Annotated in this window: 46 protein-coding genes, 2 tRNA genes, 1 pseudogene and 1 riboswitch; of the genes and pseudogenes, 7 read left to right on the top strand and 42 right to left on the bottom strand. The window is 35.4% G+C overall.

Going from position 1 to position 53,294, the window contains the following annotated elements:
• Window positions 1–826 precede the first annotated feature (826 nt).
• Window positions 827–2,611 carry a homoserine O-succinyltransferase gene (gene metA, locus RRB46_RS07740; RefSeq protein ID WP_311538092.1) on the top strand — a complete coding sequence of 595 codons (1,785 nt, stop codon included), beginning with the start codon at window positions 827–829 and terminating at the stop codon, window positions 2,609–2,611.
• Window positions 2,612–2,656: 45 nt separating this feature from the next.
• Here metA and RRB46_RS07735 read toward each other — a convergent pair whose 3' ends face one another.
• The 17 genes from RRB46_RS07735 to RRB46_RS07655 all read right to left on the bottom strand — a co-directional run bounded on the left by RRB46_RS07735 (window position 2,657) and on the right by RRB46_RS07655 (window position 20,529).
• A complete protein-coding gene (locus RRB46_RS07735) occupies window positions 2,657–3,751 on the bottom strand; it encodes a tetratricopeptide repeat protein (RefSeq protein ID WP_311538091.1) in 1,095 nt (364 codons plus the stop codon).
• Window positions 3,744–4,451 carry a hypothetical protein gene (locus tag RRB46_RS07730; protein WP_296129746.1) on the bottom strand — a complete coding sequence of 236 codons (708 nt, stop codon included), beginning with the start codon at window positions 4,449–4,451 and terminating at the stop codon, window positions 3,744–3,746. The genes RRB46_RS07735 and RRB46_RS07730 overlap by 8 nt, the downstream gene beginning before the upstream one ends.
• A 1-nt stretch (window position 4,452) precedes the next feature.
• A complete protein-coding gene (argS, locus tag RRB46_RS07725) occupies window positions 4,453–6,150 on the bottom strand; it encodes an arginine--tRNA ligase (RefSeq protein ID WP_311538090.1) in 1,698 nt (565 codons plus the stop codon).
• A gap of 8 nt (window positions 6,151–6,158) precedes the next feature.
• Window positions 6,159–8,504, bottom strand: a complete 2,346-nt coding sequence (locus RRB46_RS07720; protein ID WP_311538089.1) for an endonuclease MutS2 — start codon at window positions 8,502–8,504, stop codon at window positions 6,159–6,161.
• Window positions 8,504–10,714 (bottom strand): U32 family peptidase, encoded by a 2,211-nt coding sequence (locus RRB46_RS07715; RefSeq protein ID WP_311538088.1) that lies wholly within the window; start codon window positions 10,712–10,714, stop codon window positions 8,504–8,506. The genes RRB46_RS07720 and RRB46_RS07715 overlap by 1 nt, the downstream gene beginning before the upstream one ends.
• The gene (locus RRB46_RS07710; RefSeq protein ID WP_311538087.1) at window positions 10,714–11,205 is read right to left on the bottom strand and encodes a cell division protein ZapA; all 492 of its coding nucleotides are present in this window, start codon (window positions 11,203–11,205) and stop codon (window positions 10,714–10,716) included. Before RRB46_RS07710 ends, RRB46_RS07715 begins: the two co-directional genes overlap by 1 nt.
• Before the next feature lie 9 nt (window positions 11,206–11,214).
• Entirely contained in the window at window positions 11,215–13,602 is a 2,388-nt protein-coding gene (pheT, locus tag RRB46_RS07705) for a phenylalanine--tRNA ligase subunit beta (protein ID WP_311538086.1), read from the bottom strand.
• An 8-nt stretch (window positions 13,603–13,610) separates the two neighbouring features.
• Window positions 13,611–14,633: a phenylalanine--tRNA ligase subunit alpha gene (gene pheS / locus RRB46_RS07700; RefSeq protein WP_311538085.1), complete on the bottom strand. Its 1,023-nt coding sequence runs from the start codon at window positions 14,631–14,633 to the stop codon at window positions 13,611–13,613.
• 227 nt (window positions 14,634–14,860) lie between these two features.
• The gene (locus RRB46_RS07695; protein WP_311538084.1) at window positions 14,861–15,580 is read right to left on the bottom strand and encodes an RNA methyltransferase; all 720 of its coding nucleotides are present in this window, start codon (window positions 15,578–15,580) and stop codon (window positions 14,861–14,863) included.
• Complete coding sequence (rplT, locus tag RRB46_RS07690; RefSeq protein ID WP_265214372.1) at window positions 15,580–15,933, bottom strand: 50S ribosomal protein L20; 354 nt, start codon at window positions 15,931–15,933, stop codon at window positions 15,580–15,582. The genes RRB46_RS07695 and rplT overlap by 1 nt, the downstream gene beginning before the upstream one ends.
• Window positions 15,934–15,943: 10 nt before the next feature.
• Window positions 15,944–16,141 carry a 50S ribosomal protein L35 gene (gene rpmI / locus RRB46_RS07685; protein WP_106460767.1) on the bottom strand — a complete coding sequence of 66 codons (198 nt, stop codon included), beginning with the start codon at window positions 16,139–16,141 and terminating at the stop codon, window positions 15,944–15,946.
• On the bottom strand, window positions 16,131–16,700 hold the full coding sequence (gene infC, locus RRB46_RS07680; RefSeq protein WP_296129597.1) for a translation initiation factor IF-3: 570 nt from the start codon (window positions 16,698–16,700) through the stop codon (window positions 16,131–16,133). The genes rpmI and infC overlap by 11 nt, the downstream gene beginning before the upstream one ends.
• 124 nt (window positions 16,701–16,824) lie before the next feature.
• A complete protein-coding gene (locus tag RRB46_RS07675) occupies window positions 16,825–17,673 on the bottom strand; it encodes a DegV family protein (RefSeq protein WP_311538083.1) in 849 nt (282 codons plus the stop codon).
• 14 nt (window positions 17,674–17,687) lie between these two features.
• The gene (locus RRB46_RS07670) at window positions 17,688–18,122 is read right to left on the bottom strand and encodes a MarR family transcriptional regulator (RefSeq protein WP_311538082.1); all 435 of its coding nucleotides are present in this window, start codon (window positions 18,120–18,122) and stop codon (window positions 17,688–17,690) included.
• 268 nt (window positions 18,123–18,390) lie between these two features.
• Entirely contained in the window at window positions 18,391–19,245 is an 855-nt protein-coding gene (locus RRB46_RS07665; protein ID WP_311538081.1) for a DegV family protein, read from the bottom strand.
• Window positions 19,245–19,748, bottom strand: coding sequence for a DUF1836 domain-containing protein (locus RRB46_RS07660; RefSeq protein WP_297688116.1), 504 nt, complete (start codon window positions 19,746–19,748; stop codon window positions 19,245–19,247). Before RRB46_RS07660 ends, RRB46_RS07665 begins: the two co-directional genes overlap by 1 nt.
• Before the next feature lie 43 nt (window positions 19,749–19,791).
• A complete protein-coding gene (locus RRB46_RS07655) occupies window positions 19,792–20,529 on the bottom strand; it encodes a hypothetical protein (protein WP_311538080.1) in 738 nt (245 codons plus the stop codon).
• Window positions 20,530–20,629: 100 nt separating this feature from the next.
• Here RRB46_RS07655 and RRB46_RS07650 point away from each other — a divergent pair, with 100 nt between their 5' ends.
• Together RRB46_RS07650 and RRB46_RS07645 are read left to right on the top strand one after the other, a co-directional pair.
• A complete protein-coding gene (locus tag RRB46_RS07650; protein ID WP_311538079.1) occupies window positions 20,630–21,088 on the top strand; it encodes an aminoacyl-tRNA deacylase in 459 nt (152 codons plus the stop codon).
• Window positions 21,079–21,750 carry a hypothetical protein gene (locus tag RRB46_RS07645; protein WP_311538078.1) on the top strand — a complete coding sequence of 224 codons (672 nt, stop codon included), beginning with the start codon at window positions 21,079–21,081 and terminating at the stop codon, window positions 21,748–21,750. Before RRB46_RS07650 ends, RRB46_RS07645 begins: the two co-directional genes overlap by 10 nt.
• On the opposite strand, the gene RRB46_RS07640 is transcribed toward RRB46_RS07645, so the two are convergent.
• The 5 genes from RRB46_RS07640 to lysA are packed head-to-tail and all read right to left on the bottom strand — an operon-like array spanning window position 21,743 to window position 26,623.
• Entirely contained in the window at window positions 21,743–22,696 is a 954-nt protein-coding gene (locus RRB46_RS07640) for a diaminopimelate dehydrogenase (RefSeq protein WP_311538077.1), read from the bottom strand. The genes RRB46_RS07645 and RRB46_RS07640 overlap by 8 nt on opposite strands.
• Entirely contained in the window at window positions 22,689–23,450 is a 762-nt protein-coding gene (gene dapB / locus RRB46_RS07635) for a 4-hydroxy-tetrahydrodipicolinate reductase (protein ID WP_311538076.1), read from the bottom strand. Before dapB ends, RRB46_RS07640 begins: the two co-directional genes overlap by 8 nt.
• Window positions 23,444–24,325, bottom strand: coding sequence for a 4-hydroxy-tetrahydrodipicolinate synthase (gene dapA / locus RRB46_RS07630; RefSeq protein WP_311538094.1), 882 nt, complete (start codon window positions 24,323–24,325; stop codon window positions 23,444–23,446). Before dapA ends, dapB begins: the two co-directional genes overlap by 7 nt.
• Entirely contained in the window at window positions 24,325–25,308 is a 984-nt protein-coding gene (locus RRB46_RS07625) for an aspartate-semialdehyde dehydrogenase (protein WP_311538075.1), read from the bottom strand. Before RRB46_RS07625 ends, dapA begins: the two co-directional genes overlap by 1 nt.
• 16 nt (window positions 25,309–25,324) lie before the next feature.
• Window positions 25,325–26,623, bottom strand: coding sequence for a diaminopimelate decarboxylase (lysA, locus tag RRB46_RS07620; RefSeq protein WP_311538074.1), 1,299 nt, complete (start codon window positions 26,621–26,623; stop codon window positions 25,325–25,327).
• 82 nt (window positions 26,624–26,705) lie between these two features.
• A riboswitch (Lysine riboswitch) is annotated at window positions 26,706–26,846 on the bottom strand.
• A 122-nt stretch (window positions 26,847–26,968) separates the two neighbouring features.
• On the opposite strand from lysA, the gene RRB46_RS07615 reads away from it, so the two are divergent.
• Window positions 26,969–28,342 carry an aspartate kinase gene (locus RRB46_RS07615; protein WP_311538073.1) on the top strand — a complete coding sequence of 458 codons (1,374 nt, stop codon included), beginning with the start codon at window positions 26,969–26,971 and terminating at the stop codon, window positions 28,340–28,342.
• A gap of 57 nt (window positions 28,343–28,399) precedes the next feature.
• Here RRB46_RS07615 and RRB46_RS07610 read toward each other — a convergent pair whose 3' ends face one another.
• From RRB46_RS07610 to RRB46_RS07580, 7 genes are all read right to left on the bottom strand, one after another.
• Complete coding sequence (locus tag RRB46_RS07610) at window positions 28,400–29,749, bottom strand: acetyl-CoA hydrolase/transferase C-terminal domain-containing protein (RefSeq protein WP_311538072.1); 1,350 nt, start codon at window positions 29,747–29,749, stop codon at window positions 28,400–28,402.
• Window positions 29,750–29,891: 142 nt separating this feature from the next.
• Window positions 29,892–31,073, bottom strand: a complete 1,182-nt coding sequence (locus RRB46_RS07605; RefSeq protein ID WP_296129554.1) for an acetyl-CoA C-acetyltransferase — start codon at window positions 31,071–31,073, stop codon at window positions 29,892–29,894.
• A 32-nt stretch (window positions 31,074–31,105) separates the two neighbouring features.
• Window positions 31,106–31,948 (bottom strand): 3-hydroxybutyryl-CoA dehydrogenase, encoded by an 843-nt coding sequence (locus RRB46_RS07600; RefSeq protein ID WP_106460782.1) that lies wholly within the window; start codon window positions 31,946–31,948, stop codon window positions 31,106–31,108.
• Between the two features lie 11 nt (window positions 31,949–31,959).
• Entirely contained in the window at window positions 31,960–32,739 is a 780-nt protein-coding gene (locus RRB46_RS07595; protein WP_311538071.1) for an enoyl-CoA hydratase-related protein, read from the bottom strand.
• Window positions 32,740–33,117: 378 nt separating this feature from the next.
• Window positions 33,118–34,119 (bottom strand): electron transfer flavoprotein subunit alpha/FixB family protein, encoded by a 1,002-nt coding sequence (locus tag RRB46_RS07590; RefSeq protein ID WP_297688137.1) that lies wholly within the window; start codon window positions 34,117–34,119, stop codon window positions 33,118–33,120.
• A 9-nt stretch (window positions 34,120–34,128) separates the two neighbouring features.
• A complete protein-coding gene (locus tag RRB46_RS07585) occupies window positions 34,129–34,938 on the bottom strand; it encodes an electron transfer flavoprotein subunit beta/FixA family protein (protein ID WP_297688139.1) in 810 nt (269 codons plus the stop codon).
• A 22-nt stretch (window positions 34,939–34,960) separates the two neighbouring features.
• Window positions 34,961–36,097 carry an acyl-CoA dehydrogenase gene (locus RRB46_RS07580; RefSeq protein WP_297688141.1) on the bottom strand — a complete coding sequence of 379 codons (1,137 nt, stop codon included), beginning with the start codon at window positions 36,095–36,097 and terminating at the stop codon, window positions 34,961–34,963.
• Between the two features lie 376 nt (window positions 36,098–36,473).
• Here RRB46_RS07580 and RRB46_RS07575 point away from each other — a divergent pair, with 376 nt between their 5' ends.
• Genes RRB46_RS07575 through RRB46_RS07565 form a run of 3 tightly spaced genes read left to right on the top strand, consistent with a single transcriptional unit; the run spans window position 36,474 to window position 38,960 of the window.
• Complete coding sequence (locus RRB46_RS07575) at window positions 36,474–37,898, top strand: FAD-binding oxidoreductase (RefSeq protein WP_311538070.1); 1,425 nt, start codon at window positions 36,474–36,476, stop codon at window positions 37,896–37,898.
• Between the two features lie 10 nt (window positions 37,899–37,908).
• Window positions 37,909–38,256 (top strand): CidA/LrgA family protein, encoded by a 348-nt coding sequence (locus tag RRB46_RS07570; protein WP_311538069.1) that lies wholly within the window; start codon window positions 37,909–37,911, stop codon window positions 38,254–38,256.
• An 11-nt stretch (window positions 38,257–38,267) separates the two neighbouring features.
• Window positions 38,268–38,960, top strand: coding sequence for an LrgB family protein (locus RRB46_RS07565; protein WP_311538093.1), 693 nt, complete (start codon window positions 38,268–38,270; stop codon window positions 38,958–38,960).
• Between the two features lie 1,088 nt (window positions 38,961–40,048).
• On the opposite strand, the gene hisS is transcribed toward RRB46_RS07565, so the two are convergent.
• The 13 genes and pseudogenes from hisS to RRB46_RS07500 form a co-directional block, all read right to left on the bottom strand.
• Window positions 40,049–41,338, bottom strand: a complete 1,290-nt coding sequence (hisS, locus tag RRB46_RS07560; protein ID WP_311538068.1) for a histidine--tRNA ligase — start codon at window positions 41,336–41,338, stop codon at window positions 40,049–40,051.
• A 57-nt stretch (window positions 41,339–41,395) separates the two neighbouring features.
• Window positions 41,396–42,070 carry a DUF6873 family GME fold protein gene (locus RRB46_RS07555; protein WP_311538067.1) on the bottom strand — a complete coding sequence of 225 codons (675 nt, stop codon included), beginning with the start codon at window positions 42,068–42,070 and terminating at the stop codon, window positions 41,396–41,398.
• A gap of 43 nt (window positions 42,071–42,113) precedes the next feature.
• Window positions 42,114–42,187 (bottom strand) — tRNA-Cys (locus RRB46_RS07550).
• An 11-nt stretch (window positions 42,188–42,198) separates the two neighbouring features.
• A tRNA-Gly gene (locus tag RRB46_RS07545) sits at window positions 42,199–42,273 on the bottom strand.
• 187 nt (window positions 42,274–42,460) lie between these two features.
• Window positions 42,461–43,804 carry an MATE family efflux transporter gene (locus RRB46_RS07540; protein WP_297688150.1) on the bottom strand — a complete coding sequence of 448 codons (1,344 nt, stop codon included), beginning with the start codon at window positions 43,802–43,804 and terminating at the stop codon, window positions 42,461–42,463.
• A gap of 105 nt (window positions 43,805–43,909) precedes the next feature.
• On the bottom strand, window positions 43,910–45,832 hold the full coding sequence (locus RRB46_RS07535) for an ABC transporter permease (protein WP_311538066.1): 1,923 nt from the start codon (window positions 45,830–45,832) through the stop codon (window positions 43,910–43,912).
• Window positions 45,819–46,577: an ABC transporter ATP-binding protein gene (locus RRB46_RS07530; RefSeq protein WP_311538065.1), complete on the bottom strand. Its 759-nt coding sequence runs from the start codon at window positions 46,575–46,577 to the stop codon at window positions 45,819–45,821. The genes RRB46_RS07535 and RRB46_RS07530 overlap by 14 nt, the downstream gene beginning before the upstream one ends.
• An 80-nt stretch (window positions 46,578–46,657) precedes the next feature.
• A complete protein-coding gene (locus tag RRB46_RS07525) occupies window positions 46,658–47,605 on the bottom strand; it encodes a sensor histidine kinase (protein ID WP_311538064.1) in 948 nt (315 codons plus the stop codon).
• Window positions 47,598–48,266: a response regulator transcription factor gene (locus RRB46_RS07520; protein ID WP_297688158.1), complete on the bottom strand. Its 669-nt coding sequence runs from the start codon at window positions 48,264–48,266 to the stop codon at window positions 47,598–47,600. Before RRB46_RS07520 ends, RRB46_RS07525 begins: the two co-directional genes overlap by 8 nt.
• Before the next feature lie 62 nt (window positions 48,267–48,328).
• The gene (locus RRB46_RS07515; RefSeq protein WP_311538063.1) at window positions 48,329–50,197 is read right to left on the bottom strand and encodes an ABC transporter ATP-binding protein; all 1,869 of its coding nucleotides are present in this window, start codon (window positions 50,195–50,197) and stop codon (window positions 48,329–48,331) included.
• The gene (locus RRB46_RS07510) at window positions 50,190–51,953 is read right to left on the bottom strand and encodes an ABC transporter ATP-binding protein (RefSeq protein ID WP_311538062.1); all 1,764 of its coding nucleotides are present in this window, start codon (window positions 51,951–51,953) and stop codon (window positions 50,190–50,192) included. The genes RRB46_RS07515 and RRB46_RS07510 overlap by 8 nt, the downstream gene beginning before the upstream one ends.
• Window positions 51,953–52,393, bottom strand: a complete 441-nt coding sequence (locus RRB46_RS07505) for a helix-turn-helix domain-containing protein (protein WP_311538061.1) — start codon at window positions 52,391–52,393, stop codon at window positions 51,953–51,955. The genes RRB46_RS07510 and RRB46_RS07505 overlap by 1 nt, the downstream gene beginning before the upstream one ends.
• A 306-nt stretch (window positions 52,394–52,699) precedes the next feature.
• A pseudogene (locus tag RRB46_RS07500) lies at window positions 52,700–53,294 on the bottom strand (hypothetical protein); the annotation flags it as partial.

Here is a 53,294-nt window from a genome sequence, read left to right as displayed (position 1 = left end):
CGCCGCCAGCGTTAATCCTGAGCCAGGATCAAACTCTCATAAAAAATTTGTATGAGTTAACCTCGTCCTTCGTCCTCGGCCACTCCGTGGAGGGTCCTCTAGGAGCCGGACAGGCTAGTCCTTCGATCAAGACTCTATTCATTTACACTTGACTTAATCAAATGCGTGATTTATATTCTTGTATATCAAGAATCATTTACTGTAAAGAAATTTAACTAGGTTATAGTTGTTATTCTTTAAAGTTTTTGTTTTGCTATTTTAAATAGCTACAAAAACCATTGATATTTAATTTGTATGAAATGCCTTAGCATTTCTGGTTCATGTCTCAGCATTTGTCGTGCTGACTATTTTATAATACCACAGGTTTTTTATCTTGTCAAGACTTTTTTTCATTTTTTTATGATTTTTTCATCTTGCCGATTAGTTCCTGCCGTATCGACATTTATAACTATAACACCTACTCTTAGCTTTGTCAAATTTTTTTTGTATTTTTTTATATTTTCTTTGCAAATTGACTTTATAGCTTGCTTATGGTAATATATTTTTAAGTAAATTAACAAGTTTATATTGCTTATATAAAGAAGAGTAGCTTACTTGGATGATTAAAGAGAGCTTAGTTGTGGTGAAATAAGTAGATTCCTTTTAAGTGAAGATGGTCTTTTTTGTTAGTTGGTGAATTTTTAGCTAGCTAGGGGTATGCCCCTTACAGCAGATGGTATTGTTTGATACCTACTAAGTCTATTATCGCAAGATAATAGTAAAATAAGGTGGTAACACGAGTCTTCGTCCTTTGGTCGAAGGCTCTTTTTTTATTATAGGAGGAATTATGCCAGTTATTTTATCAGAAGATTTTATTAAAGAAGAAGTTTTAAAAGAAGAAAATATTTTTGCTATCAATCCAATGAGGGCTAGCAGTCAGGATATTAGACCTCTAAAGATAGCTATTGTCAATCTTATGCCTAATAAGGAAGAGACTGAGATTGATTTGCTTAAGCTTATTTCAGCCCACGCCCTTCAAATTGAGGTTGATTTTATAAGGACTACTACATATGAAAATAAACACGCAGACCTTAATAGGCTCAATAAGCTTTACAAGTCTTATGATGATATTAAGAATACCAAGTATGATGGCATGATTATTACTGGTGCCCCTATTGAAAATATTGACTATAAAGATGTTAAATATTGGGATGAGCTTACTAAAATTTTTGATTATGCCAGAGAAAATGTCTATTCTACCATTTTTATCTGCTGGGCTTCTCTTGCTGCCCTTAATTACTTTTATGATGTTGATAGCTTTTCTTTTAATGAAAAACTTTGTGGAGTTTATCCTTTTATTAAAAACAGCAATTCAAGGCTTCTTGATGGCTTTGATGATTTATTTAATGTTCCCCATTCTAGATATAAGGGAGTTGATCCTAAAGATTTGGAGGCCATTGAAGATTTAGAAATCCTTGCCTCTTCTGATGAGGTTGGCCTATCTCTTGCAGCAAGTAAGGATAATAGATTTATTTTCTCGCTTGGTCATCTTGAATATAACAAAGCTACTCTTAATAATGAATACCTAAGGGATCTGGAAAGAGGTCTTAATCCTAATAGGCCGGTCAATTATTATTTTGAAGGTACTGATAGAATTAATATGAGTTGGAAATCTGCTGCATCCTTATTTTTCTCTAATTGGATTAACTATGCGGTTTATCAAAATACCCCTTACAAGCTTGAGAGCATTGAAGAAAAATCTGTATCAAAGTTTGGTGGTTCTTCCCTATCTGATGCCGGTCAATTTGAAAGGGTTAAGGATATTATCAATAGGAAGGATGATAGAAATGTCATAGTGGTATCTGCTCCAGGCAAAAGAGACCCTTATGATATTAAGGTTACTGATCTTTTAATAAAAATTTCTGATTCTAACGAACAAATTAGGGCTCTTGAGGAAAAAATCAAAGAACTTAATAAGGAAATTTATGAAAAAAGAGAAGCCAAGTACAAAACTAATGACAAGATTAAGGACCGTTTCTATGAAATTATTGATGATTTAAATTTGGACGATTCCCTTAAAAAAGAAATCGACCAAAGTCTTGCCGAGGTCGCCTTTTCCTTAAATCGTGACTTCAACCTATCTAGGGGTGAATACTTAAATGCCAAAATCCTCGCAAAATTTCTAGGCTATGACTTTTTCGACGCTAAGGATTTAATTTTCTTTGATGGTGAGGATGTCGATATTGAAAGAACCTTTAAGACTATAAGGGCCGCTATCAAAGATGGGATGAAGGTCGTTGTTCCTGGATTTTATGGAAGTAAGGATGGACAGATTAAAACTTTCAAGAGGGGTGGATCAGACTATACTGGTTCAATTCTTGCAGCTGCCCTTGATTCTTCTGTTTATGAAAACTGGACAGATGTATCTGGCATAATGACAGCTGACCCTAATAAGGATAAGAATGCCCAAAAAATCGAAAAGCTAGACTACAAGGGCTTACAAAAGATTATTCAATCTGGAGCAGGAGTCTACCAAGAAGATGCAATAAGGCCTGTTATGAATAAAAATATTACTATTAAAATCCTAAATACCAATAATCCTGACGATTCTGGCACTACTATCAAAGATTAAAAATAAGCTGGAGCTTGCAAATTTTCTTAAGCTCCAGCTTTACTTTTATAATTTATAGTGGTTTTTTAAAATAGATAGATTTTCTTTTATCTCGTCTGTTAGGTCATCGTAGGTTAAAAGCTCTTCGATGTCTTCCTTGGCCTTGGATAAATTTCCCAAGACGAGGTTGATTTGGATTTTGTTATAGGTCATCCTTGGATCTTGTGGATATTTTTCAAGTCCTTGCTTTATGATTTTTATCGCCTCAAGCTCTTCCTTATTTAAATATAGGCTTATGGCATAGTCATTGTAAAGTTCTCTAAAATCTGCATTTAAGTCTAGGGAATTTTGAAAGGCCATAATTGAATTTTCATATAAGCCCATATTTTGGTAGGCCACACCTAGGTAATAGTAGGCATCGGCTCTTTTTACCTTAGTTAAAAGTTTAGATAAGACATCAACAGCCTTACTATAATCTGACTTGCCTATAAAATAGAGACTTTCCTCTATTTCTGCATTGTCATCTACTGCTTCTATCTTATTTCTTATTTCTTCCTTAGCTAATTCATCTTCAGTTTTTCTAAGGGCATTTTTATAATATGACCTTGCCTTGATATATTCACCAAGATTTGCGTAGATATTACCTAGCTCATAAAAGCCAATAGCAAAGTTTTCGTCCCTGCCAATCGCCTCTTGCAAAATCCTTAGAGCCTCTCTTACAAAATCATCCTTATACTCACTTTCCTCTTCGTATGCCTTTGGCCACAAGAGTTTGGCATAAAGATAGGCTGCAAAATTATTTTCTCTTTCTAACAGATAAAATCCTCTTGCAAGAAGGAGGGCCTTGTTAGGATTTGCTTCCTTTATAATCTTATCAGTGGCATAGGCTCCTAAGTCTTTAATATAATTATTTAAGGCCTTTACATAGGCATCTTTATAGACAAAATCAAAGTCAATTGCTAGATTTATAATCATTGCTTCAAAGACTAGGTCTAAATTTATATTATTAGCAAAGTCACCGCTTTTGATACCCTCTTTCATATCTTCTATATAAATTGGGAGGGATAAGCCAGATAAATCCTCATGCTTAGCGACTTCTTTTAGTTCTATATAGGCTAAATTGTCGTGAAATTTATAAAAATATGCATCTAACTTAGTCATCAAAACCTCTCATGAATTTCCTTTGTCTGTATGGATGTTCGTTTAAATATTTAAACAAATGACCCCTAAATAACATAAAGAAGCTGTGAACTAGGGAAATAATTAGACAGGCAAAAATTTTGTTTGTGCTCATAGCTTGACCAAGGCCTAAATATATTGACAATATAAATTCCAATCCTATGAATAGCAAGCTAAAGAGGCCGTAGTTTAGGATGTTATTTTTGACAAAAACAATAGATTCACGAATTGCATCTATTCCATACCTATTATTTAGATAAATCTCCTCATAAAGGGCTGATGTTAGGATTTGAATTATAATCCTGACTATAATATTAACCCTCACAGGGAAATTCACTAACAAAAGGCTTGCTACAATATCTAAGATATACATCCAAAACATGGTTTCTATAAGGGGCATAAAGTAATTACCCATGGAGTTTTCCAGAGACTTTTTACCTGTATTGCCGTATTTTACAACAGATATCAGGCTTTGTAGGATGAAGGATGTGATGATAACCCCTATGAAATAGTGGATTATCCCGCCGATTGTACTTCCCACTGGTCCAAAGCCAAACTCATTATTGTCAAAAATTGTTGATATCATAACAAAGATTAAGACAAAATATGATTTGTTAAGCTTTTTGATGGTCTCCCTAAAGGCGATTTTTGTGGTGTGGAAGAAGTCTTTTATTCTTTCCATCTTACATCTTCTCCACAGTCTTGATTCCTAAGATTGCTAGACCTGATTTAATTACTATTGATGTAGCGTAGGTTAGGGCTAGTCTTTCTTCTTTTAATTTTTCATCATCGACCATTATCTTAGATGAATTGTAGAATTTGTTGAAGCTACTTGCAATATCTGTTAGGTGTCTGGTGATTAGTGATGGTTCGTATTTTTCCTTAGCTTTTATTACCACATCTTCAAATCCTGCAAGTTTTTTAGCAAGGCTAAATTCATCATCGCTGGTGATTTTTTCTATATCAAGCTTTCCTACTTCCTTTAGGCCTGCCTTTCTAAGGACAGATTTGGCCCTGGCATAGGTGTATTGAACATAAGGTCCTGTTTCGCCATCAAAGTTTAAGACCTCATCCCAATCAAAGACATAGTCCTTTATCCTGTTATTATATAGCTCTTGGAATTTAACAGCTCCGATGCCAACTACTCTTGCAGTTTCTTCTACATCATCCACTGTATCTTCCCTATCCTTTATAATTTCTTTGGTCTTATCTATCGCCTTATTTAAAACATCTTCTAAGAATACAACCTGGCCCTTTCTGGTTGAAAGAGTCTGATCTTTTAGGCTTACCATGCCAAATGGGATGTGCTTGCAGTCTTTGGCAAAATCATAGTCCATTAGTTCTAAAATCTTGAATAGTTGTTGGAAGTGTAGGTTTTGTTGGGTGGCTACTATATATAAGTTTTCATCAAAGTTATACTCTTTTTTCCTATTTATAGCTGTGGCTATATCGCGAGTAACATAGGCAGATGAGCCATTTGACTTGATTATTATTGATGGTGGGAGGTCAAATTGAGATAGGTCTATAATTTGTGCCCCATCTGATTCAACAAGGAGATTTTTCTCCTTTAATTCCTCGATTACCTCTGGGATAAATTCTGAATGGTAGGATTCTCCATTGTAATTATCAAAGTCAATGTCTAGAAGCTTATATACCCTGTCAAATTCTTTGAAGGAAATTTCCTTAAACCATGACCAAAGTCTGGTTGCTTCTTCTTCGCCTTCTTCTAGTTTTTTAAATTCCTTACGGGCTACATCCATCATTTCTTCATTTTCGCTTGCTTCTGTATTGTAGCGAACATAAAGATTTAAAAGCTCTTGGATTGGGTGGGCATTTAATTTATCATCATCGCCCCAAAGCTTGTAGGCAGCGATCATTGTTCCAAATTGGGTACCATAGTCGCCAATATAGTTTGTAGCAATTGTATTATAGCCTAAAAATTCGTGGATATTTCTAAGGGCATCGCCTATTACAGTTGATCTTATGTGGCCAATGTGGAAGGGTTTAGCTATATTTACTGAAGAAAAATCTATAACTACAGTCTTGCCTTTGCCCATGTCAGATTTACCGAAATCTTCCTTTTTATCTAGGATTGTATTTACGACTTCGTTTTGGAATTTTTCCCTATTTAAGAAGAAGTTTATATAGGGACCTATGTTTTTTATTTCAGCAAAATCTTCTATTTCTAGCTTTTCTACTAGTTCTCCCGCTATTTGGGCTGGGTTCTTCCTTAAGGTCTTTGCTAGTTGGAAGCATGGAAAGGAATAATCTCCCATGTTTTCTTGGGGTGGAATTTCGATAAGGTTTTTGATCTCTTCAGAACTTAAACCAATATCTTCTCCCTCTAACTTTTTTGCTATTATTTCTTTAAAATCTTTCATTTATCCTCCTAGGAAAACTTGACTATGGTTACTCCATAACCGCCTTCTTTGTCATCTCCGAACCTGTAAGAAGCAACTCTCTTGTCAGTTTTTAAAATCTCGCTCACTCCCTTAATAAGGGCACCTGTTCCCTTGCCGTGGATTATCTTAGCTTGGGATAGGCCTGCAAGCATAGCATCGTCAAGGTACTTATCTACATTTCTCATGGCCTCATCATATCTTTGACCCCTTAAATCAAGAGTAGCTGATATGTGCATGGCTTTTTTAACACTATACACTTTTTCGATGTTTTTCTCAGTTTGCTTATCCTTCTTGATCTTTCTAACGTTTTTGATGTTAGAGTCCATCTTTAGGATTCCCATCTGAAGCTTGATATTACCCTTGCTATCAGGTGCCTCGATTACCTGGGCTTCTTGGCCAAGACCTTCGACTATAACCATATCGCCTTCCTTAAGCTCATCTGGTATGTCCTTAGATTTCTTAAGCCTTAGACCCTCTGACTCGTTTTCTATATAGGAATCCTTGTATTTATTTCTAATCTTATTTAGGGACCTGTCGATGTCAGATGTATTGGCATTTTTGCTCCTCTTGGCTTCTTTAAGCATAGCCTGGCTTTCTTTATTGGCCTTATCCAAGATTTGGTTAGCTTTTTCTTCTGCCTTTTTGATAATTTCTTCTTTTTGCTTATCAAGCTCTTTTGACTTATTTCTTAGCTTATCTTTTATAGATTGGATTTCTCTCCTATAATTTTCTATCTGCCTATTCTTAGCCTCTATCTCTGCCTTGTCATCTTCGATTTCTTCTAGGATCTTATTTATGTTTTGAGTATCTTTCCCGATTAAAGATTTGGCCTTGGTTAAGATCTTTTCTGAAAGGCCAAGTCGTTTTGAAATCTCAAAGGCATTTGATTTTCCAGGTGTACCTATCTCTAGTTTGTAGGTAGGCGATAGGGTTTCTACATCAAATTCTACAGAAGCATTCATTACCCTGTCATTTTCCATGGCATAGTATTTAAGCTCGCTGTAGTGGGTTGTGGCAAATGTCATGACCTCATTTTCTGTTAAATGAGAAAGGATTGAAATTGCAAGGGCAGCCCCTTCTATAGGATCTGTTCCTGAACCAATCTCATCTAATAAAACCAAGGAATTAGAAGTTACCTTGTTTAATATATCTACAATGTTGGTAAGAGACGCTGAAAATGTTGACAAACTCATCTCTATCGACTGCTTATCTCCTATATCTAGGAAGATATCGTCAAAGACATTTAGCATGGACCCTTCCTCGGCAGGTATAAAGAGTCCTGTCTGGGCCATGAGGCTTATTAGGCCTACAGTTTTTAAACTTACTGTCTTACCACCTGTGTTTGGTCCTGTTATGATAAGGGTTGTGTAGTCCCCGCCTATCGCCACATCTATCGGAACAACACGACCTGGAAGAAGTGGATGGCGAGCTTCTTTTATATTTATAATTTTTTGGTCATTTAAGCTTGGTATTGAATAATCATTTTCTAGACCAAACTTGGCCTTGGCTTGAAGAAAGTCAATCCTTCCTATAAGCTTTTGATTTTCTAGGATTTCTTGGTCAAATTTTTCTGTAAATCTTGATAGCCTGTCAAGGATTCTCCTGATTTCAGCCTCTTCCTTAAGCTCTAGGTCCTTATATTGATTGTTAAGCTCGACAATGGCAGCAGGCTCTATGAAAAGAGTGTTGCCAGAAGCTGACTTATCGTGGACAATACCATTTATGACCGCCCTCTTGTTGGTCTTAATTGGAACTACATACCTACCATCCCTTACTGATACCACCTTATCTTGAAGGGCATCTTCATATCGAGGAGATGTGACATAGGAATTGAGTTTGTTCTTGATTTCAGATTCTTTCCTAGCCTTAGACCTTCTGATATTTAAAAGCTCTCTTGAGGCATTGTCTGCAATTTCTTCTTCATTAATAATAGACCTATCTATTTCATCTTTTAGAAATTCGTTGGTTGATATCCTGTCAAAGATATCTAAAAGATAGGTATCTTCGATGTTTTTTCCATAGTCTTTGAGGTATTCACTAACTCTTAAAAGACTTAATACCTTAAGCAAATCAGCCGGCTCAAGGATACCATTTCGCCTTACATAGCCAATTATTTCTGTAAAATCATAAAGACCGAATATATCTATATTGCCATTTCTTGAAATAATCTTGGCCATGGCAGCAGTTTTTTCAAGCTCATCTTTCAAATAATCTATATCTGTAGATGGCATTAGTTTTAATATTTTATCTTTTGTAATAGAAGAACGAGCCATTTTTGCAAGTCTTTCTAAAATTTTTGGGTATTCTAATACTTCTAAACTTTTTTTCTGCACTAAATAACTCCTCTTTCGTAATTTAACTTATCTGTCTTAATTTTATTCTGGTAGGCTAAAAGGTCCTCATCTGAAAAGGCTGACACAAGCCTTGATAAATTAGGGTCAAGTAAGGATTCATCAAAGCTAGCTAGCCTGTAAGGATAGATTTTTGTAAGGCCATCACACCTTAGGGTAAGCATCCTATCATTATTAGCAGATTTCATCTCTCCTTTACTAAACTTACAGCTTTCACAGCCCCTTAAGCCGCATTTTTTTATTACTGAAAATGGACAATGGACCATATTCATCAGCTCAATCCTACCAAAGACCAAGGCCTCAATGTCATAGGCTTTGGCATTTTTATTTATAATTTCTAGTTGATTTTCAACAGATGATTCAATTTTTTCTGCAAAACCTGAGTAAAAGTCAAAGGCGTAAGAATTAAGGACATTTAAATATCTGCCTATCCTTATCTTAATATCTTCCTTTTCAAATCTTTCTATAAAATCAAAATCCCTATAAGAATTAAAAATCACCCCTCTTATGGAATTTGTCTTTATATAGGAAATAAGGTCATTTATCTCATAATCCCAGTGGGAATCTAAATTTAAATAGAGAGAAAAATCCTTATATTTTGGGTCGTATTCTTTTATATAAAGATTGTCAAAGCCCTTTATTAGGTCTGGGCTTATGTCATTTGTCATTAATTCTAGATTTTTTTCTGCTTTTTGATTTGAAAGATTTTTAAGAGTTGGCTTTTTAATTTCTATCTTTTCTCTCTTATAGACTCCCGCAATCTTATGACTTAAGGCACTTATGGCATCTCTTCTAAGCTTATTGATTGTCTTTTTCCTGATAAAGATATTATCGTCTATTTCAATATTTATGGTATTTGCCTTAAAGATTTCATCCTTAAACCTATCCAGATTTTCTCTTATTGAAGACTCATCTATGGCTATTTTTTGGCTAGGCTCGATAGACTCTTCTGAAAAAACTTCTACCTGGTAATCTTTATAGGTTAATTTTAGGCAAGCTTTTTCATTTAATCTTGCCTTAAAATATAGGTCAAGGCCCAGATTTTTATATCTTTCAAGCCCCTTTTCCAAATCATCCTTGATTGTTTCTGCATTTAGCATGAGGATATCTGATCCAACTTTGGCATCCCTATACTTATCTAGTATATATCTCTCACCTTTTTTTATCTCTTCTGTGATTGTAAGAGGAAGCTTCTTACCTCTTTCTGTCTCTACTTCTAGGTTATCGCCCTTATGAAGATCAGATTTTGCTAGGAAGGATTTTTTATTTTGGTAAATTTCAACCCTTCCCACAGACCTGTGTTTATTATCGGCTTCTCTTAAGATATAAGCAGATTTTTGACCAAAGATGAAGCCCTTGGTATAGCCCCTATTAGAAACATCTCTTAGCTTTTCCTTATCATAAGATGCATTTTTTATTTTTTCCTTATAGGCCCTCACACTTGTGTAGACATATTCAGGTGACTTCATCCTGCCTTCAATTTTTAGACAATCTATGGATAGGTCCATAAGTTCGTCTATATTATCAAGGACATTTAAGTCTTTCATATTTAGAAAATAATCATTTGCTAAGACCTTGCCATCAGATATTAGGTCATATTTTAACCTACATGGTCCTGCGCACCTACCCCTGTTGGCTGATCTCTCTCCAAAATATGAGCTCATCAAGCATTCTCCAGAGTAGGATACACAAAGGGATCCATGGACAAAAACTTCCTTTTCACAAGGAAGTTTGGCTATTTTTCTAATTTCTTCTATGGGAGTCTCACGAGCTATAACAATTCTCTTAAAACCCATATCCATAAGGGCCTTGGCCCCGTGATAATCCCTAACTGCCATCTGGGTTGAGGCGTGTAGGTCAAGGCCTGGGACCCTGTCTTTTATAATTGAATAAAAGCCAATGTCTTGGATCAAAAGCCCATCTACGCCGTATTCATATAATTTTTGTGCATAGTAAAGAGCCTTATCCATCTCAGAATCTTTGATAAGGGTGTTCATGGTCACGAAGACCTTCCTGTCAAATAAATGTATATAGTCGATTATCTCTTCTATATTATCCAGGCTGAAATTTTTGGCATAGGCTCTTGCTCCAAAGTCATCAAGGGCCAGATAGAAACTATCTGCCCCTGCTGCAAGGCCTGCATAAAGCATATCTATATTACCGACTGGTGCTAAGATTTCTGCTTTTTTCATCAAAGTTTTCCCTTCAATAGTTCATTTTCCTTTATCAAGTCCATGATTTGTTTTTGCAAGGCCTTCATCTTATCCCTAAGCTTTTTAGAATCTGTCTCTTCCTTGCTAAGCTCTAGGATTTCCTTATCCTTATCTTGTAAAAGAGCCTTAAGTTCGGTATTTTCTACCTCTGCCATCTCATACTTTTCCTTATAAGAACCATATTCATTTTTAAAATTGTCATGGTCTTCTTTTAAGGCTGGGTATTCGTTAATTGCTTCTTTGTGTTCTTCGTAGAATTTTTTGAAAGATTCCTTATCTTTCATATATTCATCCGCAATATTTAGGCAGGCTAGGACCAACTGCCTATCAAAAGTGAGCCTATCAGACTTGACGTCCTGAATTTTTTTGTCCACATAAGCTGCTATATTTTCAATATTTTCTTTTGATTCTTTAGTAACAAGCGGATATTTTACTCCATCGATTTTAACTTCAAGTCTTATTTCGCTCACACTTATCTCCTATGCTCTTAGTACTATATCTTTATCAGCAAGGTCTTTTAAGATATTTTCTTCTACATCTTTGATATCTTTTTCTTGTAGGGTTCTATCATTTGACCTGTACCAAACCCTGTAGGATACTGATTTTTTATCATCATCCACGCCCTTGCCTGTGTAGATATCAAATAATTCGATTTTTGCAATCAAACCCTTGCCGTGATCATTCATTGTGTCTTCAATTATCTTGCTTTCTAGATTTTTATCTGTTACAAATGAATAGTCTCTTTCAATGGCTGGGAATTTTGCGATTGGCTTGTATTTTTTATTCACGACCCTAGAATCTTTTATGAGGTCTAGGTTTATCTCTAAAACAATAGCCCCTTTGCTTATATTATACTCATCTCTTACTTCATAAGAAATCTCACCCATGATACCTATTTTTTTGCCAGCAAATAATATATCTGCACATCTTCCTTGGTGGAAGGCGTAGGTATCTTCATTTGCCACATATTCAAAACCAGCAAAACCTGTATTTCTCATGGCTTCTGTGAAGAAATCTTTCATATCATAGAAGGAATAATCGCCATATAGGCCCATGGTTAGGGTTAGGTTTTCTTTTGGAAGTTTATCGATTGTTTTCTCAAAAGTCCTATCAAGTTCGAAAAATTTCATGTCTTTTTGGCCGTACTTGATATTTTTAGCAATTACATCAAGCATATTGGCAATTTGAGTTGTCCTCATTACAGAGAAGTCTTCACCAAGTGGATTTATTAGGCTGATGTAATCTCTAAGTTTTGAATCTTTGGCAATACCTAGTCTGTCGTATTCTCTTGGTGAGATAAAAGAATAGGTTGCTAGTTCTGAGAATTTTTGGCCGACAAGTTTGTGTTTTAAATCATCCCTTAGAAGTCTTAGTGGAGATCTTTCACCCTTTTTAAGGGATGAAACTAGTGGCTTAGATTCAATCTTGCCCATGCCATAAAGTCTTACAACTTCTTCGATTAGGTCAGCTTCTATTATTATATCATTTCTAAAGTATGGAGCCTTAGCTTCAAGAGTATCTTCGTCAATATCTTTAACTTCAAATTCCAATAGCTCTAGGTTTCTGATTGCTTCTTCCTTAGTAAAGTCTACCCCTGTTAGCATATTAAGTCTTGATATTCTAAGCTTAACGACAGGATTATTGGTTTCTTTCTCGCCCTCATCATAAGAAGACCCAACAATTTCTCCTATTTTTAGATCTTCTATGAGTTTCATAACTCTTTTAGAGGCTATATCTGCCATTTCAATGGCAACTCCCTTTTCAAATCTTGAGCTTGCCTCACTTCTTAGGTTGAGTTTCTTAGAAGTGTCCCTGATATTGTCCGCATCAAAGCTTGCAGCTTCTAGGAGGATATTTGTGGTTTCATCTGTTATTTCAGAATCAAAACCTCCCATTATACCAGCTATACCGATAGCTTCTTTGCCATCAGCGATAACAAGCATTGAAGGATCAAGTTTTCTTTCTGTATCATCAAGGGTCTTGATTATTTCGCCTTCTTTTGCATCTCTAACTATAATTTTCTTATCAGCTAGCTTATCAAGGTCATAGGCATGGAGTGGTTGACCAGTTTCTAGCATGACGAAGTTTGTTATATCTACTATATTATTTATAGGTCGAACTCCTGCAAGCATCAAACAATTTTGTAGCCATTGAGGAGATTTTCCTATCTTTACATTTTTTACAACTCTGGCTGTATATCTTAGGCAAGATTCACTTTCTATACTAATTCCATTTGCATAAGATTTTACATCCTCGCCATTGTCTTTATATTCTAAGCTAGGATAGGTGATTTTTTCGCCAAAGCTTGCTGCTGTTTCTCTTGCCATCCCCATGATTGATAGGCAGTCAGACCTGTTTGGGGTTATTTCATATTCTATAACAGGAGTATTTGAATATAGAACTTCTGCAGCTGGTGTGCCTGGTTTAAATTCTCCTGCTAATACAATTACCCCTTCTCTTAATTCTTTAGGAATTACAGAATCATCATAGCCAAGCTCTGAATAGGCTGTAAGCATACCTTGGGATACGATACCGAAAAAGTCGTGGTCTTCGATTACCACTCCATTATCCATCTTTGTGCCAGATGTGATTACCGGTAGGTAGTCGCCTACTTTTGTGTTTTTTGCATTGGTTATAATTGTAATTGGAGAATCTTTCCCAACATCTATGGTTAAAACCCTGAGCCTATCAGCATCTGGGTGGTCTTTTTGTTCGATAACATGGCCTACCACGATGCCTTTAAGGTCTGATGTATGGATTGTTACTTCTTCTACGTGAGAACCAGTTTCAGAAAGCCTGTCTGTAATTATTTTTAAATCTTTATCTATATCTATATATTCTTTTTGCCAAATTAAAGGTACTAACATTCTTCCTCCTAAAACTGTTCTATAAATCTCTTGTCGTTGTCATATAAAAGTCTGATGTCATCTAGGCCGTATTTGACCATGGCAATCCTGTCCACGCCTAGACCGAAGGCGAAACCTGTGTATTTTTCGCTATCAATGCCGCAAGCCTCTAGAACATTTGGATGAACCATGCCGCCGCCTAATAATTCCATTGACCAACCGGTATTACCACAAGCAGGACAGCCCTTACCCATGCAGGCTGGACAAGTTACATCTACCTCAAGTGATGGTTCTGTGAAAGGGAAGTGGTGAGGCCTATATCTTAGCTTCATTTCATCCCCAAACATTTCCTTAATAAAGGTCTCAAGAGTCGCCTTAAGATTTGCCATTGATACATTTTCATCCACAACTAGGCACTCTAATTGGTGAAACATTGGTGAGTGGGTTGCATCAACTTCGTCATTTCTGAAAACCCTACCTGCTGATACCATCTTGATTGGCAATTTTCCTTCATTCATAACCCTAATTTGCATAGATGAAGTGTGAGGACGAAGTAAAATTTCATCATCAATATAGAAGGTATCAGATGTAGACCTTGCTGGGTGGTTTTTAGGGCTGTTTAGGTCATCAAATACAAATTTGACTGTATCAACCTCAGGTCCCCCTACCACATCAAAACCCATATTTTGGAAGATTGTTTCAAGCTCTTCCATAGTTTGGTTTATAACTGCTAAATGTCCTGACTCATACTTATCAAAATGAGCTGTTACATCTATTTTTTCTTCTTTAATTTTTTCTTTTAATAATTCATTTTTAATCTTTTCATTAGCCTCTGCCAAAAGATTTTCTATTTCCTTGCTGGCTTGGTTGATTAATTTACCAGCTTGAGGTTTTTCCTCATTTGGTAATTTTGCTATAGATTTTTTAAGATCTGTTATTGTTCCCTTTTTACCAAGGTATTTTACTCTTAGACTTTCAAGTCTTTCTAGATCTAATGCCTTTTCTACTTCGACCTTGGCATTTTCTAGAACTTGTTTTAAATTTGCTTCCATTTTTCCTCCAAATAAAAAAATCCGCCCTGCAAAGGACAGATATATACTGCGGTACCACCTTAATTGATTTTTATAAAAAAATCCACTCTTAACTTTAACGATAAGTCTACGTCGCAACTACTATTATTTCATCTTGATGTTCATCGGTGAATACCCTAATCGTGACTTAAAAGGCTCTCAACATCCCTTTTTTGCTGTATAAGAATAATTAAAGTCTTTCCGAATCATTACATTAGTCTATTCATTATTATACTAGCAGCAATGGCTGCATTCAAAGATTCTATAGATCCTTCCATCGGGATTTTTACAAAAGTATCTGTTAGGCTTCTAATCTCATCACCTAGGCCATTTGCTTCATTGCCTATAGCAAGGATTATATTAGAATCACTTTTATATTCTCTTATATCAAGGCCTGCCATATCTGCCGCCAAGAATTTATAGCTATCCTTAAAGCTTGCTATTTCATCATAAGTAAGCTTTACTATATTTAGCCTAAAGACTGATCCCATGGATGCCCTGAGGGCTTTTTCATTGTAGATATCAACACAATCAGGACTTAGGATTATATCATTAAAGCCAAAGGCTTCTGAACTTCTTATCATGGTGCCGATATTGCCTGGGTCGTTGATAGAGTCTAAAAGTAGAACCTTCTTGCTTGATATCTTTTTTGGCACAGGCTTTCTTACGACTGCCCCTATGCCATCAGAAGATTTAAGCATGGTTAATTTATTAAAAAGTGCCTTATCAAATACAAGACTTTCGAATTTCGTCTCATAAGATACATCACTTCTTAAAAAAATAAAATCTATATTAGCAGATGAGCTTATTGCCTCATCTACTAATTTCCTAGATTCTATTATAAATAAATTTTCTTTTTCTCGATATTTTTTATTCTTAAGCTTGTTTATAAGCTTGTAGTTTTGATTTGATACCGACTTTATTATCATTAAGCTTCTTTGTTAGCTAGCTCTACTAATTTTGTAAATTCTTCTGGAGCATTTACTGCCATTTCAGCAAGCATCTTTCTGTTGATGTCAATGTTTGCTTTTTTAAGGTTGCCCATAAGTTTTGAATAGCTTGTGCCATTGATTCTTGCTGCTGCGTTGATTCTTGCGATCCAAAGTTTTCTGAAGTCTCTTTTTCTGTGTTTTCTACCAATGTATGCATATGATAGAGATTTCATTACAGCTTGGTTAGCTGTCTTGAATAGAAGGCTTTTGGAACCGTAATAACCCTTTGCTTGTTTTAATACTTTTTTATGTCTTTTCTTTGCATTTACTGCTCTTTTAACTCTTGCCATCTATATCCTCCTATGCACCGATTAATCTTTTTACATTCTTAGCTTCAGAAGCTGAAACTAGTGTACCTTTTCTTAGTCTTCTTTTTCTATTTGGTGATTTTTTTGCTGTTAAGTGGCCTTTGTAAGCCTTTCTTCTCATAACTTTGCCAGAGCCTGTTACTTTAAATCTTTTAGCAGCTGCTCTTTTTGTTTTCATCTTATTTGCCATTATTATCTCCTTTTTCATCATTTGGTTCTAGAAACATAACAAGTGATCTGCCTTCCATCTTAGGCTTCTTGTCAATCTTGCCGCAACCATCTAGCATACCATTAAACTTTTCCATAAGTTCATAGCCAGGTTCTTTCCTGCCTAATTCCCTACCACGGAATCTAATAGAAACTTTTACTTTATCCCCGTTGTTTAAGAATTTTTTTGTCTGATTTGCCTTAGTTTGCAAGTCGTTATCCTCGATATTTAAAGAGAATCTTGTCTCTTTAAGTTGAGCATTTTTTTGTTTTTTTCTATTCTCTTTATCTTTCTTCTCTTGATCATATTTGAACTTACCATAGTCCATTATCCTTGTTACAGGTGGTTTTGCGTTTGGACTCATTAGTACTAGGTCAAGTCTCTTTTCATCTGCCATAGCTTGAGCATCTCTGAGAGAAACTATTCCTATTTGGTTTCCTTGATCATCGATTAGTCTTACTTGACTAGCTCTAATTTCATCATTGATTCTTAAATCTTTTATAGTTATACCTCCAATGTATTGTATAAAAAAAGCGGGCACAAAGTACCCGCATAAATTCTAATAATAAATCTATTAACCTACAAACAAAGTCGGTAGGTGAGTTTGGGTACTTCTTTCTTGTTTACGTATATGATAATACTACTTTATCATTCCTTTGTCAAATTTATTTGATTCTTATATAAAATAAGCCAAAGGCCTTTTCTCCCGAGTAGACCCTTAATACTGATCCAAAGGTATTATGATGGTAAGCCTTAGCCTTATTAATTAAATCACTTGCCTTATCTTCAATCTTTTCAAAAAGACTCTTATCTCCACCAAAACCAAGGCCTAGATAATATTCTTTAGCTCCTTCTAGGTCAGCCTTTACTTTTTTTATGGCTTGGTCAATTGCCTTATCTTCCTTTACCCTCAGTTTGACTAAGCCAACTTTTCCCTCATTTGCTACCTTTAACATAGGTTTGATATTTAAAAATTTAACTGCCTTGCCAAGTGGAGCTGATATCCTTCCGCCCTTCACTAGATTTTCTAAGCTATCTACCCAAACATAGGCTGCTTTTTCATCTCTAATCTGATTTAGCCTAGTACAAATTTCTTTAAAGGATAAGCCTTCCTTTATTAGATCATCCACATAATTTACTAAAAGTGATTCCATTAAGGATGCGCTCCTAGAATCTAAAAGATACATATCATCATCTAGGACGTGGTTAAATACATTATGTGTGGTAGATAACTTTGATGATAAAGAAATTATTATTATCTTTTTATAGCCTTTCGCTCTTATCTCTTCTATAATGTGGGCACAATCTCCTGGTGATGGAGCACTTGATTTTGCTAAATTATCTGGATTCTTCTTATTAAATTCAACCACTTCATCACTTGTTATTTCTATCCCATCTTTTAAATAAGACCCATCTATATTTACATAAAGGGGCAAGACGAAGATATTGTCCATGTTTTTATATTTATCAATCAAGTCCGATGTAGAATCTGTAAGTATTGCAATTTTTTCCATTATGATCCCCTATTTTAATTATTTATATTTTTCATCTCTTCCTTGATTAGGTCAAGTGAGTGGTATATATGATCCATCTCTTCCTGGCTTAGCTTTTCTTCAAGCCTATCTATAACTTGGCTTATACTAGAAAAAGCAATTTTCTTGTAGGCCTTAAACCTATCTGTCAATTTTAAGATAAATTCCCTACCATCTTCCTTTGACTGGACTTTTTCTACATAGCCCTTTGCTACTAGGGTGTTGATTTTGTAGGAAATATTTGGCTGCGAGATTCCTAGGATCCTGACAAGCTCATTGACTGTAGGTCTTTCTAGTGAGTCGATTATATTTACTACCATTGACTCTGTATAGGTAAGGGTGGCTTCTCTTTTTTCAAAACCCGAATAGATTTTGGTATAAAAATTGATATTTGCCATTGTTATTATGTCTTCTAAAACGGTTTTTTTCATTTAGACCCTCTTTTGTATTTTTAATAATTTAGAATATATCTTTAATAACTATTATCTTATAATATATGAAAAAAGGCAAATATTCTCATTCATTATTATGCATATTCTTAGTGATTCATTAAGCTATCAAGGTCTTAGCTAGTTTTTAATACTAGATTAGTCAAAGTTCTAAAATAAAAAATCACCCCATAATTTTGATAAAGCCCTAGAAATTTATAGTAATCTTAAGGCTTTCTAAATATGGGATGATTGTTATTTATTAACTTTCCTAATCTAGAATAAAAAATCCAAAGCCAAATAGGCCTGGTCCTGTATTTGCACCAAGAGTAGGAGAGATTTGTTCTTCTATATAAAGGCTTGCCCTATCTATATAATCCTTAAGCAAGTCCCTAAGCTTTACTAATCCTTCTTCATAGCCTCCGTGGGCTATGAACATATAGTAGTCTTTGGCATTTGTTAGGTACTGGTCGGCGATTTTTTCTAATTGCCTAAAGACCTTTTTCTCTCCCCTAACGATTTTTACTATCTCAAAGCCTCCTTCTGGTTGGCTAGTTTTTACTATTGGCTTTACTGATAAGGCATCTCCAATCTTTGCAAATGATTTTGGAACCCTGCCGCCTGCTACTATATATTTAAAGGATTCTATAGTGAAAAATACCTTAGAGTCATAAATTTTAGAAGCCAAGGCCTCTTTGATTTCTACAAATATTTTTCCATCATCTATTAATTTTTTGGCATAAACAGCAAATAGGCCTTCTGCTAAGGTTAGGTTGCCAGTGTTTAGGGCAAAGATATCAAGACCTTCGACTTCTGCAAGATTTATGGCATTAAAAGTACCTGAATACTTACTTCCTATACTTATAGCTATAAGTTTATCATAACCATCATCTCTTATTTTCTCCAAAAGTGCATAAATATCTCCAGGTGATGGCATGGATGTTTTAGGCAAGCTTTCTTTAGACCTCACCCAATCATAAAATTCATCTGGGCTTATATCTAATCTATCTCTTAAAAACTCGCCTTCCAAGTTTATATACAAGGGCAAAAGGTAAAAGCCTTCTTTTTCTATTAATTCTAAAGGCAAATCTCCTGCTGAGTCTACCAATATTGCAATTTTTTCCATCATTTCTCCTCGCTCTCATCTATGATTATTTTTGTATAAAGTTTTGTAAATAAGGAGCTTGCAAGGTAATACCAAACCTTGTCACGGTGTTCTTTGAAATTTACCTTTATATTTAAGTTATTATTTGTATTTAGAAAATCTTTTTTAGCACAGGTAAATATGCCTACAAAGTCTTGATAGGACTCTTTAAAGGCAAAATTTTCAATTTCTATCTCAATTCCCTTTACTATATCCTCAATACTGATTACCTGCTTAAAAATCGTTATAACTATAAGCTGTGCAATAGTCGATCTCATGTATTTTTTATTGTCAGGTTTTTCTATATATTCTAATTTAACATAATTATTTATCATAGATGGTGTAATTACATTTTTATCTACTACGTATAAGGGGCTTAGAACTTCTTTCAAATAGTCGAGAAGCTCTCCTTTGTAGAGGCCATAGCTTGGAATTTCATCCCAATTAGGAAGCTCCATACTTGCTAATCTTCTTATTTTTTCCATCTCATTCTTCCTTATTATACTTCACCAAGCTTTTAAAACTAAATCAGTCAACTTCTATTTCTATTTCTTCATTTAACTTTTTTATCTGTCTTATGTTTAAGGCCTTATTTTTATATTTATCTTTAAATTCCTTGCTGATTTCTTCCCTTCCACCAATATTTGTCGGGAAAAATATCTGGCTTTCGGATACTTTCACTAGGCTATCCAAATAAGCTAGAGATTTTTCATCTAGGGGGTAAATTGGCAAGAAGATTATATCAATTTTTTCTTCTTCCAAATAATCTAATAGGTCAAGATAGGCCTCATCATCTATGGTATCAAAATTTATATGACCCCCATAAAATATTACCAAAGAGTCAATTCTTATTAGGTAGGCAAGGCTTGATCTATCAAGGCTAAAGCATTTGACCTTAAAATTTTTATCTCCAAGTTTAAAATTTAAAAAATCTCCTTCTTTGACTAATTTTACCTCTTGTCTATTGTATAAGTCCTTAAGCTCTTTCATACCAAGCTCATCCTTATTTAGGTAGATTACATTATCTTGAAATTCTAAATCCCTAACAGATTCGTTTATTATGTAGTCAATCGACTTAAGCTTTTCCAAGTTAAAAATCTCTGTTGTATAAGCTTTCTCATCGTTTTCTGTTACAAAAAATAAGCTGTGTTTTGATTCCGGTATATCGAGAATGCCTCTTGCATAGTCAAAGACTAGGAGCAAATCCCCATATTCCAAGCTATAGCAGGAATCATATATATAATTTGCATAAACTTTTTCGCTCATCTTAACTCCTTCATATAGAAATTTATACCCATTTTTATTTTATTTAAAGTATAATTCTTCTGAGGTGATTATTATCAAAAAAGAAATTAAAACTAATGCAATGAGATTTTTAGATAAGAAAAAAATACCATATGAACATATAGACTATGAATTAGACCACGAATTTATCTCTGCAACTGATTTAGCATCAGAAAACGGATCGGACATAGCAACAGTCTTTAAGACCCTAGCCTGCGAGTCTAAGAATGGCGATATCTATATCCTAGTCATAAATGGCGGCGATGAAATCGACTTTAAGAAGGCTGCTAAGGAAATAGGGGTCAAATCCCTATCTATGCTTCATCTTAAGGATTTAAAAAATACTGTAGGCTACGAAAGAGGAGCCACTACCCCCCTTGCCCTTAAGAAGAATTTCCCAGTCTTTATAGACAAAAAAGCAAAAGACCTTGAATTTATTAAGGTATCTGCAGGCAAGGTTGGTCACAGCCTTAAGATAAGACCAGATGATTTAATAAAGGCAAGCTCTGGCAAATATGCCGATTTAATCCAATGTTCTTAGAAAAAATTACAGGAGAAAGGATCGAAAGATTTGAATTTCTCCCTGCTTATTCTCTTAATTTCTTAGAGACAAATGAGAATAAAAGTCAAAGGCCAGCTGGCTTTAGAATTTCTTTTTCAAATGATGAAAATAATGAAAAATTAAGGCTCCTTGCCATTCTTTCTCCAATTTTCATCGCTTCTTTTGACAACGGGGCTTATGAGCTAGAGTTTTTAAAGAAGTCTATAGAAAATTCTTCCTATGAATTTGGCCTATATCCACATTTTTTCACAAATTTTGATAAGGACCAATATTTCAGTGTTGATAGGTCTCAGGATGATATTTACTTATCTGAGGGTGGGCTTATTTATTTTTCCTTCAACGACCTTGATGAGAAATATCTACCAAGCCTTGCCTGCCTAATCAATGAACTTATTATAAATGATGATAATAGAGCAGACCTTCTCGCTTATTTTAAAGAAATAAGGGATGATATAGTCATAAATGGCAGGAGGTCAATCCTTGCCAATGGTATCCAGGCCTTTTACCTAAGCAAATATGTAGTGGTTTGGATGCTTGACCTAATCTCATTTATTAAAGAAAAAAATCCAGGAGCCTTTAAATATCTTTTGCCAATTCATGATTTGGCAAATAATTTAAAGACTCCAAGAAATCTTAAATAGAATCTATCAAATCTTCATAAGACTTGAAGGATAAATATTTTGGTGCTACATCTAATACGGTGATAGCACCTTTTTTACCTTCTTTTTTTAGGGCATAGGCTGCTCTGGCATAGGCTATATCGCATGCTGCAGTGAAGTCTGGATTGCTTTTTAAGTCAAGGCTAAATTCTATTACAGACCTAGTAGAACCTGAAGCCATTCCATTTCTAAATACATAACCACCGTGGACCATTTCCTTGTGATTTTTGTTTAATTCTTCTTGGCTTATAAAGCGGACTATGGTTTCATAGCCTACAAAATAATCTGGCATGGTCTTTATGGCCTCTTCAATTTTTCCCTTGTCGGCATCTTCTTCAGCAACTACAAAAACTTCTCTTAAGTGTGCCTTGTGAGGGTCAAATTCGATTTCTTCCCCCGCCCTAACTCTTTCTAGGACTTCATCCCTTGGTATGGTGTATTGGGTGGCATCTAGAACCCCATCAATTGCTCTTACAGCTGCTGAATGGCCTTGGCTTACGCCCTTGCCCCAAAAAGTGTAGGTCGCTCCTTGTGGGAGGATTGCCTGACCTATTAGCCTTTGGAGGGAAAATAAGCCTGGGTCCCAACCTGTTGAGATTAAGGCAAGCTTGTCAGCTTTTTTTCCTATTTCATCCATCATATGATAATATTCTTTAATCTTTGCGTGGTTATCAAAAGAATCTAAGGTGTTGAAATTTTCTAAAAGCTTAGGTCCTTGGGCCATGATGTCCTTATCAGATGACCCACAAAGGATTAAAAGGTCAATTTCATCCTTATAGGCTAAAATATTATCAAAAGATTCGTACAAGTCATGATTTAAGTTTCTCCTTGAAAATATCTTTATAAGTTCCATGTCAGGGCTATTTTTTATTGCCTTTTCTACTGATTTTCCTAAATTTCCGTAACCAACTATTCCTATCCTAATCATCCATACCTCTTATTACATCTTTAAAATTATATCTTCCTGGCTTCTTGCCTACTATAAAACTTGCTGCCTTGAGGGCCCCTACAGCAAAGATTTTTTTAGACCCTGCCTGGTGCTTTATTTCTAAGACCTCATCGACTCCGGCAAATATTAGTCTGTGCTCTCCAACAATTGATCCGGCCCTGATTGAAGAAATACCAACATCTGTTGCCATTCTCTCATCATCATGGGTCATAGCTCTCATGACCTTATTAAGCTTATTATCTCTAGCAGAATTTACCGCATCAAAGATCATATTTGCTGTACCCGATGGGTTGTCTTTTTTCTTGTTGTGGTGGCTTTCTACTATTTCTATATCAAAGTCACTTAAGCCCTTGGCTAGAAGCCTTGCTACCTCTAGCATAATATTTATGCCAAGCGAATAATTTCCCTCTTGCATGAAGGCTATCTTATCAGCTAGCTTATTTATTTTAGCCAAGTCCTCTTCTGTATAACCTGTTGTTGCAAAAATCACTGGAATTTCCCTAGAGCTTGCATAGGAAATTATATGGTCAAGTAGAGCCCTGTTTGAAAAATCTATTATGACATCCGCCTTTTCTTCTAGCTTTGAAAAGTTATCGTAGATTGGAAATTCGAAGCTTCCATCACTTGCCTTATCTATACCAGCAATAATCTTATAATTTTCATTTTCTCTTACTACTTCTGCCAGGGTCCTTCCCATGGCTCCCTTAGCTCCGACTAATAAAATTTTTAACATAGGCCAAACTCCTTTAATTTTTCTTTTAAAATCGCTTCTGTGTTGGTATTTGCAGGTGTTAAAGGTAGTCTTAGAGTATTTTTGCAAAGGCCTATCATTGCTGCCGCTGCCTTGACTGGAACCGGATTTACTTCTATAAATAAATCTTTTATTAGATCTATGTATTTTAAGTGAAGGCTAGCTGCCTTATCTGTTTGACCAGCCTTAAAAAGTTCGTAAATTTTATGGTTTTCTTTTGGCAAGATATTTGCAAGTACTGATATAGACCCATCTATGCCAAGGGCAAGCATTGGTAAGGTCAAATCATCATTTCCTGAATAGACCGCAAAGTCTTTTGGCTTTTGGGCTAAAAGCTGTGCTGTATAGGATAAGTCTCCTGTAGCATCCTTTATTCCAACTATATTTTCAATTTGTGCTAGCCTTAGGGTCATATCTAGGTCGATATTTACATTTGTCCTAGATGGAACATTGTATAAAATAATTGGCTTAGATGAATTTTCCGCAATATAGGCGAAGTGCTCGTATAGACCTTCTTTTGTAGCTTTGTTATAGTAAGGAGTCACAACTAGCAAGCCATCCACACCTTCTATTTGGCTGACCTTTTTGCTAAAGGCTGCCGCAGAGTAGGTGTCATTTGAACCTGTTCCTGCAATTATCGGTAGCCTTCCACCGATTTTTTCTACTGTATATTTAATTAATTTTATCTTCTCATCTTCTGTCATAGTTGTGGCTTCACCAGTAGTTCCGCACACAACTAGGGCATCGGTAGAATTTTCTAGATGAAAGTCTAAAATTTTATCGTAGGCCTTATAGTCTACATCTAATTTTTCATCAAATGGCGTTATTACTGCTACTGCAGAGCCTTTAAAGATCATCACATATCCTCCACTAAAAGTTCAGCTATCTCTATTGCATTTAGGGCAGCTCCCTTTCGGATATTATCGGCAACTGTCCATAGATTTAGAGAATTCTCACAAGAATTATCCTTCCTAATTCTACCTACAAAAACTTCGTCCTTACCTGAAACAAAGGCTGGCATTGGGTAAATTTCTTCTTTAATGTCATCTTCTAGAATTACTCCTGGTGTCTCTTTTATTGTCTGTCTAATCTCATCAAGAGTGAAGTCTTTTTTAAGTTTAAGATTGATTGACACGCCGTGAGAATTGCTTACAGGGACCCTTATGGCTGTAGCTGTGATTTTTAAATCCTGATCGTCTAGGATTTTCTTTGTTTCATCAATCATCTTCATCTCTTCTTTGGTATAGCCATTATCTAAAAAAACATCGATTTGAGGAAGGACATTGTCATAGATTTTGTATTTCCAGTGGTCATTTTTCTTTTCATATAGATCTTCAAGAGCCCTTTCTCCACCACCAGATACAGCTTGGTAGGTGTTATAGATTATCCTTTCAATCCCAAAGCCTTGGTGGATCTTTGAAATAGCAAGGACTGATTGGATTGTAGAGCAGTTTGGATTTGCTATTAGCATATCATCTTTCTTGATATCATCTGGGTTTACCTCTGGAATTACTAGAGGAACATTTTTATCCATCCTAAAAAATGAAGAGTTATCTACGACCTTTATCTTATTTTTTATGGCAAGTGGTATGTATTTTTCAGAAACTGATCCGCCTGCTGCAAATAAGGCTATATCAATACCCCTATTATCAAAAGAATCTTCTTTAAGCTCCTCAATTATTACTTCTTTTCCTGCGTAGGCAATCTTTGTTCCTGCTGATTTTTTTGAAGCAAAGGCAAAGAGTTTTTCTACTGGGAAATTTCTTTCTTCAAGAATTTCCCTTATCTTTCTGCCAACTAAGCCACTTGCACCAACTACAGCTACATTTACTTTTCTCATTATATTCTCCTTATTCTTATACATATTCTAAATCATTTACAATTAAATCTTCTAAAACTTCTCTTCTTACAGCAAGACTTGCCTTGCCATCTTCCACAAATACTACAGCAGGTTTTAGCTGCTTATTATAAGATGAAGACATGGCAAGCGAGTAGGCCCCGGTATTTTCTATAGCAAGGATATCGCCTTTTTGCGGCTTATCTAGCCTTGCCTCATCTATCAATATATCACCTGACTCACAAAGCTTACCTGCCACCCTGTAGGTCTGATAAGCTTCCCCTTTGGCCCTATTGGCCAGAAGAGCGTCGTATTTGGCCCCATAAAGGCTGGGCCTGATATTATCACTCATGCCCCCATCAATAAAAACTAGAGGCAAGCCTTCTAGTGTATGTTTTACAGATCCTACCCTATAAAGAGTGGTTCCTGCTTGATTTACCATAGACCTTCCAGGCTCTATGCCTACAGTCTCTATTGATAAATCATAATCTTTTATAGATTTTTCTATGTAGCCTATAAATTCTTTGAGGAAGGCTCCCAAATCATAGGATGGATCTTCTTTATTTTGCCTAACTCCAAAGCCACCACCGAAGTTTATGGCCTTAAACTTATAAGCTAGGTCCTCTTCCATTTCCTTGGTAAATCTAAGCAAGATATCTGCTTCTTCCTTGAAAAATCCAAGCTCATTGACCTGGCTACCTATATGGGCGTGAAAACCAAGAAGCTTGATGGCCTTTGAATTTGCCATCTCTTTTATTATATCCTTTAATTTTTCATCTCTTATGTTTATTCCAAATTTTGAATCAGCATTTGATGTTTGGATATATTTATGAGTTGATGTCTTCACATCAGGATTAATCCTAAGTAGGCAGTCGATTTTTTTATCAGAATTTAAAAGCAAATCTTCTATTAATTTAAATTCGTCGTAATTATCTATTATTATCAGGCCAATATTATTATCTATAGCATAGGCAAGTTCTTCTTTTGTTTTGTTATTACCATGAAAATGAATTTTTTCAGGATTAAAACCTGCTTTCAAGGCTAGAAATATTTCCCCCATTGAGACCGCATCTACAAAAGTTCCTTTTTGGGCTAGTAGGCCAAGGATATAGAGATTGGAAAGAGCCTTTGATGCATAAATCACCTCGGTTCTAAGGGTATCTGACTTAAAATTTTCTAAGAAGCAAGCTGCCGTATCCTTTATTAATTTTTGATCATATACATAAAGGGGTGTTCCATATTCCTCTACTAATTTTAAAGTCGAAACCCCACCAATATGGAGAATATTGTCTATATATTCATAGTTTTTTTCTAACATTTTTCCTCCTAAATCATGACTTAATACTTAGCCTAAAAAGAAAAAGACCACAAGCAAAAGGCTCATGATCTTCCTTTCGCCTGACTTAGCAAGTACTCCAAAAAGATCTGGCGAATCTTTTTGACAGTCATATACCTATTTGACATATGACCAATACCATGTATTTCGGCGGTTACACCTTTCGGTTTCCCTAATCTTTGCAACCGCGACCCCTTAACTAAATCTGTATTTATTACATAGTCTATCAGTTATCTTGTATTTTGTCAAGTTTTAAATTATTTTTATACGAAGACTTTAATTTTAATACAAAATGTGGTACACTTTAATACAATAGGAGAAAATGATATGAAAAAAACAGCTAAATTTGGTGGAAGCTCTGTAGCTAACGCCAATCAAATAAAAAAATTAACAAATATTGTAAAAAATGATAAGGACATAAGGGCCATCGTCGTATCTGCTCCGGGCAAAAGATTTAAGGCAGATATAAAGGTGACAGACCTTTTGATAAATCTTTATAAGGACTATAAGCAAGATAGCCCTTCCTATATCAATAGCTTAGATCAAATTATCTTAAGATATGAGGATATAGCAAAAGACCTTGGCCTTGACCTTGGCCTTGTTGATTCCTTTAAGGAAATTCTTATTGGATTTTTAAAGGATATAGATGATGACTTTTATCTTGAAAATGCTATCAAATCTGCTGGAGAAGATTTTAATGCAAGGCTTATTGCAGCCCACCTAAAAAACGTCGGCCTTGATGCCAAATACATATCCCCAAAAGATTTAGGAATTAGGCTTGAATACTCATTAAATGATGCCAAAATTTTAGATATTTCCTATGATTTGATCAAAAAATATGAAGATTGCGAAGAAATTTTGGTTATACCTGGATTTTTCGGCTTTAACGAAGATGGCTATAGGCTTACATTTTCAAGGGGTGGATCAGATATAACTGGCTCTATGGTTGCTAGGGGTCTTTCTTGCGATATTTATGAAAATTATACAGATATGACCTATATATATTCAGCAAATCCGAATATGTTTCATAATCCTGCCCCTATCAAAAATATTTCCTATGCGGAAATGAGGGAATTATCCTACAATGGTTTTGAGATTTTCCAGGAGGATGCTGTCCAGCCCCTTCTTGATACAAATATTGAAATTCACGTAAAAAACACAAATAATCCTGATGAAGGCGGCACAATTATTTCTAGGAGCAGGGAAGATACTTCCACTAATCCAATCATAGGTATTTCTGACGTGGGAGCCTTTACTTCCTTTACCCTTACTGAATATATGATGAATAGAAAAATCGGCTATGTCAAAAACGTCCTCGATATTTTCCAATATATGCATATAGCTGTCGAGCACATCCCTACATCTATAGATTCAGTTTCTATTCTTGTAAGAAGCTCTTATATCAAGGATAAATCAAGAAAACTTTCTATCGTTAACGCCATTAATTCATCTTTTAACCTTGTTGATTTAGACCTTAATGATAGGCTGAAGGCCATTGCAATTGTAGGCGAAGGTCTTAAGGATAAGATGACTAAGGCTCTTTACATCTTTTGTAAGGTCCTTGATGATATTGATATTAATATAGAATATATTATCCAAGGAGCCAGCAATAATTCTCTTTTCATCTTTGTAGATGAGGATGACGAGGATAAGGCTCTTAAGGCTCTTTATAAGTCAATTTATGAGGAAGAAAGCCTATAAGATAAGTAAAAAAATTGCCCTGCATTGAATAATCAATGCTAGGGCATTTTTTAAATCTTAGATTCTCTTGTTGGTATTTCTCCAAATTCCTAATTCTTCTGCTTGTTTTATTAATTCGTCTCTATTATCTGGATGAGCTAGGCTTACTAAAGCTTCTGCTGCTTGCCAGGTTGTGAGACCCTTAAAGTTTACTATACCTTGTTCTGTAGCTATATAGTGGGTATTAGATCTTACTGCTGTTGCTTGAGTTCCTGGTGCAAAGGTTGGAACGATGTTTGAAATTCTCTTACCTTCTTTATTTACTCTTGAAGAGATTAGTGAGATTATTGATCTACCACCCTTTGATCTATATGCACCAAGTACGAAGTCTAGGGCTCCACCTGCTCCTGAAATATGTTTTGTTCCTACAGATTCAGCTGAGATTTGTCCCCAAAGGTCTACTTGTAGGACTGTATTGATTGATACGAAGTTATCAAGAGATGCTACTACTCCAACATCATTTACATAGTCTACTGGTGCTGCCATTAATTCTTCATTATCATCGATATAATCGTATAGTTCTTGGCTACCTGCTGCAAAGGCATAAGTTTGACGACCTATGTCTATGTTTTTCTTCATACCTGTAATCCTACCAGCTAGGGCCATTTCTCTAAAGGCATCTACATACATTTCTGAGTGAACACCTAGGTCTTTTAGGTCAGATTTTGCTATTTGTGAACCGATAGCATTTGGAAGCCCACCTATACCTAGTTGAATTGTATCGCCATCACGAAGTGTGTCTACTACATATTTAGCAGCCTTAAGTTCTTCTTCACCAAATTTCGCACTTGGAAGGGTTAGCATTGGATAGTTGCTTGATTCAAATACATAGTCTACGTCTTTGATATTTATAAAGTTTTCAAAACCACCCAGAGCTCTTGGCACGTTTTTATTGATTTCTAGAATAACCTTGTCAGAATTTTGGAATGATGCCATAGCGTGTGATGCAGAAATACCAAAGTTGAAGTTACCATGTTTATCCATTGGTGAAACTTGGATTACACTTATTGCAGCTTTGTCAGCGTTTTCTGCTAGATATCTTGGAAGCTCGCTGTACTTGATTGGCATGAAGTAAGCGCCGTATTTATTGTTATTTATTAGCTTTCTTTCTGTACCAGATGCATGCCAAGAATGATATGTTATGTGTTCACCTGTTGGATCAGCTGCTCCTACATATGGCATATAAGGAACAACACCTCCTCTTACCTTAACATCTTTAACTTCATCAACTCTTGCAGCTAGGGCCTTATCAAAGTCAACTGGTGTAAGGGCTGCCCAACCTAGTTCAATCCAGTCACCATCTTTTACCATTGCAGCTGCTTCTTTGGCTGTAATCAGTTTTTCTTTGTATAGTTTTTTGTAGTCCATTAATAAAACTCCTTTGTAATATCGTTTTCTTAATTATAATATACCCATAATTGAAAAAAATTATCAATCTTTTCTATTAATTTTTTAAATAATAGCAAAAAAAGTATGCAGACAAGAATATCCGCATACTTTATAAACTATCTTATCTTTCTACTATTACTGCAGTACCCATACCGCCACCTATACAAAGTGTTGCGATACCTTTTTTAGAGTCTCTCTTTTGCATTTCATATAGTAATGTTGTAAGGATTCTAGCTCCGCTTGCTCCAACTGGGTGACCAATTGCGATTGCTCCACCGTTTACGTTTACTATGTCTGTGTTTAGACCTAGTTCTTTGATTACTGAAAGAGCTTGAGCTGCGAATGCTTCGTTTGCTTCGATTAGGTCGATGTCTTCTAGAGTTAGGTTAGCTTTTTCAAGAGCTTTTCTTACTGTTGGGATTGGGCCTGTACCCATGATTTTTGGATCAACACCTTCTGTAGCATAAGAAACTATTGTAGCAAGTGGTTTAACGCCAAGCTCTTTAGCTTTTTCTTCACTCATTACTACTAGGCAAGCAGCACCATCATTGATTCCTGAGGCGTTTGCAGCTGTAACTGTACCATCTTTGATGAAAGCTGGTCTTAGTCCTGAAATACTTTCTGTTGTAACACCTTCTTTAATGTATTCATCTGTATCTACTACTGTAACTTTGCCTTTTCTTCCCTTAACTTCTACTGGTACGATTTCATCTTTAAATCTACCTTCAGCTCTAGCTTTTGCAGCTTTTTGTTGGCTGTCTGCAGCAAGGGCATCTTGTTCTTCTCTTGTTAGGCCGAATTTTTCAGCTATATTTTCAGCTGTAACTCCCATGTGGTAGTCATTGAATGCATCCCAAAGTCCGTCTTTGATCATTTCATCGACAACTTTTTTATCACCCATTCTAGCTCCCCATCTTTCATCTGTTAATAGGTATGGAGCGTTAGACATTGATTCTGTACCACCTGCTAGTACTACATCGCAGTCACCTGCAAGAATCATTTGAGCTGCTAATGATACTGATCTTAGACCTGAACCACAAACGATATTTAATGTCATTGCTGGTTTTTCTATTGGAATACCTGCATCTAGTGCTATTTGACGAGCTATATTTTGACCGTTACCTGCTTGAAGTACACAACCAAGGATTGATTCGTCTATATCTTCTGGTTTAATTCCAGCTCTTTCGATTGCTGCTTTAGCTGCTACTGCACCTAATTCTCTAGCTGTTACTGTTTTGAAAGCTCCGCCGTATGCGCCTACTGGTGTTCTTGCTGCACTTGCTATTACTACTTTTTTAGTCATATTATCTCCTTAAATTCTTTCTCTATTCAATCTTATTTGCTGTAATCGTAGAAGCCTTTACCTGTTTTTCTACCAAGGTCTCCAGCTCTTACCATTTGTCTTAGAAGTGGGCATGGTCTATATTTGCTATCACCAAATTCATTGTAAAGAACTTCCATGATTGCTAGACATGTATCAAGTCCAATTAAATCTCCTAAAGCAAGAGGTCCCATTGGGTGGTTTGCACCAAGTTGCATACCTTTATCGATATCTTCAACACTTGCAAGTCCATCAGCTAATACGCCAACAGCTTCGTTGATCATTGGGATTAGAAGTCTATTTACTACAAAGCCTGGGCCTTCTTTAACTTCGATTGGTTGTTTGCCAAGTTTTTCAGCTAGTTCAAAGATTGCCTTGTTTGTTTCATCAGATGTGTGAAGACCTCTGATAACTTCAACAAGTTTCATAACTGGAACTGGATTGAAGAAGTGCATACCAATTACATTTTCTGGTCTTTTTGTAACTGCAGCTATGTCTGTGATTGAAAGTGAAGATGTGTTTGAAGCAAGGATTGCGCCTTCTTTAACTACTTCATCTAATTCTTTAAAGATTTCTTTTTTAAGTTTTGGATTTTCTGTTGCAGCTTCGATTACTACGTCACAATCAGCTAAATCTTTTACTTCTGTTGTATAAGAAATGTTTTTAAGAGCAGCTTCTTTAGCTTCTTCTGTCATTCTTTCTTTAGCAACTTGTTTAGCATAAGATTTTTCTATTCTAGCTTTTGCTTTTTCTAAGAATTCATCTTTGATATCTCTTACAACAACTTCATAGCTTTTAGCAGCAGTTTCTACAATTCCGCCACCCATGATTCCTGAACCAATTACACCAATTTTCATTTAAAATCTCCTTATTTGTTTTTAAATTCTGCTTTTCCCTTGTTTAGGAAAGCTTCCATGCCTGCTTTTTGATCTTCGCTTGAGAATGTTAGAGCAAATAGGTTTTCTTCAACCTTGATTGCACTATCAATATCAACTTGTCCACCAACATTGATTGCTTCTTTTGATGCTCTAACAGCTATTGGAGCATTACCAGCAATCTTATTAGCTAGTTCATTAACTCTTTCTTCAAGCTTATCAGCTTCTACTACTTCTTGTACTAGTCCAATTTCATAAGCCTTGTCAGCTTTGATATTGTTTGCAGTGTAGATTAAATATTTAGCGAAGCCAGGACCAACTAATCTTTGTAGTCTTTGTGTTCCAGAAAAGCCTGGTGTTATTCCAAGACCTACTTCTGGTTGACCAAATAAAGCCTTTTCACTAGCTATTCTAAAATCACAACTCATAGCAAGTTCGCATCCACCACCTAGGGCAAATCCGTTAATTTGAGCTATCACTGGAATTGGAAGTGATTCGATTTTTCTAAATACTGCAAGTCCCTTTGCGCCAAATTCTTTGCCTTCAATAGGTGTAAGAGTTGACATTTCTTTAATATCAGCTCCTGCAACAAAGCTTCTACCTTCGCCTGTTATGATAAGGCATCTAAGGTCTTTATCTTTTTTGATTTCCTCTACTAAAAGATCTAGTTCATCAAGTACTTGTGAATTAAGTGCGTTTAAAGCTTCTGGTCTGTTGATGCTTAATTTGCCAACATAACCATTAACTTCATACTTTAGAGTTTTGTATTCCATTAATCCCCCTTTTTATAAATCGTTTGCAACATCTAATCTAAATTTATCTGGGCTATTATTTATATACCCATAAGTATATCCTTATATAATTATTATAACAGTTGATATTTTTTTGTCAATCAAATATGTATATTTTTTAACAAAAATAGTTAAATTTTTAATGATTATTTTCTAGGTTTTATTTTAATATATAAGATTGACTATATTTTGTCTATGCCATGTAATAAAAAAGGCAGTTTTGCAAGTGAAAATAAATTTTAATTATCTAGCCTTTTAAATCAGCCTTCTAGCAGGCTTATAGGATTCCTATAAGCCTACCATTAGCCTTTGCCTTTAATTTTATTCTTTCATTTTGCAAGAGTGCCTTATATTTTATTATCAAGCTTTTCTAGCGTTTATCTTTTCGATAAGTGCAGGTACTACCTCAAATAAATCTCCTACGATACCATAATCTGCAACATCAAAGATTGGAGCATCTGGATCTTTATTTATAGCAATTATTGTATCTGATGCGTTAATACCAGCTAAGTGTTGGATAGCTCCAGAGATACCTACTGCTATATATACCTTAGGTGCTACAGTTTTACCTGATTGACCTACTTGGTGAGAGTGAGAAATCCATCCTGAGTCTACTAATGGACGAGATGAACCTACTGTTGCGCCTAAGGCTTCTGCTAAGTCTTCGATTAGCTTTAAGTTGTTAGGATCGCCTAAACCACGTCCACCTGAAACGATAAATTCAGCGCCTACTAAGTCTACATCATCTCCTTCATCTCTTGGGATAAAGTCAAGGATTTTTGTTCTGATTTCGCCTGTGAATTCTATATTTTCTTCGATTTCTTCGATATTATCTTTTCTACCGAATGCTTCTTTAGGGAATACGCCTGGACGTACTGTACCCATTTGTGGTCTTGAATCTGGGCATAGGATTTGTGCCATTAAGTTACCACCAAATGCTGGTCTTGTCCATTGTACGTTTCCTGTTTCAGCATCAACGTCAAGTTCTGTACAGTCTGCTGTAAGTCCTGTGTGTAGTCTTGCAGAAACTCTTGGACCTAAATCTCTACCTTGGTTTGTTGCACCAATTAAGATTGTGTCTGGGTTGTATTTTTCAACAAGTTTTTCTATTGCATTTGCATAAACATCTGTGCTGTAATCTTTGTATACTTCACCTTCGCAAGTGATTATTCTATCAACACCATGATCTTTTACTTCTTCTTTAGCTTTTGCTACATCTTGACCGATTATAACAGCTACTAGGTCTCCACCAAGTGTGTCAGCCATTTTTCTGCCTGGATTTAATAATTCAAGACCTACATTTACAGCTGAACCATCTTCTTTAGTTTCGACTATTACCCAAAGATTTTTATTTTCTGACATAGTTCCTCCTTAAATAAGCTTCTTATCAGCTAAAGCTGCTATTAGCTTATCACAAGCTTCTCCAGCTTCCATATCTACAAACATTTCACCAGTTTTTTCAACTGTTGGTGTATAAGATTTGTTTACTCTTGTTGGTGAACCTTTTAGACCGATAGCTGTTTCATCTATGGTGTCTTTTAGTTCTTCAAGTGTAATTTGTTCGATGGTTGCTTTTTTAGCTTTTAATTTATTTTTGATTTTTGGATATCTTAAATCTTCATCACCGTATTTTGTAAATGTTACAAGACCTGGAAGTGTCATTTGGATATTTCTAGCTCCACCTTCTACTTCTTGAAGTACTTTTGCACCCTCATCATTTAGCTCTAATGTATAAGCATAAGTTACTTGTGGAAGTCCTAAGTGTTCAGCTATTTCTGGACCTACTTGAGCTGTATCACCATCGATTGCTTGAAGTCCACAAAATACCATGTCTGGTTGTCCTTCAGTTTCAGCTACTTTTTTGATAGCTTCTGAAATTATATATGATGTAGCTAAAGTATCTGATCCACCAAATTTTCTATCTGTTACTAGGTAAGCATTGTCAGCACCAACTGCTAGACAATCTCTTAGCATTTGATCTGCTTGTGGAGGTCCCATTGAGATTACTGTTATTTTAACTTCTGGATCTTTATCTTTTAATCTTAGAGCTTGCTCAAGAGCAAAAGCATCATAAGTATTTAAGATACTTGGAACGCCTTTTCTTATTAATGTATTAGTAACCGGATCAATCTTAATTTCGTTTGTATCCGGAACTTGTTTTGCGCATACGAATATATTCATATATATCTCCCTTCGATTTATCTTATCTTAAAAGTGAACCACCAACAACCATTAACATAACCTCTGAAGTACCTTCATAGATTTCTGTTATCTTGGCGTCTCTCATCATTCTTTCTACTTCATATTCTTTAGAATATCCGTAACCACCAAATAGTTGAACTGCTTTTGTTGTAACATCCATTGCTACTCTTGCAGCTTTAAGTTTAGCTTCTGCAGCTGCTACTGTATAGCTTTCGCCAGAATCTTTAAGTGTTGCTGCTTTATAAACTAGGTGACGAGCTGATTCTATATCTATAGCCATTTCAGCTAATTTAAATTGTGTATTTTGGAATTTAGCTATTGGTCTACCAAATTGTTCTCTTTCTTTAACATATTTGATTGCTTTGTTTAGAGCGCCTTCTGCTATACCTAGAGCTTGAGCAGCTATACCAATTCTACCACCATCAAGTGTTTGCATAGCATATTTAAAGCCTTTTCCTTCTTCGCCAAGTAGATTTGCAGCTGGGATTCTACAATCTCTAAATACTAATTCCATAGTAGATGAAGCTTTGATACCCATCTTGTCTTCTTTAGCACCAAAATCAAATCCTGGTGTTCCTTTTTCTACTATAAATGCTGAGATACCTTTTGTGCCTTGTGATTTATCTGTCATAGCAAATACAACATAAGTATCAGCATAACCAGCGTTTGTTATAAAGATTTTTGAACCGTTAAGAACGTATTCATCACCATCTTTAACAGCTGTAGTTTTTTGACCTGAAGCATCTGTACCAGCATCTGGTTCTGTAAGAGCAAAAGCACCTAATTTTTCGCCTGAAGCAAGTGGTGTAAGGTATTTTTGTTTTTGTTCTTCGTTACCAAATTTGTTAATTGCATCAGCACAAAGTGATGTATGAGCTGAAACTATAACTCCTGTTGAAGCACATGCTTTTGATAATTCCTCAACACAAAGTACATATGTAAGTGTATCTAGTCCGATTCCACCGTATTCTTCATCAAAAGGAATACCAAAGAATCCTAATTCTTGCATTTTAGCAACATTTTCTTCAGGGAATCTGTGCTCTTCATCAATTTCGATTGCTATTGGAGCAACTTCTTTTTCTGCAAAATCTCTAAACATTTGTTGCATTTCTAATTGTTCTTCATTTAACTTATACATATTAACTCCTTATTACTAATATTACCTATAAGACTGTATTAATTCTTATAAGTTTATCCTACTGTTATTATCTTAACAATCAAATGGGACTTTGTCAAATAAAAATCAAAATTTTTACAAAAGAAATACAAAAGTAAAGGTTTTTTAACTAAATATACATATATCTAGTTAAAAACAATTCTGTAAAAAAATATTTTTAACAAGTCCTATTCACCAAGATTATACTTGCAATCAAGGCTTTTTCAAACGTTTTCTTAAATATATAAACTTATTGACTGTATTTTTTTTAACATTTAACTTGCTTTGAATAAAAATATTTGTTATACTAATAAGGACAGACAATATAGTTTGTGTCAGTTTTATAAGGAGGATAAATATGACTGATTATAACAAAGTTGATGAACAAATCATTCAACAATTTAGAGATTATGTTTCTGGCAAAGTTTATGCAGGAAACGATATCAACGAAGACTTTTTCCATGATGAAATGCCAATTTACGGTTCTTACAAACCAGATGTATTAATCGAAGCTAAGTCAACAGATGATGTATCTACAATTCTTACAATTTGTAACGAACATAAGATACCTGTACTTGCTCGTGGTGCTGGTTCTGGTCTAGTAGGTTCTGGTGTTGCTATCAATGGTGGAGTCATGATTGATATGCAAGGAATGAACAAAATCCTTGAATACGATCTTGATAACTTAGTTGTTAAAGTACAACCTGGTGTTTACTTACACGACCTTGCTGAAGATTGCCTAACAAAAGGCTATATGTACCCACCTGATCCAGGTGAAAAATTCGCAACTCTTGGAGGTAACGTATCAACAAATGCCGGTGGTATGAGAGCTGTAAAATATGGTACAACTAGAGATTATGTAAGAGCAATGGAAGTAGTTCTTCCTACAGGTGAAGTAACAAGATTCGGAGCTGTTGTTTCTAAAACATCTACAGGTTATTCTCTAAAAGACCTCATGGTAGGTTCAGAAGGTACACTTGGTATCATAACAGAACTAACACTAAGAATAGTTCCTCAAGCTAAACATACAATATCTTTAATAGTTCCATTTGAAACCCTAGAAGATTGTATAGCTACTGTTCCTGTACTATTCAGAGCCCACTTAAAACCACAAGCTATAGAATTTATGGAAAGAAAAATTATTATAGCATCTGAAAAATACATAGGTAAGGAAACATTCCCTAAAAACATAGAAGGTACAGATGTTAATGCTTACCTACTTATCACCTTCGATGGCGATAACGAAGATGAAATTGACCTACAAATGGAACAAGCTGCAGAATTACTAGTAGAAAATGGAGCAATCGATGTACTAGTAGCAGATACTCCAAATGCTATAAAAGACGCATGGGCAGCAAGAAGCTCCTTCCTAGAAGCAATCGACAGCCAATACAAACTAGTAGATGAGTGCGACGTAGTAGTTCCAATCAACAAAATAGCAGAATTCATCAACTTCGTAAATGAAGCAGGCGAAAAATATGACTTCGACGTTCAATCATTTGGTCACGCTGGTGATGGTAACCTACACATTTACGCAGTATCAAATGATGAAGACAAAAAAGAAGAATTCAACAAACAAGTTCATGACTTCATGGAAGAAATCTATACAAAAGCCTATGAATTTGGTGGACAACTATCAGGTGAACATGGTATAGGCCACGGTAAACTAAAATACATGAGAGAATTTGAAGGAGAAATAAATACAAATCTAATCAGGGGAATCAAAAAAGTATTTGACCCTAACATGATTTTAAACCCAGGAAAAGTTGTATCTGTAGACTAAGGACAGATCAATGAAATACCTAAAAGAATTTGTAATCCTGTGTGCATGCCTATTTCTAGGTGTGCTCACAAGGAAAATAATCAACTTCCCTGTTCCAGAAGCAGTTTATGGTATGTTCTACCTATTTCTAGCCCTAAAATTTAACATATTGAAAGTTGAAGATGTAAAAACAACATCAGACGGTATTTTAATTAACCTAGCATTTTTATTTGTACCTGTAGGTGTAGGAATAATGGCCAATTATGATGTAATAAAAGGCAAAATCCCTGCCCTAGTAATTTCAGTATTAATTGGAACAGCAATAACAATGATTGTAACAGGACTAGTGGTACAAACCTTGCAAAAAAGGAGAAAATAGATATGGAAGCAATATTTAATAACCAATATTTTGGAATAATCCTCTCCTTTGCAGCCTATGAAATCGCCAAATGGATAAATTCAAAAGTAAAAACAGCTGTAGCAAATCCTTTGCTAATAGCAATCTTACTTATAGTAGGATTCTTATATGTAACAGGAATCCCTTATGAATACTATAAACTTGGTGGTGACTTCATAGCATTTTTCATAGGACCAGCAACAGTTGCAATGATTATTGACCTTTATATCAACTTAGATGTCCTAAAGAAAAATATCATACCAATCCTAGTAGGTGTTTTGATAGGATCAATAGTATCAATGCTACTAGCCATAGGACTAACAAAGGTATTAGGCCTTGGAAAAGATTTAACTGTCTCTCTAATACCACAATCAATAACAACAGCAATAGCAATATCTCTATCTGGAGAATACCAAGGAATCGTTGCTCTAACAGCTATAACAGTAGTAATAAGAGGAGTAACAGGAGCAGTAATAGCCCCACTTGTAATGAAAATCTTCAAGATAACAGACCCAGTAGCTCAGGGAGTTGCAATAGGTACAGCCTCCCACGCCGTAGGCACATCAGAAGCCAGGAAAATGGGAGAAGTCCAAGGAGCAATGAGTGGTTTATCAATTGCTATAGCAGGAATAATGACAGTTATATTAATGCCAGTGGCAATAATGATAGTAGGAATAGTATTTTAATTTTAAAGGGGCTTACAAAAGCCCCTTTTAAAAATCCCCTCTTTTATTCTTAGAGAAATATTATTATTTTTCTTTATTATCCAAGATTATATTACTATTTAGTTTAATTCTTCGTTATTTTATCACATATTAAATTATTGTCATCAAGCTGATGACTTCGCCTTAAGGAGGGGCGAAGGGGGCGGCCGATGCCCCCTCATGCCCCTCCTTAAACCTCCCCATTTCACCCCCTCCCGGCTCCTTAGGCGGAGTGCGAAATGGGAAGATTTTTTTCAAAATCTTCTTTGATATGATGGATTACCTTGTATTTATCTAGCCTTGTTCTTACTGATTTGAAATCAAAAGTCCCCTAAAAATCACAATCTAGTCCAAATTGTATTTTTTTAGTTACTTGTCATCTTAGTATTAACAAAATTCTTATTTAAGTTTGGTTGTCAGTGTGATTTTCTTGACGGTGACTTTTTATTTTAAATCTCCCAATAGATTAGAAAACCCATCGCTATCGCGATCAAAATATAAGTCCCCACTTATCGCAATGTTTGCGAAGCAAACGAGCCTTAGTACTGCTTAGAGGTTTCCATTATCTCAGAATACAGAAAAATCCTCCCAAGGTCGAGAGATTTTGTAAATGGAGATGCCGTTAAGAAAATCTCCTGACGCACGAATGAATATTAAATTTCTGTAACTACTGAGATGTAGAGTAATTATTAAAGAAACATTTGGACTAGATTGAGATTTTTAGGCATCGGAATGTCAAAATCAGTATGAATAAAGATAGCTAAAACAAGTAGCTATCTCTACCAAGAGAGGCTTGCCGAAGGCAAGCTTCTAATCATGCTCCCCGCTTTAGGGGCCGCCTGGGGGTGTAACGGGGAGGGGTTTAAGGGGAGGCCGATGAGGGACCATGCGGAAGGTCCCTTGGGCCTCCCCTTGAGACGAAGATTCAATTGTATATAATAATAATTTAATAAAAGACAAAGTTAGGAAGAATTAAAGTAAATAATAATCATTCATTAAAAAATAGAAAAAAATACTTTTATCTTGGATATAAAAAAGGGGATTTTTAGGGGGAAGCCCCCTAAAATCCCTTATCTAATACTATCAAATTCAATACTTTCTTGCTCACCAGTCTTCATATTTCTAACTGTGATGGTTTTGTTTTCTCTTTCTTCTCCACCTATTATATAAGCATATTTTACTCCTATCTTATCAGCATAGGAGAATTTCTTTTTTAATTTGCCACCTTCTAGGTAGATGTCTGCACTTTTACCCTTATCGTGAAGGATATTTAGGATATCTATGGCGTAGAAGTTTTCTTCTTCAGACATTGGTATGATCAAAATCTCTGTTAGGTTTTCTTCTTTCTTATCTACTAGGCCTATTTCTTTTAGTTGGTAGAATAGCCTTGTTAGGCCTATGGACATTCCTACTCCTGGTAGGGCTTGTTTGGTGAAGTTGTCTGCTAATTTTTCATAACGACCACCTGATGATACTGAGCCGATTTTTTCATAGCCATTTATAAAGGTCTCATAGACTGTGCCTGTGTAATAATCTAGGCCCCTTGTGATTGATGGATCTAATTTGATATTTGCATCTGGTATGCCTAATTTTATCATGTATTTATAGACAGTTCCTAGCTCTTTTAAGCCCTCTTCATATAAATCATTCTCTACAAGGCCAGCAAATTTATCTAGAGTTTCTTTGTTAGAATTTCCTGCTTCTATAAAAGAAACTATTTTTTCTGCCCTTTCAGAATCCAAAATCTTTATTAGGTCTTCTTTCATATTTTCAAGACCAATCTTATCTTTCTTATCTATAAGCCTTAAAACACCTGTGCTATCTTCAATTCCTAAGGATTCAAAAAATCCATTCAATAGCTTCCTATTATTGATCCTAAAGCTTACGTCTGGTGTATCTAACTTTTCAAAGATTTCATAGATTACCCTTGGTGGGATGGCGTCATTTTCTATGGCGAGCTTGTTGTGACCAATTATATCTATGTCGCATTGGTAAAATTCCCTATAGCGGCCCTTTTGGTTACGCTCTCCCCTATAAACCTTGCCTATGTGGTAGCGTTTGAATGGGAAATTTAAGTCTGAAAAGTGCTCTGCTACATATCTAGCAAGGGGGACTGTAAGATCAAATCTAAGGCTCATATCACGAGTATCTGAGGCTATCTCATAGATTTGCTTTTCAGTTTCTCCCCCACCCTTGGCAAATAAAATTTCATTTTTTTCTATTACAGGTGTATCTATTGGTAGAAATTGATATTTTTTGTAAGTTTCTTCGATAATATTTTTCATCTTGTCAAAAACCAACTGGTCTTCTGGTAAAAGCTCCATAACACCAGCTATGGTAGATGGTCTAACTATATTCATAAATCCCTCTCTTTGTCTTGTTACTACAATACATTATACGATTAATAAGATTTTCTGCTATAGGCAAATTAATGACCCGTAGTCTATTAAATCAAGGTCTGGATAGATAAGATCTATCTTATGCTTATCGCAAATTTCTTTTATTTTGAAAAAAGCCTTATGCTTACTGATATCCCCTGTAAAAATTAAATTATTGTTAATAAGTCCACAACACCCTCCCAAAAAGCCCTGGTCAAAGCCATCAAGGACAATTTCATCCTGATCTACTAAGTCAATATTTATTTCATCTTTTAAAGCCTTATAAATCCCAAAATCTGCTGTGATCAGAGATTCTCTTAGGGGAATGATTGAACATCTACAGTAGCCTTGCTTCACTTTTAGATGCTTTATCTCATTTTCTTTAAAATATTTTTTTATGTGACTTTCTGTAAAATCATTGTGGATATAATAATCTTTAAATCTTACCACATTATAAATAGCATCATGAGGATATTTTACTGATGGGTCTTCTCCTTTTATTAGGTTGTATCCATTGATCTTTTCCTTATAATAATCATAAACAGACTCTGCTATTACAATATTTTTATCATCTAGCTTAAATAAGGATAGGTCTGGATGATCATCTATCCTTGGATCTAATTTAGGATTTGGAGTGGTTAAGATAAATTCTATATCATTTGCTTTTAAAAATACCTTAAATTCTTCGCTTGCCTTATAGGAAATAATTAACATAATAATCCTTTCAATAAAAAAATCCCCATTACTGGGGATGATTTGGAGGCGCCACCCAGATTTGAACTGGGGGTAAAGGTGTTGCAGACCTCTGCCTTACCACTTGGCTATGGCGCCATAATAAAAAATGGAGCGGATGACGAGATTCGAACTCGCGACCCTCGCCTTGGCAAGGCGATGCTCTACCACTGAGCCACATCCGCATACATATATTATAACATAAATTTTTAATTTGTAAAGAATTTTTTTAAAAAAATCTTTATTTTTCATCTAATCACTTCTAATCTCTCAGCGACTACTCTTATATTATAAGATAATTTTTCTTCCTTGTCAAGTAATAATAAAATTTTTTTTGCTGCAAGCTTCCAAGAGAAAAGACTAGGAGAATTCCTATTTTAGTCTCCTAGCCTTTTCGCTTAATTTTTTTAATTCTTTTAACTCAAGTCTTGTCAAGAAATACCCGATAATTAGGGTTATAAAGTCTGAAATTGTAATGGTTGACCAGATACATTCTTTCGGCATGAAGTTAACAATTAAAAAGCTAACAGCTAGAACCAAGGCATAACCCCTTAGGATTGTAATTATAAATTCAAATCTTGGCTTGGCTACAGCTGTGAGATAGCCACCATTTGTTATATTAAATCCTAGGATTAAGAAGGATATAGAAAATATCCTAAGAGCCTTGCTTGCAAAGGCCATAAATTCGCTTGTTACATCTGTCAAAAAGACATTTACAAAAAATTCCGGCCAAATTTCGATTGCCAAAACCATAATAAGTGACAAACTTGCCACAGATATTAGCATATATTTCCTAAGAATAGGTATCTTATCAAATTCCCTTGCCCCATAATAATAGCCTATAAGTGGCTGGCTTGATTGGTTTATGGCAAGCATGGTATTTACCACAAAAATCATAACATAGGCAATTACTGAAAAGGCTGCAAGCCCTTCTTCCCCATAAAGCCTTGCTACTGCTAGATTTAATACTAGGGTACAAAATCCTGATGAAAGCTCTGACAAGGATGCTGGAAAGCCGTAAGAAAATATTTCCTTGACCATAAAAGCCTTTAGTTTAAATTTCCTAAATTTAAGATAAGACTTAGGAGATAAAAAATAAGCTAGATAGCCAATAGTAGGGATAGTCTGAGCAAGACCTGTCGCTACAGCAGCTCCCTTAAGTCCCCAATGAAATTTAAAAATAAATATATAGTCAAGGGTAACATTGGTTAAGGCTGACATAAGCATGAGAATTGTGGTAATAGATGGTCTGCCATCAGCCTTTACCATTATCTCAAAGACATAGGAAGTCAGATAAAAGGGCAAGAAATAAATAATAATTGATAGATATTCCTTGACCATATAAACCATATGACCGCTTGCTCCCAGGGCCCTTACCAGGGGATTTATAAAAATAAGACCTACTAGAGATAGGGAAATGGCAAAGATTACAGAAATTGTCATGCCAAGGCTGAAAAATTCATCAGCCCCCTTTTTATTGTCCCTTCCCTTCTCGTGGGCAATCAAATTTAAAGATCCAATAGATATCAATATTGCAAAGGCAAAGGCAAGGGTCACAAAAGGCATAGAAATATTTACAGCTGCCAAGCCCTCAGATCCAACACCCCTACCAACAAAAATACCATCCACCATAGTGTAGGTTGAAAATAAGGTCATGGTCGTGATGGTCGGGATTAAATATTTTAAATAACTCTTTAATAACGATTTTTCTTTCATTTATACTCCTTAAGATACATATAATATTACTCCAAGCCCCTCTTTGGTCAAGAAAATACTTAAAATAAAGATTCAAATAAAAAATCGACTCATAGAGCCGAAATTTTATGAGATTAACTTGTAATATTCCCTGCTGCTTAATTTGTAATAAATAAGATACAAAAGGGCAAAAATTATAAAACCTATTATAAAGGAAGTAACCTTTATAGATTCATTGACAGATCCTAGCATTACAAATATTTTTGAAATCATCCTAAAGGCAAAGGCCACATGGATGCCTGCAACTATCAAAGGCAAGAAGAAAAATACCAGAACCTGCTTATCTATAGTTTTTTTAATTTTTTCTTCGCCAATGCCAAGTTTTCTTAGGCTTTGATATTTATTTTTATCAGCAAAGCCCTCTTGGATTTGCTTGTAGTAAATTATTAGGCCAGTTGCAACCATAAAAATTAAGCCAAGAAAGATTCCAACAAAAAATATTGCCCCATAGAGTTTGTAGCCTTCCAAAACAAAATCATCATGAAAGCCTATGCCAAACTCATTTTGAATATCCTTAATTTTTTCCTTAAAAATCGCCATATCCTCATCGCTTAGGTCAAAATTATAGACATGAACTATTTTATTTTCATCTATGCTTAATTTTTCATCTAAATTTCTGACTACTAGATAATAAAAATCAAACATGTAGGACACTATCGATGTATTTCCAGAATTTTTATATGGAAAATCTTTAATATCTGACTTTTTCCTTAATTTTTGGCCATTTATATCAAGTTCTGAAAGATCAGCCAACTTAGGAGCTTTATAGAGTAAAAACTCTCCATCTTTTAAATTCGAAGCTTCTGCTATTGATTCGTCTAAGACTTCTACCAGTATTCCCATAGCCTTATCATCCATTGCATTTGGATTTTTAAAGGCATAGCCTTCTCTCATGGCCTTAAAGGTATCTCCATTTTTTTCAAAGGCAAGAGGCATATTTTTGTAATCTTGAATATTTCTTGCCTCTAGATTATTGTCTTTGATAATTTTTTTAACCTGGTCTATAGAATACTCATCAGAAGAAGCAAGGCCCACATCTCTTGGATACTGTCTAGAACCCACATCCTCAACACTCCTATAAAGACCTATGGCTGATGATAATAAAATAATAGCAGCTGTAGACATGATTGTAATTGAGGCAAGGCCCTTGGCATTTGACCTTAATCTAAAAATAAGGCTTGAAACTGAAATAAATCTTTCAGTCTTGTAATAAGATTTGGAAGCCTTCATCAATTTTAAAATCACTATGGATAGTGAAGAAAAAAGGAAAAATGTACCTATCATTACAAGGACAACTGCCAAGAAAAAGTAGGCAAGAGCCTTTAAAGGATTATTTATAGTTTGGGCTAGGAAATATCCCGAACCAAGCAAAACTATTGCGACAATTGCACTTAGGACCATACCTCTTGGCCTTTTAAAGGTCTTTTCTTCCTTAAATAAGTCTAGGATTGATTTTCTTTTTATTTTTATTATCCTGGTCAATAAAATTAGTAGGGAAATTCCTGCAAAGACTAAGAAGCTAATTATATAGGCATCTTTTGCAAAACTTAGGTAGAAATTTCCTTCCATTAGCATAAGCTTCAAAAAAATTGTTTCTAGCAATTTATATATGACTGTAGCAGATATTATACCAATTAAATATCCCAAGGCTGATATGATCAAGGATTCTAAAGCCAGAATTTTTGAAAGATGTTTTTTATCAAGTCCTAAAATCGCATAGAGGGAGATTTCCTTAAGTCTTTTATTTAATAAAAATCCATCTGAATAATATAAAAATATCAGAGAAAAAATCCCCATTACATAAATAGCAATTTTCAATATATAATAGATGCTAGACATTGCGTAAAAATCTTTTAAAGTACCGGCATTCATTAAAAGCAAGATCGAAGTCATTGAAAACACCATAAAGGCATAAATCAAAATATATGGAAGATAGACTTCTCTATTTTTTCTAATCCCATCTAGGGCAAGGCGCTTAGTAAGTTTCATTTTTAGCCGCCCTTAGGAAATTTAGTGAATCAGATATCCTCTTATAAAACTGATCTCTGCTGTCATCTGCCTTATAAATTTCATTAAAAATCTTCCCATCCCTGATAAAAAGAACTCTTTTGGCAAAGGATGCCGCTATATTTGAGTGGGTCACCATTAGGATTGTATTTCCCTCAGCATTTATTTTTTCAAAATATTTAAGCAAGTCTTCGCTAGATGATGAATCTAATTGGCCTGTAGGTTCATCTGCCAAAATTATTTTTGGATTAATAATTAAGGCTCTTGCCACAGCCACCCTTTGCTTTTGGCCACCGGATATTTCTGCCGGATATTTATTTAAAAGGTCAGCAATTCCAAGCTTTTTTATAATAGGCATAAGCTTATGATCAAAATTATCTGGATTTTCTTCCCTTAACACAAGGGGCAAAAGGATATTTTCCCTCACATCAAAATTATCTAAAAGATTAAAATCTTGAAAGATATAGCCAAAATTATCCCTCCTAAAATCTGACTTTTCCTTATCAGATAAGGATAATATTTCCTTACTATCAAGGAAAATTTGTCCGCTAGTTTCCTTATCAATAAGGGAAATGATATTTAAAAGTGTAGTCTTACCTGATCCAGACTCGCCCATAATGGCAACAAAGTCACCGTCCTCGACTTTTAAATTTACATCCTTTAGGGCAGTCACTGCGTTGGCTGTATTTTCCTTATAAATTTTTCTTAAGTTTTTTATTTCTAACATATTATCACCTCTCATAATATAATTATAAAGGCTTTATAAAAATAAGTCCCTTTGTTTATCTTACAAAGAGACCTTTTATCTTACAATTTTGTAAGCTTATCAAATTTTATGGCAATTTTTGTATAAGATCCCTCCTTGGAATCTATACTTATGGATAGGTTTAAATCCTTGCCTATTGATTTTACTAGATAAAGACCAAGACCAGTTGAAGAACCAAAAGCCCTGCCATTTTCGCCAGTATAACCCATTTCAAAGACCCTTGCCAAGTCACTCTTCTTGATGCCAATCCCATTATCCTCTATGATTAGGCTATCATCCTCAAAAAATATTTTTATCTTACCAGCATTCTTTGTATATTTTAGGGAATTATTTATAAGCTGGCTTATGATAAAGCTAAGCCACTTGGCATCTGTAATGGTCTTGTAGGATAAATCTCCCAGATCAAGGCTTATATTTTTGCTTATAAAGTCATAGGACTTATCCCTTATAATATTTTTAACCAAGGGTTCGATCATAGTTTCCTTAAAGATATAGTCATTTGTCTTTGAAGAAAATCTCACAAAGCCCAAAAGTATATCAAGATAAGCTTCCATCCTCTTGTTATTTTTAATAAGCAGGTCAATATCAGGGTTTTCCTCAGCTAGGATTAACCTATTTTCAGCCAGAGGTGTTTTTATTTCGTGAATCCAAAGGGCATAGAAATTTTTAGTTGCTTCTTCCATATCCTTATAATCGATTAAGAGGTCCTTGTATTTTTCATCCAGAAAGCTGTACTCATCTGCAATTAGCTGGGCCTTTCTGTCCAAATTTTTAGACCTTAAAATTTTTTCAAAATTATTTTCCTTTTCTTTTTGGCTATCATATAGGAGAAAAAGCAAAAGGATGAAAATATTTATAATTAACCCATAGATGATTACAAATCTTTGAAGGTCAAAGGCTAAAAATATTAGGCTGTAGATACAAGTTATTATGACAAAAAATATCAAAAGCCTTTTATTTTCTCTGATTGCGCACTTTAAATTAAACATAATAACCCTTACCAACCTTGGTTTTTATAAAATCTTTGACACCTAGGCCTTCTAGAGATTTTCTAAGCCTTGAGATATTTACCGTTAGGGTGTTGTCATCTATAAATATATCTGTCGACCAAAGGGCTGTCATTAGCTTATCCCTTGAAATGACCTTGCCAGCATTTACCATAAGGGTCTCAAGGATTTTAAATTCATTTTTGGATAGGTCGATAGACTTGCCTGCAAAGCCTGCCTGCATTGATTTTAAATCTAAGATAAGGCCATCTTTTTCAAGCTTATCAGATCCTTGCTTATAGTCATAGGTCCTTCTTAAGAGGGCCTTGACCTTGGCTGTCAAAAGTTCTGGCTCAAAGGGTTTACTCACAAAATCATCTGCCCCCATCTCCATTGCCATGATTTTATTCATGGTATCTTCCTTTGAGGATAAAAAAATTATTGGGACATTGGATATATCTCTGATTTTCCTCGTCCAGTGATAGCCATCAAAATATGGCAAGCCTATGTCCATGACTACAAGGGAAGGATTCTCTTGTTTAAAAAGATCAAAGACCCTTTCAAAATCTTCTACCAAAATTACCTCATAGCCCCATTTTTCAAAGTCTTTTTTTAAAGAGCTTGCTATTATCTGGCTGTCATCTACTATTAATATCTTAAACATAGGCCCTCCTTTATTTTATTATAACACAAAACCTCCCAATCTGAGATTGAGAGGTCAATATTTTAGTCAAGTTCTAGCCTACCTGTGTATAATTGCCAGTAGGTTCCCTTTTCTTTTATTAACTTGTCGTGGTTACCACGTTCTATTATCCTACCTGAATCCATTACCATGATTACATCAGAGTTTTGGATGGTGGATAGCCTGTGGGCTATGACTATAGAGGTTGATCCTACCATTAAGTTATCCATAGCTTCTGTTACATCTCTTTCTGTGGATGTATCTATTGATGAGGTCGCCTCATCTAAAATTAGCATTGGTGGTTCTGCAAGGGCTGCCCTTGAGATTGAAATTAATTGGTTTTGACCATCTGAAAGTGATGACCCATCGCCATTTATTTGTGTCTGGTACCTATCAGGAAGTCTCTTGATGAAGGAATCTGCTCCTGATAGCCTGGCTGATGATTTTATGTCGCTTTCGCTTGCATCTAGCCTTCCATATCTGATATTTTTCTCAATTGTGTCTGTAAATAGGTTTACATCTTGAAGAACCATTCCAAAGGCACGCCTTAAGTGGTCTTTTTTGATATCTTTAGTGTCTATCCCATCTACTTCTATAGAACCATTGTCTATTTCATAAAATCTGGTGATGACATTGGTTATGGTTGTCTTACCAGCTCCGGTTGAGCCTACAAAGGCGATTTTTTCACCTGGATCTGCGTAGAAGGAAATGTCCTTTAGGATTTGGTTTTTGCCATCATAGGAGAAGTCTACATTTTTAAATTCTAGCCTACCCTCAAGCATCTTGTAGTGTTTCTTCTCTCCATCATCCCACATCCAGGCATAGCGACCTGTTAGCTTGTCAGATTCTTCTATTGTACCATCTGCCTTTTGGTAGGCATTTACTAGCTCTATAAAGCCAGTGTCTTTTTCTATTGGCATGTCAATTATTTCAAAAATCCTATCAGCACCTGCCATGGCTTGGAAGACCATGTTGGCCTGTTGGCTGACATTTACTATTGGGTTTTGGATTTGTCTGATATTTGATAAAAATGCTGCAAGAACACCTACTGTTAGGTCTCCCTGGATAGTGAAATATACACCCAGAACAGTAATTGCCGCATAGAGGATATTTACCATATTTATTAAAAATGGCATCATCCTACCTGCATAGGTATTGGCCCTAGCAAAGGCTGACCTTACATTTTCACTTCTTTGGTAAAAATCATCAAAGGCCTTCTCTTCCCTAGAAAATACCTTTACTACCTTTTGACCAGATAGGGTCTCTTCTGAAAATCCATGAAGGGTTGAAACATTGGCCTGGCCCTCGCCGAAGCTTTTGGCTGACTTAATAACTATCTTTGATAGGATTGGAATCATAACCAAGAGGCCTAAAAATAGGGTAAAAGTCAACCCAAAGCTTAACTTAAACATGACAAGTATTGTACCTGTAAACATGATTGTCGCCCTAACAATGGTTGGAACTGTGTTTGCAAGTGCCTGACTTAGGACGTCTGTGTCGTTGGTAAATCTTGACATGATCTCGCCGTGTTGGTTGGAGTCAAAGAAATTTATTGGCATTTTTTGAATTTTTTCAAATAATTCTTCCCTTATATTTCTTATTGACCTTTCCCCTATCCTTACCATAAGTCTTGAATAGATAAAGGATGTGGCTGCTGATACAAAATAAATCCCACCCATTTGTAGGCAGGCTATCTTTAGCCCATCTAAATCTGCCTTTAGGATGTAAGAGTCAATGATAGGCTTAAGCATATTTACTCCCCAAATTTGAGTAAGGGCTGATACTATTACGCAGACTACTATCAGAAACATCTGCCACTTATATTCAAAAAGGTAGGATAAAAGCCTAGCTATTGATGAAAATGATATGCTACGTCTATATGATTTGCCATTCATCTTGTGACTATTATTCATTAGCTCCACCTCCTTGTTGTTGGATATCATAGGTATCCCTATAGGTCTTGTTACTTGCGTAAAGCTCTTCGTGGCTGCCTATAGCTTCAATCTTTCCTTCACTCATCACTATAATCCTATCAACATATTTAAAGGAAGATACCCTTTGAGATATGATAATCTTTGTAAGGTCCTTATTAAACTTGTTGATACCATCGATGATCGCTGATTCTGTCTTGGTATCTACTGCTGAAGTAGAGTTGTCAAGGATTAGAATCTTAGGATTTTTAAGAAGGGCTCTGGCAATGGTTAGCCTTTGTCTTTGGCCACCAGATACACCGACTCCGCCTTGGCCAAGTACTGAATCATAACCATCGTGGCGTTCCTTCACAAAGCCATCAGCTTGGGCAATCTTGCTTGCCTCAATAATCTCTCCTAGATTTGCATGCTCATCTCCCCATCTTAGGTTATCTGCAATTGATCCTGAAAATAGGGTGTTTTTCTGAAGAACTATTGCTACATCATCTCTTAGAGTCTTAAGGTCATATTCTTTAACATCATGGCCACCTACCTTAAGTGAGCCGCAAGAAATATCATAAAGTCTTGGAATAAGCTGAACTAGGGTTGATTTTGATGAACCAGTTGATCCCAAAATTCCTACAGACTCACCACTTTTTATGTGAAGATTTACATCTTCTAATTGGTATTGGTCAGAATCTTTTTCATATTTAAAGCATACATCTGTAAAGTCAATTGACCCATCTTCTAGTTTTAGGCCTTCGATTTTTTGACTATTATCCATTGATGGCTTTCTGTCAATAACTTCTACAACCCTGGTAATGCCAGGAGAAGCTCCCATAAAGGTAGTAAGAACCATAGACATGCCAATAAAGGCACCTAGAAGCATGGTCGCATACATATTAAAGGAAACCAAGTCGCCTACCCCAAGTCTGCCTTCTATTATCTCAATTCCACCAAAGTAGGTGATGGCAACAAAGGTTGCAAATAAGATTACATTGGCAATTGGGAATAGGTAGGACATTGGTCCTTGAGATCCGTCTGCGTATTCAAACATCTTTTCATTTTGAACCATAAACTTGTCAATTTCGTATCTTTTCCTTACAAAGGCCTTGATAACCCTTGAATTGTTAAGATTTTCTTCTATGACTAGATTTAATTTATCATATTGAAATCTCGCCTTCCTAAACTTAGGTATAGCAAAGCTTGCAAGGCCCATAAGCATGGCAAATAAAATTGGCACAGCCACTAAAAATATCAAAGATAATTTAAGTGATGCATTTAGGGCCAAGACAAAGGAAACTACAGCCATTGCCACAGTCTTAATAACAAATCTTGTCGACATAAACATGGACATAGCTATTTGCTGAACATCTGATGATAGCCTTGTTAGTAGGGATGGGACCCCAAAATAATCTATATCCTCAAAAGAAAATTTTTGAATATTTTCAAATTGAGCTAGACGGGCATTGTGACCCATGCCTGATGATGAAATTCCAGCGTTTTTTGTAGCCTTCATCCCAAAAAACATGGTCAAAAGAGCTGCTATAACCATCATAATTCCATACTTTATAGCCATAGCTAAGTCCTTGCCGGCAACAGCATTATTAAGGGTAAGGGCCATTAGGTATGGGATAAGTAGCTCAAGTATGGTCTCTAAAATCGTAAAAATCCTAGAAAGATTTCGATTTTTCTTGTACTCTCCCAGGTATTTCTTGATATAAGAAAAGGACCTGTTAAATTCTTTTATAGATTCCATTAATCCTCCTTTTTCAAATCTTCCTTGATTGTGCTAATCAAAAGCTTAAGAGCACTACTTATCTCTCTAAGCTTCTCATCGCCCAATCTCTCTTTCATTCTAACATTTGATTCATTGATTGGTTTTAACCTTTCATCCCTATTTTTCTTGCCCTTTTCTGTAAGCCTTAGGATTCTGATTCTCTTGTCAATTTCATCCGGGATTAGATCTATTAGACCATCCTCCTTTAGATTTTTGATGATGTTGTTGACTGTTTGCTTGGGAGCACTCAGCCTTTCAGATATATCCTTTTGGGTAGGATTTTCCATAAAGCCTATATGGATAAGGATGATAGTCTCAAGGTCATTTAAGCCATAGACTTTTGCCCTCTCCTTATTTAGGCCATTGGCACATCTTAGCAAAGAAAAAATAGAGAATATGGGATCTTGTTCAAAATTCATACTCCCTCTTTCTCTAAAGTAAATAAACAATTTTTATTTATCTATAGATATTATAGTACTATTTGGGACTAAGTCAAGGAAGTTTTTATCTTTTCTTATAAAAGAACGACTGCCTTTAAGGTCATTTTCTTATATCGTTTGTACAAATAAATTGAGCAAGAATATCATGGATTTATAATTAAAAATATAAAATTTTTATAATATGTGGACCACTTTTTGCTTATAAGTGGGGACAATTTTTTGGTTGGTATTTACTTTTTGGCAAGGAAAAAGACCGCAAGCTAAGGCCTACGATCTTTTTTAGACTTATTCGTCTTCTTTCTTATCTCTTGTTACAAATAATCCGACACTTGAAGCTGCCATTATTCCTAGGTAGATATCTAGATTTGTAAAGATACCTGTCCTTGGGTTGAAGGCTTTCTTGACAAGTGATTTTGTACTGTCTACTCCTGTCTTGACAGTTTTCTCTACAGATTCGACAACTTTCTTGGCTGTATTTTCAATTGTCTTTCCTGGCTTCTTATTTGTTTCACGAGCTTGTTTGTTTCCACTTTCCTTACCTGGCTCACCCTCAGGTTTTTCCCCTGGATTTTCAGGAGTCTTGCTTGGATTATCGCCTGGCTCTTCGCCTGGTTTTTCAGGATCTTCACCTGGCTTATCCTCAGGGTCCTTACCTGGTTTTTCAGGGTCTTCGCCTGGCTTATCGCTTGGTTCTTCACCTGGTTTTTCAGGGTCCATACCTGGCTTGTCGCTTGGTTCTTCGCCTGGTTTCTCAGGGTCCTTACCTGGTTTGTCACTAGGTTCCTCGCCTGGTTCTGGAGTCTCACCTGGATTTGGCTCTGGATTTGGTTCTGGAGTCTCACCTGGATTTGGCTCTGGATTTGGTTCTGGAGTCTCACCT

The sequence above is a fragment of the uncultured Anaerococcus sp. genome (assembly GCF_963512375.1).
Lineage (GTDB): Bacteria > Bacillota > Clostridia > Tissierellales > Peptoniphilaceae > Anaerococcus.
The sequence above is the reverse complement of the archived record's forward strand: the minus strand, read 5'-3'. Positions and strand labels throughout refer to the sequence as shown.

Excerpts from the sequence above, each read along its gene's own strand:
- dapA (WP_311538094.1), bottom strand. The coding sequence starts at position 24,325 with ATGATCTTTAAAGGCTCTGCAGTAGCAGTAATAACGCCATTTGATGAA.
- RRB46_RS07580 (WP_297688141.1), bottom strand. The coding sequence starts at position 36,097 with ATGTATAAGTTAAATGAAGAACAATTAGAAATGCAACAAATGTTTAGA.
- RRB46_RS07590 (WP_297688137.1), bottom strand. The coding sequence starts at position 34,119 with ATGTCAGAAAATAAAAATCTTTGGGTAATAGTCGAAACTAAAGAAGAT.
- pheT (WP_311538086.1), bottom strand. The coding sequence starts at position 13,602 with ATGTTAGTACCTTTAATTTGGCAAAAAGAATATATAGATATAGATAAA.
- lysA (WP_311538074.1), bottom strand. The coding sequence starts at position 26,623 with ATGTTAGAAAAAAACTATGAATATATAGACAATATTCTCCATATTGGT.
- RRB46_RS07605 (WP_296129554.1), bottom strand. The coding sequence starts at position 31,073 with ATGACTAAAAAAGTAGTAATAGCAAGTGCAGCAAGAACACCAGTAGGC.
- RRB46_RS07570 (WP_311538069.1), top strand. The coding sequence starts at position 37,909 with ATGAAATACCTAAAAGAATTTGTAATCCTGTGTGCATGCCTATTTCTA.
- RRB46_RS07655 (WP_311538080.1), bottom strand. The coding sequence starts at position 20,529 with ATGAGCGAAAAAGTTTATGCAAATTATATATATGATTCCTGCTATAGC.
- RRB46_RS07640 (WP_311538077.1), bottom strand. The coding sequence starts at position 22,696 with ATGATTAGGATAGGAATAGTTGGTTACGGAAATTTAGGAAAATCAGTA.
- RRB46_RS07650 (WP_311538079.1), top strand. The coding sequence starts at position 20,630 with ATGAGATTTTTAGATAAGAAAAAAATACCATATGAACATATAGACTAT.
- RRB46_RS07730 (WP_296129746.1), bottom strand. The coding sequence starts at position 4,451 with ATGGAAAGAATAAAAGACTTCTTCCACACCACAAAAATCGCCTTTAGG.
- RRB46_RS07695 (WP_311538084.1), bottom strand. The coding sequence starts at position 15,580 with ATGATAATAAAGTCGGTATCAAATCAAAACTACAAGCTTATAAACAAG.
- RRB46_RS07520 (WP_297688158.1), bottom strand. The coding sequence starts at position 48,266 with ATGTTTAAGATATTAATAGTAGATGACAGCCAGATAATAGCAAGCTCT.
- rplT (WP_265214372.1), bottom strand. The coding sequence starts at position 15,933 with ATGGCAAGAGTTAAAAGAGCAGTAAATGCAAAGAAAAGACATAAAAAA.
- RRB46_RS07715 (WP_311538088.1), bottom strand. The coding sequence starts at position 10,714 with ATGAAAAAAGCAGAAATCTTAGCACCAGTCGGTAATATAGATATGCTT.
- RRB46_RS07540 (WP_297688150.1), bottom strand. The coding sequence starts at position 43,804 with ATGAAAGAAAAATCGTTATTAAAGAGTTATTTAAAATATTTAATCCCG.
- RRB46_RS07530 (WP_311538065.1), bottom strand. The coding sequence starts at position 46,577 with ATGTTAGAAATAAAAAACTTAAGAAAAATTTATAAGGAAAATACAGCC.
- metA (WP_311538092.1), top strand. The coding sequence starts at position 827 with ATGCCAGTTATTTTATCAGAAGATTTTATTAAAGAAGAAGTTTTAAAA.
- hisS (WP_311538068.1), bottom strand. The coding sequence starts at position 41,338 with ATGAATATAGTTAGACCATCTACCATAGCTGGTGTTATGGAGCTTTTA.
- RRB46_RS07595 (WP_311538071.1), bottom strand. The coding sequence starts at position 32,739 with ATGGAATACAAAACTCTAAAGTATGAAGTTAATGGTTATGTTGGCAAA.
- RRB46_RS07525 (WP_311538064.1), bottom strand. The coding sequence starts at position 47,605 with ATGTTTAATTTAAAGTGCGCAATCAGAGAAAATAAAAGGCTTTTGATA.
- RRB46_RS07645 (WP_311538078.1), top strand. The coding sequence starts at position 21,079 with ATGTTCTTAGAAAAAATTACAGGAGAAAGGATCGAAAGATTTGAATTT.
- RRB46_RS07510 (WP_311538062.1), bottom strand. The coding sequence starts at position 51,953 with ATGGAATCTATAAAAGAATTTAACAGGTCCTTTTCTTATATCAAGAAA.
- rpmI (WP_106460767.1), bottom strand. The coding sequence starts at position 16,141 with ATGGCAAATAAGATGAAAACAAAAAGAGCAGCTGCTAAAAGATTTAAA.
- argS (WP_311538090.1), bottom strand. The coding sequence starts at position 6,150 with ATGAAAGATTTTAAAGAAATAATAGCAAAAAAGTTAGAGGGAGAAGAT.
- RRB46_RS07515 (WP_311538063.1), bottom strand. The coding sequence starts at position 50,197 with ATGAATAATAGTCACAAGATGAATGGCAAATCATATAGACGTAGCATA.
- RRB46_RS07600 (WP_106460782.1), bottom strand. The coding sequence starts at position 31,948 with ATGAAAATTGGTGTAATTGGTTCAGGAATCATGGGTGGCGGAATTGTA.
- RRB46_RS07610 (WP_311538072.1), bottom strand. The coding sequence starts at position 29,749 with ATGGACTACAAAAAACTATACAAAGAAAAACTGATTACAGCCAAAGAA.
- RRB46_RS07670 (WP_311538082.1), bottom strand. The coding sequence starts at position 18,122 with ATGAAAAAAACCGTTTTAGAAGACATAATAACAATGGCAAATATCAAT.
- RRB46_RS07575 (WP_311538070.1), top strand. The coding sequence starts at position 36,474 with ATGACTGATTATAACAAAGTTGATGAACAAATCATTCAACAATTTAGA.
- RRB46_RS07535 (WP_311538066.1), bottom strand. The coding sequence starts at position 45,832 with ATGAAACTTACTAAGCGCCTTGCCCTAGATGGGATTAGAAAAAATAGA.
- dapB (WP_311538076.1), bottom strand. The coding sequence starts at position 23,450 with ATGTTAAAAATTTTATTAGTCGGAGCTAAGGGAGCCATGGGAAGGACC.
- RRB46_RS07585 (WP_297688139.1), bottom strand. The coding sequence starts at position 34,938 with ATGAATATATTCGTATGCGCAAAACAAGTTCCGGATACAAACGAAATT.
- RRB46_RS07675 (WP_311538083.1), bottom strand. The coding sequence starts at position 17,673 with ATGGAAAAAATTGCAATACTTACAGATTCTACATCGGACTTGATTGAT.
- RRB46_RS07625 (WP_311538075.1), bottom strand. The coding sequence starts at position 25,308 with ATGAGAAAAGTAAATGTAGCTGTAGTTGGTGCAAGTGGCTTAGTTGGC.
- RRB46_RS07735 (WP_311538091.1), bottom strand. The coding sequence starts at position 3,751 with ATGACTAAGTTAGATGCATATTTTTATAAATTTCACGACAATTTAGCC.
- RRB46_RS07555 (WP_311538067.1), bottom strand. The coding sequence starts at position 42,070 with ATGTTAATTATTTCCTATAAGGCAAGCGAAGAATTTAAGGTATTTTTA.
- RRB46_RS07660 (WP_297688116.1), bottom strand. The coding sequence starts at position 19,748 with ATGGAAAAAATAAGAAGATTAGCAAGTATGGAGCTTCCTAATTGGGAT.
- RRB46_RS07665 (WP_311538081.1), bottom strand. The coding sequence starts at position 19,245 with ATGGAAAAAATTGCAATATTGGTAGACTCAGCAGGAGATTTGCCTTTA.
- RRB46_RS07505 (WP_311538061.1), bottom strand. The coding sequence starts at position 52,393 with ATGAATTTTGAACAAGATCCCATATTCTCTATTTTTTCTTTGCTAAGA.
- RRB46_RS07615 (WP_311538073.1), top strand. The coding sequence starts at position 26,969 with ATGAAAAAAACAGCTAAATTTGGTGGAAGCTCTGTAGCTAACGCCAAT.
- pheS (WP_311538085.1), bottom strand. The coding sequence starts at position 14,633 with ATGGAAGCAAATTTAAAACAAGTTCTAGAAAATGCCAAGGTCGAAGTA.